At 62.2% G+C, this 57,671-nt stretch carries 45 protein-coding genes, 2 pseudogenes and 1 other annotated feature (2 of these 48 cut by a window edge); of the genes and pseudogenes, 18 read left to right on the plus strand and 29 right to left on the minus strand.

Annotated elements, in window-relative coordinates:
• From GO592_RS41830 to GO592_RS41875, 10 genes are all read right to left on the minus strand, one after another.
• Positions 1-2,320, minus strand: the 5' portion of a protein-coding gene (locus tag GO592_RS41830; RefSeq protein ID WP_007299969.1) for a LysM peptidoglycan-binding domain-containing protein. 872 nt of this gene lie to the left of the window's left edge; 2,320 of the gene's 3,192 nt are visible here — the first part of the coding sequence; the start codon lies at positions 2,318-2,320; the stop codon falls past the left edge of the window.
• Positions 2,317-2,778, minus strand: a complete 462-nt coding sequence (locus tag GO592_RS41835) for a TadE/TadG family type IV pilus assembly protein (protein WP_007299970.1) — start codon at positions 2,776-2,778, stop codon at positions 2,317-2,319. Before GO592_RS41835 ends, GO592_RS41830 begins: the two co-directional genes overlap by 4 nt.
• Positions 2,775-3,227, minus strand: a complete 453-nt coding sequence (locus GO592_RS41840; protein ID WP_007299971.1) for a TadE/TadG family type IV pilus assembly protein — start codon at positions 3,225-3,227, stop codon at positions 2,775-2,777. The genes GO592_RS41835 and GO592_RS41840 overlap by 4 nt, the downstream gene beginning before the upstream one ends.
• Positions 3,224-3,640: a hypothetical protein gene (locus tag GO592_RS41845; protein WP_007299972.1), complete on the minus strand. Its 417-nt coding sequence runs from the start codon at positions 3,638-3,640 to the stop codon at positions 3,224-3,226. The genes GO592_RS41840 and GO592_RS41845 overlap by 4 nt, the downstream gene beginning before the upstream one ends.
• Before the next feature lie 190 nt (positions 3,641-3,830).
• Entirely contained in the window at positions 3,831-4,088 is a 258-nt protein-coding gene (locus tag GO592_RS41850) for a hypothetical protein (protein ID WP_005560295.1), read from the minus strand.
• A gap of 126 nt (positions 4,089-4,214) precedes the next feature.
• Entirely contained in the window at positions 4,215-5,114 is a 900-nt protein-coding gene (locus GO592_RS41855; protein ID WP_007299973.1) for a type II secretion system F family protein, read from the minus strand.
• A complete protein-coding gene (locus tag GO592_RS41860) occupies positions 5,111-5,986 on the minus strand; it encodes a type II secretion system F family protein (RefSeq protein WP_005560293.1) in 876 nt (291 codons plus the stop codon). Before GO592_RS41860 ends, GO592_RS41855 begins: the two co-directional genes overlap by 4 nt.
• Positions 5,986-7,632, minus strand: a complete 1,647-nt coding sequence (locus tag GO592_RS41865) for a CpaF family protein (protein WP_007299974.1) — start codon at positions 7,630-7,632, stop codon at positions 5,986-5,988. The genes GO592_RS41860 and GO592_RS41865 overlap by 1 nt, the downstream gene beginning before the upstream one ends.
• Positions 7,629-8,408 carry a hypothetical protein gene (locus tag GO592_RS41870; RefSeq protein ID WP_007299975.1) on the minus strand — a complete coding sequence of 260 codons (780 nt, stop codon included), beginning with the start codon at positions 8,406-8,408 and terminating at the stop codon, positions 7,629-7,631. The genes GO592_RS41865 and GO592_RS41870 overlap by 4 nt, the downstream gene beginning before the upstream one ends.
• Before the next feature lie 45 nt (positions 8,409-8,453).
• A complete protein-coding gene (locus tag GO592_RS41875) occupies positions 8,454-9,161 on the minus strand; it encodes an SAF domain-containing protein (protein ID WP_007299976.1) in 708 nt (235 codons plus the stop codon).
• An 805-nt stretch (positions 9,162-9,966) separates the two neighbouring features.
• Here GO592_RS41875 and GO592_RS41880 point away from each other — a divergent pair.
• A complete protein-coding gene (locus GO592_RS41880; RefSeq protein WP_012686772.1) occupies positions 9,967-10,749 on the plus strand; it encodes a helix-turn-helix transcriptional regulator in 783 nt (260 codons plus the stop codon).
• Between the two features lies 1 nt (position 10,750).
• Here the strand turns inward: GO592_RS41880 and GO592_RS41885 are convergent, their stop codons facing one another.
• Positions 10,751-11,539, minus strand: coding sequence for an alpha/beta fold hydrolase (locus GO592_RS41885; RefSeq protein ID WP_012686771.1), 789 nt, complete (start codon positions 11,537-11,539; stop codon positions 10,751-10,753).
• A gap of 567 nt (positions 11,540-12,106) precedes the next feature.
• On the opposite strand from GO592_RS41885, the gene GO592_RS41890 reads away from it, so the two are divergent.
• Positions 12,107-12,424 (plus strand): transposase, encoded by a 318-nt coding sequence (locus tag GO592_RS41890; RefSeq protein WP_043827358.1) that lies wholly within the window; start codon positions 12,107-12,109, stop codon positions 12,422-12,424.
• Positions 12,385-12,513 (plus strand) — a sequence feature (AL1L pseudoknot). Its footprint overlaps the gene before it by 40 nt.
• On the plus strand, positions 12,427-13,158 hold the full coding sequence (locus GO592_RS46805; protein ID WP_012686770.1) for an IS3 family transposase: 732 nt from the start codon (positions 12,427-12,429) through the stop codon (positions 13,156-13,158). It overlaps the preceding feature by 87 nt.
• On the opposite strand, the gene GO592_RS41900 is transcribed toward GO592_RS46805, so the two are convergent.
• Entirely contained in the window at positions 13,055-14,449 is a 1,395-nt protein-coding gene (locus GO592_RS41900) for an IS30 family transposase (protein ID WP_043827253.1), read from the minus strand. The genes GO592_RS46805 and GO592_RS41900 overlap by 104 nt on opposite strands.
• Before the next feature lie 96 nt (positions 14,450-14,545).
• Between GO592_RS41900 and GO592_RS41905 the strand changes: the two genes are divergently transcribed.
• Positions 14,546-14,842, plus strand: coding sequence for an integrase core domain-containing protein (locus GO592_RS41905; protein WP_231869092.1), 297 nt, complete (start codon positions 14,546-14,548; stop codon positions 14,840-14,842).
• A 751-nt stretch (positions 14,843-15,593) separates the two neighbouring features.
• Here GO592_RS41905 and GO592_RS41910 read toward each other — a convergent pair.
• Both GO592_RS41910 and GO592_RS41915 read right to left on the minus strand, forming a co-directional pair.
• Positions 15,594-16,187: a hypothetical protein gene (locus GO592_RS41910; protein ID WP_237737272.1), complete on the minus strand. Its 594-nt coding sequence runs from the start codon at positions 16,185-16,187 to the stop codon at positions 15,594-15,596.
• A 154-nt stretch (positions 16,188-16,341) separates the two neighbouring features.
• Positions 16,342-16,674: a hypothetical protein gene (locus GO592_RS41915; protein WP_012686767.1), complete on the minus strand. Its 333-nt coding sequence runs from the start codon at positions 16,672-16,674 to the stop codon at positions 16,342-16,344.
• Positions 16,675-18,413: 1,739 nt separating this feature from the next.
• Here GO592_RS41915 and GO592_RS41920 point away from each other — a divergent pair.
• The gene (locus tag GO592_RS41920; RefSeq protein WP_050785259.1) at positions 18,414-18,881 is read left to right on the plus strand and encodes a helix-turn-helix domain-containing protein; all 468 of its coding nucleotides are present in this window, start codon (positions 18,414-18,416) and stop codon (positions 18,879-18,881) included.
• 1,832 nt (positions 18,882-20,713) lie between these two features.
• Positions 20,714-21,642: pseudogene (locus GO592_RS41925) on the plus strand (IS3 family transposase); the annotation flags it as partial.
• Between the two features lie 7 nt (positions 21,643-21,649).
• Here the strand turns inward: GO592_RS41925 and GO592_RS41930 are convergent.
• Positions 21,650-23,044 carry an IS30 family transposase gene (locus GO592_RS41930; protein ID WP_043827253.1) on the minus strand — a complete coding sequence of 465 codons (1,395 nt, stop codon included), beginning with the start codon at positions 23,042-23,044 and terminating at the stop codon, positions 21,650-21,652.
• A gap of 48 nt (positions 23,045-23,092) precedes the next feature.
• Here GO592_RS41930 and GO592_RS41935 point away from each other — a divergent pair.
• Positions 23,093-23,386 (plus strand): annotated as a pseudogene (locus GO592_RS41935) (integrase core domain-containing protein); the annotation flags it as partial.
• A 746-nt stretch (positions 23,387-24,132) separates the two neighbouring features.
• On the opposite strand, the gene GO592_RS41940 reads toward GO592_RS41935, so the two are convergent.
• The 6 genes from GO592_RS41940 to GO592_RS41955 all read right to left on the minus strand — a co-directional run bounded on the left by GO592_RS41940 (position 24,133) and on the right by GO592_RS41955 (position 31,444).
• On the minus strand, positions 24,133-24,645 hold the full coding sequence (locus tag GO592_RS41940; protein WP_012686756.1) for a hypothetical protein: 513 nt from the start codon (positions 24,643-24,645) through the stop codon (positions 24,133-24,135).
• A gap of 480 nt (positions 24,646-25,125) precedes the next feature.
• Entirely contained in the window at positions 25,126-26,700 is a 1,575-nt protein-coding gene (locus tag GO592_RS41945; RefSeq protein ID WP_012686755.1) for a pentapeptide repeat-containing protein, read from the minus strand.
• A 99-nt stretch (positions 26,701-26,799) separates the two neighbouring features.
• Complete coding sequence (locus tag GO592_RS41950) at positions 26,800-29,154, minus strand: FtsK/SpoIIIE domain-containing protein (RefSeq protein ID WP_012686754.1); 2,355 nt, start codon at positions 29,152-29,154, stop codon at positions 26,800-26,802.
• A gap of 1,839 nt (positions 29,155-30,993) precedes the next feature.
• Positions 30,994-31,119, minus strand: coding sequence for a hypothetical protein (locus GO592_RS46170; RefSeq protein ID WP_268960729.1), 126 nt, complete (start codon positions 31,117-31,119; stop codon positions 30,994-30,996).
• A 6-nt stretch (positions 31,120-31,125) separates the two neighbouring features.
• Positions 31,126-31,251 carry a hypothetical protein gene (locus GO592_RS46175; RefSeq protein ID WP_283236609.1) on the minus strand — a complete coding sequence of 42 codons (126 nt, stop codon included), beginning with the start codon at positions 31,249-31,251 and terminating at the stop codon, positions 31,126-31,128.
• A 4-nt stretch (positions 31,252-31,255) separates the two neighbouring features.
• Positions 31,256-31,444 carry a hypothetical protein gene (locus GO592_RS41955; RefSeq protein ID WP_012686753.1) on the minus strand — a complete coding sequence of 63 codons (189 nt, stop codon included), beginning with the start codon at positions 31,442-31,444 and terminating at the stop codon, positions 31,256-31,258.
• Positions 31,445-31,511: 67 nt separating this feature from the next.
• Between GO592_RS41955 and GO592_RS41960 the strand changes: the two genes are divergently transcribed.
• Together GO592_RS41960 and GO592_RS41965 are read left to right on the plus strand one after the other, a co-directional pair.
• Positions 31,512-31,988 (plus strand): hypothetical protein, encoded by a 477-nt coding sequence (locus GO592_RS41960; protein WP_043827368.1) that lies wholly within the window; start codon positions 31,512-31,514, stop codon positions 31,986-31,988.
• The gene (locus GO592_RS41965) at positions 31,985-32,347 is read left to right on the plus strand and encodes a hypothetical protein (protein ID WP_012686751.1); all 363 of its coding nucleotides are present in this window, start codon (positions 31,985-31,987) and stop codon (positions 32,345-32,347) included. Before GO592_RS41960 ends, GO592_RS41965 begins: the two co-directional genes overlap by 4 nt.
• Before the next feature lie 184 nt (positions 32,348-32,531).
• Here the strand turns inward: GO592_RS41965 and GO592_RS41970 are convergent, their stop codons facing one another.
• The 7 genes from GO592_RS41970 to GO592_RS42000 all read right to left on the minus strand — a co-directional run bounded on the left by GO592_RS41970 (position 32,532) and on the right by GO592_RS42000 (position 41,540).
• Positions 32,532-34,184, minus strand: coding sequence for a M23 family metallopeptidase (locus GO592_RS41970; protein ID WP_012686750.1), 1,653 nt, complete (start codon positions 34,182-34,184; stop codon positions 32,532-32,534).
• Positions 34,184-36,463 (minus strand): hypothetical protein, encoded by a 2,280-nt coding sequence (locus GO592_RS41975; RefSeq protein ID WP_012686749.1) that lies wholly within the window; start codon positions 36,461-36,463, stop codon positions 34,184-34,186. The genes GO592_RS41970 and GO592_RS41975 overlap by 1 nt, the downstream gene beginning before the upstream one ends.
• On the minus strand, positions 36,460-38,970 hold the full coding sequence (locus GO592_RS41980) for an ATP-binding protein (RefSeq protein WP_012686748.1): 2,511 nt from the start codon (positions 38,968-38,970) through the stop codon (positions 36,460-36,462). The genes GO592_RS41975 and GO592_RS41980 overlap by 4 nt, the downstream gene beginning before the upstream one ends.
• Positions 38,971-38,984: 14 nt before the next feature.
• Positions 38,985-39,605: a hypothetical protein gene (locus tag GO592_RS41985; RefSeq protein ID WP_012686747.1), complete on the minus strand. Its 621-nt coding sequence runs from the start codon at positions 39,603-39,605 to the stop codon at positions 38,985-38,987.
• Between the two features lie 160 nt (positions 39,606-39,765).
• Positions 39,766-40,092, minus strand: a complete 327-nt coding sequence (locus tag GO592_RS41990; protein WP_012686746.1) for a hypothetical protein — start codon at positions 40,090-40,092, stop codon at positions 39,766-39,768.
• 6 nt (positions 40,093-40,098) lie between these two features.
• Positions 40,099-41,280 (minus strand): conjugal transfer protein, encoded by a 1,182-nt coding sequence (locus GO592_RS41995; RefSeq protein WP_012686745.1) that lies wholly within the window; start codon positions 41,278-41,280, stop codon positions 40,099-40,101.
• Positions 41,277-41,540, minus strand: a complete 264-nt coding sequence (locus GO592_RS42000; protein WP_012686744.1) for a hypothetical protein — start codon at positions 41,538-41,540, stop codon at positions 41,277-41,279. Before GO592_RS42000 ends, GO592_RS41995 begins: the two co-directional genes overlap by 4 nt.
• 335 nt (positions 41,541-41,875) lie before the next feature.
• Here GO592_RS42000 and GO592_RS42005 point away from each other — a divergent pair, with 335 nt between their 5' ends.
• From GO592_RS42005 to GO592_RS42020, 4 genes are all read left to right on the plus strand, one after another.
• Positions 41,876-42,712, plus strand: a complete 837-nt coding sequence (locus tag GO592_RS42005) for a sigma-70 family RNA polymerase sigma factor (RefSeq protein ID WP_012686743.1) — start codon at positions 41,876-41,878, stop codon at positions 42,710-42,712.
• The gene (locus GO592_RS42010; protein WP_012686742.1) at positions 42,712-42,975 is read left to right on the plus strand and encodes a hypothetical protein; all 264 of its coding nucleotides are present in this window, start codon (positions 42,712-42,714) and stop codon (positions 42,973-42,975) included. Before GO592_RS42005 ends, GO592_RS42010 begins: the two co-directional genes overlap by 1 nt.
• A 16-nt stretch (positions 42,976-42,991) precedes the next feature.
• Positions 42,992-45,049 carry a cutinase family protein gene (locus tag GO592_RS42015; protein WP_012686741.1) on the plus strand — a complete coding sequence of 686 codons (2,058 nt, stop codon included), beginning with the start codon at positions 42,992-42,994 and terminating at the stop codon, positions 45,047-45,049.
• 181 nt (positions 45,050-45,230) lie between these two features.
• On the plus strand, positions 45,231-45,581 hold the full coding sequence (locus tag GO592_RS42020; protein WP_043827246.1) for a hypothetical protein: 351 nt from the start codon (positions 45,231-45,233) through the stop codon (positions 45,579-45,581).
• Positions 45,582-46,742: 1,161 nt separating this feature from the next.
• Here GO592_RS42020 and GO592_RS42025 read toward each other — a convergent pair.
• Entirely contained in the window at positions 46,743-47,132 is a 390-nt protein-coding gene (locus GO592_RS42025; protein ID WP_043827244.1) for a hypothetical protein, read from the minus strand.
• Between the two features lie 697 nt (positions 47,133-47,829).
• Between GO592_RS42025 and GO592_RS42030 the strand changes: the two genes are divergently transcribed.
• The 5 genes from GO592_RS42030 to GO592_RS42050 all read left to right on the plus strand — a co-directional run.
• Complete coding sequence (locus GO592_RS42030) at positions 47,830-48,498, plus strand: hypothetical protein (protein WP_012686738.1); 669 nt, start codon at positions 47,830-47,832, stop codon at positions 48,496-48,498.
• Between the two features lie 914 nt (positions 48,499-49,412).
• Positions 49,413-50,381 carry a ParA family protein gene (locus tag GO592_RS42035; RefSeq protein WP_005574273.1) on the plus strand — a complete coding sequence of 323 codons (969 nt, stop codon included), beginning with the start codon at positions 49,413-49,415 and terminating at the stop codon, positions 50,379-50,381.
• A gap of 1,196 nt (positions 50,382-51,577) precedes the next feature.
• Positions 51,578-51,835 (plus strand): hypothetical protein, encoded by a 258-nt coding sequence (locus tag GO592_RS42040; protein WP_012686736.1) that lies wholly within the window; start codon positions 51,578-51,580, stop codon positions 51,833-51,835.
• A gap of 191 nt (positions 51,836-52,026) precedes the next feature.
• Positions 52,027-57,402: a telomere-binding protein gene (locus tag GO592_RS42045; RefSeq protein WP_202715264.1), complete on the plus strand. Its 5,376-nt coding sequence runs from the start codon at positions 52,027-52,029 to the stop codon at positions 57,400-57,402.
• On the plus strand, positions 57,402-57,671 hold the beginning of the coding sequence (locus GO592_RS42050) for a hypothetical protein (RefSeq protein WP_012686734.1). 462 nt of this gene lie beyond the right edge of the window; the window shows 270 of its 732 coding nt (coding positions 1-270); the start codon lies at positions 57,402-57,404; its stop codon lies beyond the right edge, outside the window. The genes GO592_RS42045 and GO592_RS42050 overlap by 1 nt, the downstream gene beginning before the upstream one ends.

Here is a 57,671-nt window from a genome sequence, read left to right on the forward strand (position 1 = left end):
ACGGCTCTGGTCGGTCGACGGCATGGTCGAGGTCCTCGTTCCCGACCACGCTGAAGGTTGCGGGATCGGAGCTGGTGATGAACTCGTCGGTCGAGATGTCGTTGTCGAGACGGGCTGCTTCCCATCGAATGTCAAGGTTATCGCCCTTGTGGGCAACGCGAGGTTCGCGTGAGGTGGTGGTCAGTAGGTCTAGGACAGACGCGTAGCTCTCCTCATCGAGGGTGGTCACTGTGATGCCGGCCGACGCGATTCCTGGACGAGCAAGGACGGCCGAGCCGTTGTCGTCGACCTCGAGGGTCCATTTGGCGTTGGTATGTGCGCTCTCGGTGGTCACTGCGGCGAACGCGATTCGGGGTGCGTGCCGTGCGATGCCGGCGAGTAGCCCGGCCTGTGCCTCGGTCACCGGATCGGCGATCAGAACGATCTCGGGTGCGGTCAGCTCGCTGGTGGTGTACGACGTGCGTGCCTGCGCGATTGACTCGAAGTCGTTGTCCGCGAGGATTTCGGAGTCGAGTTTGACGTGATTGGCGAGTGTCGTCAGTACCGTGTCGGCGTCCTCGGAGTGGGTGATGCGGCCGTTGTCGATTGCCTCCGGCAGGTCGGCGCAGTATCCGACGAGGTTGAGGTGGAGGCTGTCGGCGATGGGCGAGACTGCGAGCTCGACGGCGAGCGCACGCAGCACCCCGGCTGTTGCAGTCGGGGTGCCGCTGATGGCGAGGTGGCCGATCTGTTCGAGGTTGAGCAAGAGGTCGCGACCGTCGTCGCTGGTTCCGACTGCCGTCAGCGCCGGGTACGGACTGATCTCGGCCTCGGGAACGCCGCGCGGAAACGCTCTCGGATCTACTGACCAGGTGGTGTCGTCGATCTGTGTCCAAGGCGCGGGGAGTGAGACCTGTTCGACGAGTCCGAGGTCGATGTCGTTGTCACCGACGAAGACCGCCAGCAGGCCCGGCAGAGCGATACCCGTGGACCTGCAGTGGTGCGCGAGGTGCCGCAATGCGATGTCGACATGGGTGGTGGTGAGCGGATCAGCGGCGGCCGTGAGTGCTTGCTCCGCCTGGATCGCGGTTTCGGCGGGAAGGGCGATGCGCTCGCCGCGGCGGCGGCGATGTTGTTGCTTGCGGCGACGAAGAGCGAGGTGCCCGGTGAGTCCAGCTGCAGCAACCGCTGAGATTCCGAGACCGATGAACACGACGTCGGATGAGCCGTCCTCGGTATCGGTCTCTGCCGGCGCGTCATTGGTGACGAGGTCGGCAGGCATTTGAGGCTCGACGGGGTCGAGTTGCCAGTTGGGGGCGACATCCACAGGCGCGGGCGCCGGAGCGGGAGCCGGAGCGGGAGCCGGAGCGGGAGCCGGAACAGCTTCCGGAGCGGGAGCGGGAGCCGGAACAGCTTCCGGAGCCGGAGCGGGAGCCGGAGCCGGAGCCGGAACAGCATCAGCCGGCGGCACCAAGGCCGGCGCCGGCGTAGCGTCAGCCGCCGCGGAGGCGGCGGTGGGCATGATCAATTGCTGGCCGACCGTGATCAGCTCGCCAGCCGGGGTGCCGTCGGGAGTCGTGATCTCCTTGAAACGCAAAGGATCGCCGAGCTCTCGCTCGGCGATATCCCACAGGGTGTCGCCCTGCTTGACCGTATAGGCGCCGCGTACCACCTCGAGCTGGGATGCGGGCAGCTGCAGGGTCAACCCTTCGGCCAGAAACCCTGGCTCGGGGACAGCAGTCCGGTTGAGGTCCAGGATCTCGGCGTAGCGGCGGCCCTCTCCGAGATGCTGCTGGGCTAATCCCCACAGGGTGTCTCCCCGCACGGTCGTCACTGTCGGCCCCGCCGGTTGTACCGCCACCCGGGTAGCCCGCGGATCCACCTGCGTCTGCGGTAACGCGCTCGGATCTTCCTGCTGCGAGTGCGGCGCGTACGGAGACGTGCTTCCCACGTCCGCAGGCTGGGTCAGGACGGGTGCGGCGGTGGCGGTTCCGGCGGTCAGGAGCAAGAGGGCGCCGCTGACGAGGAACGTCGCCGTCCGCTGTTGTGAGCGAAGAAGGCGCAGCTTCGGCGTTTTGACGCCACGCAGTGTCGCCGCGAGTTCGAGCAGAATCGGTACGGTGAAGGTGGCCCAAGCAGCCCAGCCAACAAGGGGAAGAAGGGCGATGAGAAGACTGCCGTCATCTGGACTCGCGAGCAAACCTTCGAAATCCGACCACGGTATGTCGAGCGGATTGCCGCGCAGCGCCCAGAGCGCGGCCGGGATCCCGGCGACAAGCATCACCAGGATCAGGAGGTAGCCGAGTCCGGCAAGGCGTGACCGCGCGGCGTTTGCGCTCACAGAATGTACACCTCCCCGGCGTTGGTGCGGTTGAGATTCACAGCGGCCGTACCGATGAGCAGTTTCGTTCTGGGGTATGGCAGAAGTTTCGAGTTGTAGACGATGCGGGTCGTGATCAGGAGGGTGCGCGGGCCGGTGGGGATCACGTCACCGTCGACGCCGGCCTCGAACAGGTATCTCTTGGCGGCTGCGGTCGCGCGGACCGGGTCGACGACCGTGCCGATGCCGCGGGCGCTCACCGATCCGATGATCTGCTGACCGGCTGCTCGGGCAGCATCCTCGGCGACGTTGTCGGCTCGCTGGTCGGCGGTGAGCATGCCGCCACCGTCGACGATCAGTCCCCAGACGAAGAAGATCAGGACAGGGGCGAAGACCACCGTCATCAGGGTGACGGCACCCTTGTCGCGGTGCTCCGCCGGCAGTCGGGAGGCGAGTCGCTTACGCAGGGCGTTGGTCATCGGGTGCGCTCCCGGTAGGTATCGATCGGCGAGATTGCGGTAGCGGTGACGGTGCGGGCACCATTGACTCCGGGCCATCCAAGTGCGTCGAAGGAGACCTGGCAGGTCACTGTGACCTCGACCGTGGCGGGGACACCAGGTCTGGTGCGGAATCCGCTGGTATCGGCGTTGACGTTCATGGTGGCGCACTTGAGGCCTTGTCCGTCCATGCTGCCGGCCGCTGCTTGGTACGCCAGCGGGGTGGCCGTGGCGATGGTGCGGGCGAGTGAGGCTGCACGGGCACCCTCGGTGGCGGCGTGTTCAACCTTCTGGTGCGCCTGTCGGTTGACGCCGTACGCATACATCCAGCCCAGGAGCAAGATCAGGATGACGGTTGCGAGGCACAGCTCGATCGTGACGTCGCCCCGGTCATCTCGGCGGGCGCGGGATATCCATCGGGTGCCTCTCATCCGATTCCTCCCGGGTTGGTGACGCGTTCAGTCGGTTTGGTGTGGTTGACGACGATGGGGAATTCGAGACCCGGGACGAGGGAAGGGGCTTTTCCGGTGATGTTGACGGTTGTTTCGCGGATGTTCTTGCTGACGAGGACAACCGGGATCTGCAGGTCACCGGTTCCTGCCTGGGCGATGCAGGCATAAGCGGCAGCTGTTCCGAGCGCTTGGTTGCCGTACTGGGATCTCGTGTTCTTCAGTGCCTTTTCGGCGCAGCTGTTGGCGACGTCACGGCCGTGGAAGAACAGAGCGGTTTGCAGCAGGACCGAAAAGATCAGAAGGAATGCGACCATCGCGATGACCGTCACGAGCGTCGCCGGGCCTCGGTCATCGCGGCGCCATCGGTCGATCAACTGTTCCAGTGTGACCATGGTCTGCTTTCCGATAGTTGTTGGACGGCTGGCTTTTCAGGACGGAATAGGGATATACGGCCACGGCCAGGAATCGATTCCGAGCTGCACAAGCACCGCAGCGACTGCCACCATCGCAGCGGCCTGGAAGACCCTCACGAGGTATGTCACGTACTCACCGTCTCTCCAATCGATGCAGCGCTGTCTGATTTCAGTCGGGGATTGCGTTTGCGCGGGACATGATCTTGCGGACGACGATCGCACCGGCTGCGGCGGCGGCGCCGACAACCAGGACGGCGAGGAAGACGTACTCGAGGGTGGAGGGTCCGCGGTCTGAGTCTTTGCCGCCGGCGCGGTGGAGGAGGGTGCCTGCCAGTGCGGCGACGAACATCATCGTGAGGGTGATGTAGGAGGTCACGGCCTCGCGGGCGGTGCGCCGGGTGGCGGTAGCGACGGTGGTGATGCTCATGGTGGGCTCCTTGTGTTTGGTCGATGTGTAGCAGGTGAGCTGGACTGGATGATCGTGACCGGCCAGGCTCGGTGGTCTGGGCGTCTCGCTCCTTTCGCGGCGCTGGCTGCGCGCCATCGAATCGGACTAGCCGGTGATGATGGTCAGTGCCGGGATGAGCAGCAGCATGATGAACAAGCCGGCAAGTCCGGCCAGCGGCATAGCCAGCTTTTCGGTGGCCTCCGCTGCCGCACCCTGTTCTGCGCTGGCCTGAGCGGATCGCAGGCCCGCGGCCTTTGCCCGCAGTGATGCGTAGACGGATGCGCCTTTGTCTCCGGTCATGTTCATGATGTCGGCCAGGTCGCCCAGCTCGGTCAGGCCGAGCTCATGGGAGACGCGTGTCAGGGCATTCCACGGGGCTTCGCCGGAGCGCCCGGCTTCGTACAGTTCCTCGTCGAGGCGCAGGAACACCCATGAATCTCCCACCTGCGCAGCGCGCTCGAGGCTCTGGGTGGTGCCGATGCCACCGCGTCGGCACAGCGCGACGAGATCGATGTAGGAGCTCAGCGCCTGCGCGAATTCCGCTCGTGCCGCGGTTGCCCGGCGTCGGATCTCGATGTCGGGGATGAGGAAGAGCAGGAAGGCGGTCGCAATCGACAGGATGGCCGGGATGGACCATCCCAGGCCGACCCCGAATGCAGTCAGAACGAGGTTGAGGAAGGGGAAGATGAGCAGTCCGAGCAGTGCTGCGACGAGCTTCTCCCCGAGTACGTGGGCGGGATCTCGGTGCAGCAGGGCGAGATCGGCGTTGGGGAGCGTGAAGAATTTGCTGTCCTGCAGGTAGGGGTGGACCCGGATGCCGAGTTTGTTCGCCATCCCGTCGATCAGGGAGGTTCCGGCTGTCGACGTGCGCTCCGGGGCCGGTCCGGACAGGCGCGACATGGCATCGCTGAGTGCGGGTTGTGCGCGCATGAAGTAGAGGGCGACCAGGTAGATGCCGATTGTTCCGACGCTCGTGTAGAGGATGACCGTCATCTGAATGCTCATCGCTGCGCTCCTACGAGGTCGGTGCGGTTGACGCGATCATTGGTGCCGATAAAGCGGGGGTAGGTCGGCGGTTTGGTGGCCTGCTTCATCCAGTACAGGTCGGCCGCGAACAGGGTCAGCAGGATCAGTAGCACGATCTGCATTCCGCCCGACTTGTACGGTTCCATGAAGTTGGTGAACAGGAACGCTGCCGCGAGTGTTGTGATCGCGATGATGGTGACCCATTTCGCCTGTGTACGGCTGGATTTGCGGTCGGCCTCGGTGCGGCGTCGGCGCGCGACCATGTCACCGACGTCTTCGGCGAGGCCTTCGAGCACGGCTGCAAGTCCAACGCCCCGCAGTTGCATGCTCAGTAGCAAGGCGCCGCAGATCTTGTCGCCGACACTGTCGTTGAGGTCCGAAGCGAAACGTGTGATCGCATCCACCGGAGGGACGTTGTTGCGCAGGCGGCTGATGAACGCGGTGATCTCCTCACGTAGCGCCTCCGGGATCGGAGTGGAGATGATGGTGTGCTCGATTCCCGAACCAGCCTTCATGCTGCTGGACAGGTTGCGGGCCCACTCATCCATGGCCGCCAGCCGACTGATCTGCTGTTCTGCTTCGGGACGGCCGAGCAGGTACGGCAAGCCGACCAGCAGCGCCGGGACCAGAAAGAGGGTGAAGAGCCAACCCGAGAGGGACGACACGACGATGCCGGCGGCGAAGCCGACGACGAGCAGGATCTGGGTGCTACGCGGGATCTTCGACGAGCTGCGGCGCCGGCGCTGACGCGTGGGCGCGGTGGGATCGCGGCGGTCTTTCCATCCCATGACGATGCAGGCGACCCCGGCGCACAGCAGCAGTACCAGGAAGATGCCGATTTGCTGATACATCACGCCACCTCTTCATCGTCGTAGAGGTCGCGTTCTTCGTCGAAGTGGCGGAGGCTGTCGCTGGGGAGGTGGATTCGCTTGAATCCGCCGGCGAGCAGCTTGCGGAGCAGAGGTTGTGGAATGGATCCGAATTCTCCTGTGCCGTCCGAGTATCCCCGGTAGATCGTGGAGAAGGACGGCTTCTTGTCGTCGCCGGGCTCGACGTAGACGACTTCGTCGACGTAGCGGACCGAGGTGCGCGACCCTTCGCCATCGACGCGGACCTTCGTGCCGAGTTGGACGATCAGGTCGATGTGCTCTGCGAGCTGGCGTTCGACGTAGTCGACCGTCGCGTTCATCGGGGGTTCGGTCGCCAGGTTCACCAGACGGTCGACGACACCGCGAGCGGTGTACGCGTGGGTCGTGGATAGCCCTCCTCTGGCCGTCTGCAGTGCCTTGAGAAGAGCGAGGATCTCGTGACCGGCGACCTCACCGACGATCATGTAGTCGAGCTGCTGTCGCACGAACTCGTACAGGATGTCCGAGAGGGTGTAGCTGCCGGCGAGCTCGCCGTCTGCACCGCGTTCTCCGCCGCCGAGGATTGTCTCGGCGTCGACCACGAAATCCTCGCGGCCTGGCAGTTCGTCGATGAAGAGTTCTCGTTCGGTTTCCGCGATTCCGATTCGCGTCTGCAGAGGAAGCGCATTGGCCAGTGCACGCGTGAAGGTCGTTTTTCCGAAGCCCATTCCGCCGCCGGTGACCACCGAGGCACCGCCGCGGACCGCGCACGAGAGGATGGTCGCGAGCTCGATCGGCATCATCCGATGTTCGATGGCGAGCTGATCGAGGGCGATGTTCTTGAGGCGGTGGATGCGGATTGCCACCGAGGGTCGTTTGACCGAGTAGCCCATGACCGACAGTCGGTGGCCTCCGCGCATTGTCAGACGCAGTGACGGATTGAGCCGGGAGAATGGCCGGCCGCCGTTGTCGGCGCGTGAGGCCAGCAGTCCCATCCACTCGAGGAGTTCCTCGGGGGTGTCGACCACTGGGTCGCGGTGTTCATAGTGTCCGTCGGGGAACTTGACGTAGACGGCCGCGCCGTTGAGGAAGATGTCGGTGACGTGCGGCTCTTCGACGAGTTCCTGCAGCGGGCCCAGGTTGAACTGCGCGTCGAAGATGGCCTTGATCAGGGCTTCTTCTTCGACGATTGTGAAGGCTTCGCCGCCGGAGTTGATGGTCTTCTGGACGTGGTTCTTGACCAGGCCGGTGATCGTCTCACGGCCGAACTCGCGTTCTTCCTCCTCGGTGAACGGGGCGAAGTATTTGCCGGCGTTCTTCGGGTCGTGGCGCTCGCGGTCACGCGCTGACCGGTAGTCACGCAACAGTTCCGCAGCTTCTTTCTGCAGAGCGCGGACCAGGGCGCGATCGACCTTGACCTTCGCGGCCGGCGGCACGGACCGTCGCGCAGTGCCGCTGTGCCCTTTGGTGCTGGCCGGTGGCAGTTCGTGTAGGCGAAGCGATCGCAACGGATCGGTGTCGGGGAGCGTGATTTCCGATATGGAACTGCGGCCCCCACCTGCGAGGTCGGCGTCCGGGATCGGGGCTGAGAAGAAGGGAAGTTCCGTGATCTTGTTCTGCGGAGGCTGAGTCGCGTCGTCGGAGTTCATCGACGTTCTCCTGTCAGTGTCGGCAGCGCCGCATTGAGCGTGGGACCGGACTTCCAGTCCGCCTGATGGCTCACCGCGAATTTGGTGATCTTCGGCCAGGTACTGCGGTGGAGGGTGTGCAGGTAGATCGAGCGGCGACGGCGCCATTTGCTGATGGACAACCCGTCCGAGAAGACCTTGGCGTCATCGGAGTCGGGCAGGACTGCGATGACGTCAAGTCCGGTGACTTTCGTGACTTCTTCTGCGTTGTAGGGGGACTCACCGATCAGGATCAGCCCCAGACTTGCCCGTGATTGCACCGCGGAGAGCTGCTGTCGCAGGGCGTTCTGCGAGGCGCGTAACGCTGCGATTGCCGTTCGCTCAGTGCGGGTGACGATTGCGATCGTTGTCGCGTTGACGATCAGTTCGACTGGAGCGCCGCGTTGCCCGATCCGGCCGGCGTCGACGATCACGTTGGTGTCGTCGACGCTCAATCCGGCCAGGTGGACACCCAACGGTCCCCACACGGGCCGCATCGCATCTGCCTGGGCGGAGTGGACCAGCCCCGGGAGCAATGACACCGACGATTCCGGGATCTGGATGAGTTGCTCGGCCAGAGCAGCCTTGAGGCGCCCGTGACGATTCGCGTCGACGAGATTGATCAAGGAACGATCGTGATAGTGGTTTCCGAGCATGTATCCGGCCAGGACCGGCGAGGACCCGATGGCATCCGCTTCTACGAGCAGAGTCCGGTCGGTCGGTGAGTTCAGGGCCAGGGCGAGCGCCGTGGTGCTCACACCGGGTGAGCGTGAGGCGGATGTTAGTGCGAGAAACATCGCCGATCACCGCACTCGGTTGTCGAGGACGATCGCGACACGCTTGGTTGCGCCGCGGGCGGCGACCCAGTTGGCCTCTGCCTCGGGCACGAGCAGGTTGAGCGTTGTCTCGCCGGCTTCGGGGATCTCTTTGGTGGAGTACACCTGCGCCTTCGTGTTGATCGGGCCCTGTACGGGCGGGTCGTCCTGGTCGCGTGGTGTGTCCACGACACGGACCATGTCGCCGGGGACGATCGGCTCGGAGGGGAGGTGGCTGTAGCTCACCGTGATGCCGACCATCGTGAGGCCTTCCCCGGGGACAACCTGATCGGTGATCGCGGACGGGAGCAGGACGGTGCCGGCCGGCAACCGGGTGCTGGCACTCATTCCTACGACGCGGCCGCGTTCGCTGGCGGGCAGCGCACCGAGATCGGCATCGACGTTGACCGATTTGGCGGCCAAGTCCTTGGACTCGATGGTCTCGCCTTGCTGCACTTCGTTCGTCAGGACGAGCACATCGGTGGTTGCGCGCATCGCGTTGACCGCGGTGAGCATGCCGATCACTGCCACCACGACGAGTGCGACACCGATTGCCAGGTAGATGGGGCGTCGTCGGACGCGCGCGCGGGTATTCAGATCGGGTGGGTCGTCCTGATCTGCTTCGTTGTGAGCCGGGGGCAGGTCATCCCCGGACGAGCGGAGCTTGTCGATTTTCTTGGTCAGCAGGGATGCCATGTGGTGGTCCTTCACAGTGGACGTGTGGACGTATCGGAGACTTTCGTATGGCGAACAGTAGAGAGGTACCTGGACACGTTCGCTGCGACCACGTCACCTGCAAAGCTCCAACGGACTGGTGACGCCATCCGGTGCGACTGGTCCGGTGCGTGTGAGGGCGCCGCTGGGCGCGTGAACCAGCTGCGTTGCGTGGCGGATTTCGGTGGGGCGGCGACCGTGTTGCTCGCCATGGCAGTTGTGCACGCCGCTACGTTTTCGCCGGTATGTGCATGAAAACCTGTGTGTCCGGCGATATCCCGACCTCGGGTGCCGGAGACGACGGTTCCGACTATCCGGCGTTGGGCAAACTGCGCGGCATGCCGTTGTCCGACTACTTCTATTGCCCTATATAGGCAGTCGGGTTTGAAATGGTCATAGTAAACATGCCTGCGGACCGTTTTAGGCGTCTCTGCTTGGCTCGACCATCGCCTCAGCACGCCTAGCGATCCGTGCCGTGCCACGTCGAGCACGAGTAGCCGAACGCCGAGCACCGTCCCCGTCGATCGCACACGTGAACCCCATTGTGCTGCACGTGGCATAAACGCTTTCCCCTCCGCAACCCGCCTGGGCCCTCCCCCTCGGCGCGACTGTCGACCCGCACTCGTCTGCCTGCCACGCAGCTGTGAGTCTTCTGGGAAAACATTCCATCAGGTCGGGAACTGCGTTGTCCAGCAGGGGGGTAACACTCAAGAGTGTTACCTACAAGGCTTGACATTCCCCGGGAGTAGGGTAGTGCCGCTGTATTCGCTATCGGAAAGGCCAACCAATGGACTCGATCAGTCCGCCGAGTCTCGGTGATTTCATTCGTGCTCGGCGCACCCGGGCAACGCCGAAGCACCCGGATGGTATGACTCGGGCCCAACTGGGCGAAGAGAACTATTTGAGTGTCAGCTACATCGCGCGGCTGGAAGGAAACGTTAAGGACGCGAGTCCTTCTCCACCGGTTCTCGACGCCACCGCCAACGCACTGTGTCTCGATGATGCAGAACGTCGGCACCTTTTCAATCTGGCACGGCGGACCCAGACCGAGCGTGAGGACATCACGACACCGTGGACGATCGCCGACTATCGGACACTGATTACACCGGACATGGAGACCGCCATCGCGGCGCTGAACCCGCACCTGGTGGCGTACCTCGACGAACGCTGGAATGTCATCGACTGTAACTCGGCGTACGACAAGGCGTTCCCTGGACTGGTCGACGAGGGAAACGTGTTGCGCTGGTTCTTCTCGACTCCGGCATCAATGACGGTCATGGTGGAGTGGGAGGCGGAAGCCGCCTTGACCGTCAGCTGGTTCCGAGCGTTGATGGGTCGCTACTACAACCCCGACTGGGCGGTGGAAACCCTCGAAGAGTTGAGCGAGTTCCCTCTCTTCCGCGAACTGTGGTTACGCGAAGAAGTCCGGTTTGGCCGGCACCAGCCGTTCATGCACCTCCGCGACGCCGAGACTGGTGAGCACTATAGCGTGCACGTGCAGGTCCACGCGGAGATGCGGGGCAAGTATCCGCTGCAGATGTACCTCGGAGTGCGCCTCCCCGCCTCCTGAACTAGCGGAGCGCCTTGACGAACGCAGTGATCGCCGCGTTGACCGGCTCTGGGTGTGTCCAGTTTGCGGCATGGCCAGCAACCGGGATCGTGACAACTGGCGCAGCACCGGGAAGACCTGCTTTGAGCTCGTCGGCCTTCTCTGCGGGCGCTGACAGGTCATTTTCCCCACGGATGATCAATGCCGGAACGTCAATGTCGGAGAGTCGGTCCACGATGTCGTCGCGTTCGATAAGGCACTCTGCGGCTGGTCGGACAGCCATGCGATCTCCGCTGTTCCATTTGCTGATCCACGACGTCCAATCCGCAGGTTCTCCACCGATCAGTTGGGGGGCAAGTGCGCTGGTGAGCGGTTCGAATGGCTCTGTGCTGCACCACTGATCGAACAGGACGCGGTATCCGGACTTCTGCTCAGGAGTACAGGCTGAGGCTTCCGTGTCGAGCAAGATCAGAGCCCTCGTACGCCCCGGTGCGAGAAGTGCTGTGCGCAGCGCGGTATAGCCGCCCTGGGACATGCCCCCGATGATTGCCTTCTCGACGCCGAGGTCGTCGAGGACGGCGAGGGCGTCGCGTGCGAGGTCCCAGTATGTGAACGGCATACCCGCATCGGTGGTCTTTCCGTGGCGGCGCGCATCCCAACTCACAACCCGGAGGTCCGGAGATAGATCGCGAACCTGGGGCGTGAACATGGATGAGTCCATGAAGAACCCGTGCCCGAGTAAAAGTACGGGCCCCTCTCCCCCACTGTCGGTGTAAAAAATGTCGGCGTCGGGCGTTGTCACTGTCGGCACGTAGCCGATCCTAGGGTGAGGTGACTATCCCCGGGTCGGATGCGTCGATCACACCGGGCCGCTCAGGACGAATGAGCGAGGCTGAGGGGTTCGTCCCTGACGTGCACGTGAACCCGTACAAGGTCGCTGACGAGGACTGACCACAGACCAACTGACAGGGCGTCAAAGTCACCGGACACCGGACGGAACCATGCACTGACCACGACGCTCACCTTTCCGAGCAGAGCCGGTTAGCAGCGCCACGACGTGGGCGGGCATCACTTCCAAGCGAGGTGGTGCCCGCTCGACGGGTCAAAACTGATTCCACCACTGGGCGAACATGTTCCATTGAACGGTGCGTGTCCAATAGTCACCGACGTCAAAGAACCCTGGAAGATCGAACACGATGCCGATCATGATTTCTCCTAGAACTGATTGAACCAGAGGGCGAAGTTGTTCCACGCTTCCACGTAAGGAATAGCCCCATCATGTAGAACAAGTCAGGAAAGTTGCCGGTCATAGCGGGTTCCACACGTTGAATCGCCCCGGGTCTGTCGGAGGCTCTCAAACCTGTGAAGGATGGAGAGCATGGCAGCACCACGGAAGTACAGCGTTGAGCTGAAGGAACGAGCAACGAGGATGGCGGTCGAGGCCCGCCAGGATCCGGCGACGCGGCCGGGAGCGCTCAAGCGGATCGCCGATCAGCTCGGTGTGCATCCCGAGGCGCTCAGGACCTGGGTCAAGCAGGCCGAGGTCGACGGCGGCGTGCGCCCGGGCACCACTACCAGTGATGCCGAACGGATTGCCCAGTTGGAACGGGAGAATCGCGAGCTGCGGCGGGCGAACACGATCCTCAAGCAGGCCTCGGCTTTCTTTGCGGCGGAGATCGACCGCCCACAGCGCTGATCGTGGAGTTCGTCGCTGCTCACCGCGACGAACACGGAGTCGATCCGATCTGCGCGGTCTTGCGCGGTACGGCCGCCCAGATCGCTCCGTCCACGGTCCGAGCTCACCTGAGCCCCCAGCGAACCGAATCGGCACGTGCGGTGCGTGACCGCGAGGTTCTGTCCCGGATCCGGGGTGTTCATGCCGACAATCTCGGGGTGTACGGGGCCCGCAAAGTGCACGCCAGTCTGAAACGAGAAGGGATGTCAGTGGCCCGGTGCACCGTGGAACGATTGATGAAAGCCGATGGGTTACGGGGAATATTACGGTTGAAAGGGCGGAAGACCACGCACGCTGACGGGGCCGAGACTCCGCGGCCGGCGGATCGGGTCCAGCGGCAGTTCGTCGCCGACGCGCCCAACACGTTGTGGGTGGCGGACCTGACCTACATTCGCACTCATTCGGGGTGGGTGTACGCCGCGTTCATCCTCGACGTGTTCTCCCGGATGATCGTCGGTTGGCAGGTTTCGACGTCGATGCGTACCGACCTGGCCCTCGACGCCTTGGATATGGGGTTGTGGGCTCGCCGACGGGTCGGCCAGGACGTCGCCGGATTGATTCACCATAGCGACCGCGGCGTGCAGGGCGGATTCAACCGGTCGTCGCAACACCGTGCCGTGAGGACGAGTGTACCTGTTCGGCAAACACTTCCGCTGGAGTTCTCCAACCGTGCACTTTTCGGGGGCGGTTGTTGAGCGCATCGGCGACCGCCTGAAGCTCACGGAACTTGTATCGGGACAGATCAGTTCCCTTCGGAAAATATTGTCGCAGCAGCCCATTGGTGTTCTCATTCGTTCCGCGCTGCCATGGACTGTACGGATCACAGAAGTAGACACGGATACCCGTAGATGCCGTCAGCTCGGCATGACGCGCGAGTTCCTTTCCGCGATCCCACGTCACGGATCTGCGTAGATGCTCGGGCAGCGGTGACAGCGTCGCGGCCAGAGCATCACGAACGGACTCCGAACCATATCCGGACAGCGCCGGCCCGTTCTTCACCATCGCCGCTGTTCCATAGCCCTTCAGTCGCGGCAGGTGTAGTAGAGTCGTGTATCTGCTGGTGCGCTCGACGAGCGTGCCGATCGCGGACCGGGTCAGACCGATGATGAGGTCGCCCTCCCAATGCCCCGGCGTCTTCCGGCTCTCGACCTCCTCCGGACGGGCGCTGATGGTCACCTCCTCGGTGATAAATCCGGTGCGCTGCTTCCGTGCTCGCGCACGAGGCTTTCGCAGCGCCCGGCCGGTGCGCAAGCACGCGACGAGCTCCCGCTCCAGGCCGCCGCGACCCTCGATGTAGAGCGATTGGTAGATCGCCTCAGGTGAAATGCGCATCGTCGGGTCCTCCGGATAGTCGATCGGTAGGCGATTCGAGATCTGCTCCGGACTCCACGCCGTCGCCCACCGACGATCACCGCGCCGAGGCTTGTTTCGGCCAATCCAAGCGGCATCCGGACCGGACACCACGGTTCCATCGTCGGCACGAATCACACCAGACAGTTTGTCCTGCACATATTCTCGTAGCCGATCGTGTTCGGCGAGCTTCGCTGGTTTTGGGCGCCTCGCGGCGAGGTCGGCCTTCCACTGTGCGGTCGACGCTCGGTATGTGAGCTTGCCATTGCGGGTGGCGGCGTTCCGCCGCAACTCCCGCGAGATCGTCGACGGTGACCGTCCGATCCGGTCAGCGATGTCGCGCATACTCATACCCTTGGCTCGCAGCAGCGCGATATCCTCACGCTCGGTGAACGACAGGTACCTCCCCGAGACCGGGGTCAACTCGATCGGTGGCATCCCACCAGCCTGGCGGAACCACCGTGTCCCCACCGGCCCCGACACGCCGCATGTGGTCGCTGCGTCGTCGCTCGTGAGACCCTCGGCGATCCGCGTCCAGAATGCCCGCTCTAGATCTCGGCGTATCGGAGGCCGTCCCGGTGACCGCATCACCGCACGCCCCGTCAACGCTGCTGCCCACCCGGGTGGTCGTCCCATTCCCACACCTCCGTTATCGAGGTGTTGCTTCCACCGGTTGAGCCTGGTCAGTATCGAGCGGTGCGATACACCGAGCGCCTCGACGAGTGTGACGCAGTGTCTTCTGTTGGTTCCAAGGGAGATTCGTATGACAACGCGATGGCGGAGGCGTTCAACTCGTTGTTCAAGGCCGAGTGCATTCGCAATCCCGTGATGCGCCCGCACGGGGGCTGGCGAGGCCTTGGAGACGTCGAGTGGGCGGTCGCCGAGTACATCGACTGGTTCAATCACCGCCGCTTGCACGGCGAGATCGACCACGTCCCACCCGCAGAGTACGAGACCGCCTACTGGTCGAATCACACGGCGGCCGACTACCGTGAGACACCGGTCCTCGCTGAGGCCGGAACCAGATAGCCGAGCCTCCGTAGAACCCGGGGCGATTCACGTCGTCGAAGAACCAGAACATGAACACGCTGATTCCACCGAGACCTGGATAGAACCAGTTGTAGTCAGGCAGGTTGCCGATCATGTCAGTACCGCCAGTCCATCCATGCTTGCAACAATGGCTGCCATAGGTGCTGAGTCGGCGTCAAGACGTGCAGGCTGAACCAATCGGCCATATCAGTAAGTAGCCCGAACATTACGAACCACCACCGATCTGGCTGAACAGCAGTCTGGTACCGATTTCAACGATGTTCCAGGGCCACAGCCACAGGGTGTTCATGATGGCCCCTCAGAGCTGGTTAAACCAGTTGGCGAAGTTGACGTACCAAACACCCGGAGGCCAGATCGGGTCACCGAACACTGGTATGTCGAACACATTGCCGATCATGACTGTCTCCTGGTCCTCCCGACCTGCCTGACTATCGCTGACGGAGTGACCGCCGTTACTCCCCGAGGGCTGAGAGATGCCCCAACCCGAAGGACAACGCATGACACACAACTGGGGCTCAGGCGACCCCCGAACCAGCACCGCCGCATGGCGCAGACTCCGCCGAACCATCCTCGAACGCGACAACAAAACCTGCACCACATGCGGACAACCAGCCACCGAGGTAGACCACATCCGCAACACCAAAGCCGGTGGCACCGACCACCCAGACAACCGGACCAGCACATGCCGCACCCAGGCGAGTCTCAAGGAGCGCTGTTGCCGGTGCCCCTTTCAGAGGTTGCCGCTCACTCTCAACAAGACCCTCTCGCCACAACCTGCGGAGAGTATCGACGCGTTCTGCCGAGTGTCCGTGATCGGTGGGGCTTCTCCCGTTCGCGGGCCGCCCGCGACTGGGTGCGTTCGGTTCGTCCATTCGGTCAGAGCGCGGGCGATCCAGCATCGCGCTACCGCGGAGTCCGCCGCACAGGCGGCGAGGGACTCGAATGCCAGCGCTATCGCGACTGTGAACTCGGGGTGCGTTTCGTCGATGCATTCGAGTGCGATGTCGTTCGCCGCCGAAAGTGCCAGATAGGTGGCCTCTGAACTGGTTACGGCCGAGCTGTGGGCCAATCTCTCCGTGGCCTCGTACGCCGCGCGCCACGCATCGGGGCTGAGCGCCTTCGTTTCCGATGTTCGGCACATACCGGCGACGCGCTCAAGTGCGTGGAATACATCATCGCCGGCGGCCGGGAGCCTGCCGGTCAAGCCCCAGCCTGAGTCGAGCACGTCGGCGAACCAGCACCAGCGAGCGAACTCGTGCGCGTCTTCGAGCGCGAGTTCAACGGTTCCGGACGCCAGCTGCATCACTGCATCGGCGACCGACATCTCGTTGAGAGCGGAAGAAAATGACTCATGCATGATCGTTTCCCGTCTCCGTGTCCCGCGAGTGGGACGTGAGGATCAAGCGCAGGGTTGAAACCTGTTGTGGTAATTGCCAAACGCCGCACTGCGGAGCGTGCACGACCGAGTCCCACCGAGGTCAGAGCGTTGTCAACCAGCACTCGACGGCGCGCATGGCAGCGTCGGTTGGATCGGCGAGGTCGACCGCAGTGGTGGCATCAACCCCCTCGGTGCGCTCCCAGCTGCCGTCGTCTCGTTGGTGGTCGACGATGGACCAGATTTCAACCGTGGCTTCATGCTCACCGCGGGTGATGAGCCGAAGAGCCGGGACGAATCCGGGGCAGAGGTTGCTGAGGGCGATGTATGTGCGGTCCTCGTCAATGGCGAGGTCAAGGTCGTTGTGATCGTTCGCGTCGTGGGCGGCCGCAATGAACGCCGCGTGGAAGTCCTCGGGGATTTCTATGAGGGCCATCGGGTCTGGTCTCCTTCAAAAGGGTCGCGATCTGGAGTGCACAGCAATGCCTCACACGGTCGCCGGCGTCAACAGGTATCAGCGAACTGGCACAAGGCCTGCCTGGTCGACCGGGTCGGGGTGCCGATGCCTGTTCGGCGAGGCGATGCCATCGTTGACGCGAAGAGGGCCACCCCGACGACAGCCGCCATCGCTCATCTGAGTCAGGCCAATTCTGCTCGGCACCTACGGCTCTCGTTGAACCCAACCGGCAGGCCGGCCGCCATAGCTTCGAGCGCCGGGCTATCGGCCAGCTCCCTGGCACCCCACCTTCCGGCGCTGAACGAGCACAGTCGATCGTTGCATCGTGGAACTGTGCGCTTGCCGTGAAGGCGCCGGTCCAGCGGCGCCTGATCGCACTCACTCGGTTGGAGGAAGCCCGCGCCGGCGCGTTCACCCTGGAGCCGGCGGGCGACTGTGACTCGGCGGCATCCGACGTAGCTGCTGCTTCTCGCGGAGAGTCAAAATCGGTTGCGTGATCGGCCGTGGCAGCGACTGCGGCAGTCTCGCCCTTTCCACGCTCCCCCGTAGGCGCGTCGGTCGTGGTCGGCGTCTCCGCCGTGGAGGGATCATCGGAACCGGAGACATCCGTCTGGATGAGAGCTCGGCGGTACCGGCTCAGCTCCGTCACGGCCGAGTCGTACTTGATGGCGAGCTTGTCCGCGAGGAGGCTCGGTGACCAGCACTGCTCGTAGGCCATCCGAATGATTTCTCGTCGTTCGCAGTTGCGCATGGGGACTTGTTCGCCGCTCAGGCGACGAACGATGACGACCTCGTCGACCGCGACCGCTCCCGTGGCCCGCTCGCGCTCGTGACTACGCGCCTTCGGATTGTCGATCTCGTCGTCGTCCCATCCGAGAGGCGGCACCAGTCCTTCTGCGCGTGCTTGTTCACGGAGGTCGGCGTCAGGTCCGGGGCGCATGGAAAGCTCGTCGTAGATCTCGTCGACCGCTTCCCACAGCTCGCTCGGGATGAGACCTTTTTCCGGCATCGAAGTGACGACGTCGACCTCGACGTTCAACCGGTGAGCGAGGCTCGAATCGCCGTAGCCCATGGCGTTGAGTGCGCGCAGTCGGCGGCGAGCCCCCACTGCTGGGGTCAGATCACGCCCACGGCTCGGGCGAAAAGTGATCGAGAGGATCGCGTCCGCGATGACGGAGGTGGTCGTGCGAGTCGAAGTGCTCCTCAGCGACCGGATTGTCGCGACCGGCACAGAGGCCAGGTCAGCGATCAGAGCGGTCGTCATGCCGGCGCACATCAGGGCGTTGATGTGGTAGCGCACATCAACCGTGTCGACAGATGTATCGACGCGACGGGCAGGTGTCCAAGCCTGCCCGTCACGTCCCCCTAAACCCGACTGTCGCGATGTCTGGAACCACCCGTCGTCGCGACTGGGCAAAGCAGACCGGGCGGGGAATCCGGCTGCATTCAGTCTAGCTAGCTGAGCGGCGCATACGGACGAGCGTGCGTCGCGTCGATGCGCAGAAGTCTGGGACAAGGGTGGGGCAGCTGAAACGGTAGTCGTCATCGGATGCTCTTTTCCGTTTAGCGGCTGGTCAGGCCGCATGTACGTGGGAACTGTTCGTACTCGAGCGCACCGGGTTCGAGTTCAGCGAGTGATCGTCAGCGCTGCACCGCATCGCATTTACCACTGGAATTTAAACCCGGCATGCAACGATGGTATCTACATCTTCAATAGGATGTCCAGCGATGAACGGAAAATCGCAGTGAGAGCGCCCCTGAACGGCTTCAAGCCTCAGGCCCTCGAAGACGCGCGCACTACTGCCGGAATCACGCGCGGCGACCTGTCCCGCGCAATAGGCGTCGACCCGACCACCATCCACAACTGGGAAACCTCGCGAACGCACCCTCAGCCCGACCACCTCGCCCGGGCCGCCGAAAAGCTGGGAATACCCCTCGACCGCCTCGTCGTCGTCCCGGAAGACAGTCGGACCATCGCCGACCTGCGGAATCTTGCGGGATTGACGCAGAAACACGTCGCAGACCGAACCGGACTCAGCACCACCACCATCGGCCGAATCGAGCGGGGCGAAGGAAGCCTGTCCGATCGACATACCACAGCACTCGCTGAGGCTCTGCGCCTGGAAGAACGGACAATCCGTGACGCATTCATCCGCGCACGGAATCGACCGCTTCCTTCTCGATAGCTCGGCAACAATCACCCCTGTGCTCATGCACTGTCCCCGCGGCGCAACCGCTGCTGTCGGCGACGATCGATGGAGCGCCGCACTCCGCTGAGAGCCAGAGTCGCAGCGAGCACAAGAACTGCCACGACGATGATCAACCGGCGGAGGTCGAGGCCGGCACCTTCCGTGCCAGGGATAGTCACCAACGGTGACGCCGAAGCCCCAACGATGAGATCGTGAGCGAGCAGCCACGCAGTCGCCTTGGTCGACATCGCCGGAAGAGCCGCGACAAGGAGGCCCAGAATCAATGGGGCCGCCATCAACAGAGACAGTTGGTCCTCGTCGGACAGGCCTGCTGCATTCCGTGCTGGCTTGATGGGCTGCTGAGGTTGACTGGGGTGCATGGGATCTCCTCCTGAAGTGGGCTTCTATCTGGAGGAAGATCCGTTCGAAGAGGCTTGTGTGACAGACTGCGGCGTTCTTTTTGAACAAGTCCCGTGCCACGCATCCGAGACGGCGCCGGACGCTGCTCCCCGTACTCTCTCGGGCGAGAACACCGGGCAGATATCTGCTGTCCAGTGGTTCTTTCGGGGTGATTCCTCGTCAGTGGATGGCCGGTGCATCGGCAGTGCCGTACGACTGCCGCGCCACCACCTGCCAACCGGCGGCGAAGCCGGTCGAGTCGACGGTAGTGTGTCGTGTCGCGAGTTCGCATGAAGCCGAGGTACTGGCGTTCTAGAGTTCACCCTGTCTCAGATCCGCCCCGAAGCATCCGGTCCGACAAGTATGATCCCGACATGGATCGTGAGGTGTGGCAGATCCGCGAGATGCAGGAGATCTACAAAGACAGCGTCAACGGACTCTCCAAGGAGCTCCGCTCTCGCTTCCACGCGTCCCGTGCGAAACTCCGTCTAGGCCTTGGCATGGCAATCGCAACATTGGTCATTGACCTGACGATCATCGCGCTGAAGTGGACCACGCTCCAACAGTCGCCACTTAGCCTTTCGACTATGGCGCTTACTCTTATAGGAGCTATAGCCCTAGTTATCTATGTCGTATATCAATTCCCACGCGTGCGTTATCGATACGAGGACGCAGTCAAGCAACTTTCGCGCGAAGCTGCGCTTACGTTTGACCAGCTTGACTCACCCGCTCCTCGCAATAGGCCGAGTAGTTGACAACATCGGATGCCGAAATCCAGGCGGCTATCGGACGGTTTTTTCTGAACAACACCCCACCCAACATCGTCTTACACCAACAACCAGCACCCCCTCAACCGAACCCCGCCCTAACGTCTTCCATTGACCGACCTGGGTCAATCGCCGTAATAACTGGCGCGTTCCTGTTCGCATCAGCAATTGTTGCGGGGATTTTCACTTTGGTGGGCGAATCTCCTCCTCCTACTCCAGCCGTAACGAATTGCGCACAGCAGCAGATCGATGTGCTGAAAAACCAAAGGGAAAACCCGAACTTTCCTTTCCGCTACAGCGGCCCCAGTGAAGAGCAATGCCATCTCAACGAGATCGTGGATCGGGCGAGGGAACCCGAGAGTGGGGCATCAGGCTCCAACTAACGTGGAGGTCAATTATCTATTGGCCGTTATTCATCCCGGAATGGAGAGGAAAGCTTCTTCAGTCCAGGGATTCAGGGGGCGCGTACGCCGAGATGTAGAGAAGTGAAGGGGTATCAGAACAACCGGTACCCCCTTCAATGCGCCGTCGAAGCATCCCGTCCTTGACCGCTGCCACTTGCCTGCGTGGGATCTTCACCGACCGTCCGGTCGTACCTGAGGCTGCACCCTTTGAGTGGACACCCCGGACAATGGTTCTAGGAGAGCCAGGAGGGATGTCGAGGTGGGACGCCAGTCTCTGTACACGGAGGAATTCCGGAAAGACGCGGTCGCGTTGTATCGCGCGGCCGACGGCAAACGCACGTACGCGGCGGTGGCCGCGGATGTGGGCGTCAGTGGCGAAACGCTACGGACGTGGGTCCGCAAGGACACCGCCCGTAACGCGCGCTCGCAGGACCGCAGTACCGGCGCCGACGGGACCGAGGCGGACGAGCTCGCGCGGCTGCGCGCGGAGAATGCGCGGCTGCGCGGTGCGGAAAAGGAATGGCAGCTCGAACGCGAGATTCTGCGCCGGGCGGCCGCGTATTTCGCAAAGGAGGTGAAGTGAAGACCCGCCGCTGGGACTTCATCTCCGACCATCGCGCCGAGTTCGGCGTGCAGCGGCTGTGCCGGGTGCTCGGGACCTCCCGTTCCGGCTACTACAAGCACCTGATCACGGAGCCGGCCCGAGTCGAGCGCCAGGCCGAGGAAGCCGCGACGGTCGCCGAGATCCGCGCCATTCATGCCGAGCACCGGAGCGCCTACGGTGCCCCGCGGGTTCACGCCGAACTCCGCTCCCGCGGACGCAAGATCAACCGCAAACGGGTGACCCGGCTGATGCGAATCCACCACGTGGTGGGCAGGCACCTGCGCCGCAGCAAGCGCACGACCGTCGCGGACAAGTCGGCTCCGTCGGTGCCGGATCTGGTGATGCGAGACTTCACCGCTACGGCTGTCGATACCAAGTGGTGTGGGGACATAACCTACATCCCGGTGGGATCCTCGTGGTTGTTCTTGGCCACGGTGATCGACATCTTCTCACGCCGGGTGGTGGGCTGGTCGATCGCTGACCACATGCGCACCGATCTCGTCACGGACGCGATCGAGATGGCGGTGCGCACCCGCGGTGGTGACGTCGGTGGCGTTATCTTCCACAGCGACCGCGGATCACAGGGCGGATTCAACCGGTCGTCGCAACACCGTGCCGTGAGGACGAGTGTACCTGTTCGGCAAACACTTCCGCTGGAGTTCTCCAACCGTGCACTTTTCGGGGGCGGTTGTTGAGCGCATCGGCGACCGCCTGAAGCTCACGGAACTTGTATCGGGACAGATCAGTTCCCTTCGGAAAATATTGTCGCAGCAGCCCATTGGTGTTCTCATTCGTTCCGCGCTGCCATGGACTGTACGGATCACAGAAGTAGACACGGATACCCGTAGATGCCGTCAGCTCGGCATGACGCGCGAGTTCCTTTCCGCGATCCCACGTCACGGATCTGCGTAGATGCTCGGGCAGCGGTGACAGCGTCGCGGCCAGAGCATCACGAACGGACTCCGAACCATATCCGGACAGCGCCGGCCCGTTCTTCACCATCGCCGCTGTTCCATAGCCCTTCAGTCGCGGCAGGTGTAGTAGAGTCGTGTATCTGCTGGTGCGCTCGACGAGCGTGCCGATCGCGGACCGGGTCAGACCGATGATGAGGTCGCCCTCCCAATGCCCCGGCGTCTTCCGGCTCTCGACCTCCTCCGGACGGGCGCTGATGGTCACCTCCTCGGTGATAAATCCGGTGCGCTGCTTCCGTGCTCGCGCACGAGGCTTTCGCAGCGCCCGGCCGGTGCGCAAGCACGCGACGAGCTCCCGCTCCAGGCCGCCGCGACCCTCGATGTAGAGCGATTGGTAGATCGCCTCAGGTGAAATGCGCATCGTCGGGTCCTCCGGATAGTCGATCGGTAGGCGATTCGAGATCTGCTCCGGACTCCACGCCGTCGCCCACCGACGATCACCGCGCCGAGGCTTGTTTCGGCCAATCCAAGCGGCATCCGGACCGGACACCACGGTTCCATCGTCGGCACGAATCACACCAGACAGTTTGTCCTGCACATATTCTCGTAGCCGATCGTGTTCGGCGAGCTTCGCTGGTTTTGGGCGCCTCGCGGCGAGGTCGGCCTTCCACTGTGCGGTCGACGCTCGGTATGTGAGCTTGCCATTGCGGGTGGCGGCGTTCCGCCGCAACTCCCGCGAGATCGTCGACGGTGACCGTCCGATCCGGTCAGCGATGTCGCGCATACTCATACCCTTGGCTCGCAGCAGCGCGATATCCTCACGCTCGGTGAACGACAGGTACCTCCCCGAGACCGGGGTCAACTCGATCGGTGGCATCCCACCAGCCTGGCGGAACCACCGTGTCCCCACCGGCCCCGACACGCCGCATGTGGTCGCTGCGTCGTCGCTCGTGAGACCCTCGGCGATCCGCGTCCAGAATGCCCGCTCTAGATCTCGGCGTATCGGAGGCCGTCCCGGTGACCGCATCACCGCACGCCCCGTCAACGCTGCTGCCCACCCGGGTGGTCGTCCCATTCCCACACCTCCGTTATCGAGGTGTTGCTTCCACCGGTTGAGCCTGGTCAGTACACCGCAGCAGCTTTCGTCGATGTATGCCGCCGTCATGGGATTCAGCTAAGTCGAGGACGGGTCGGCTCGAGTTACGATAATGCTCTCGCCGAGTCGTTCTTCCAAGGACTCAAGAGGGAGTGGCTGCACGGACGGAGTTGGACGTCGAAGTCGCAGGCACGGCTGGACCTGTTCGAGTGGCTCTCGTACTTCAATCGACGTCGCCGTCACTCCGCCCTCGGATACCTCACCCCAGTGGAGTTCGAACAACGACTCATCGCGTCGTCTACGCTGTCAGTCGCCGCATGAAATCCGGTGTCCACTCCCGAGGGGCAACCTCATACCATCGGTCTCACCGTTCTTGGCTGGTGTTGCGACTACGATCGGCAAGTCGGCCGGGTGATATCTCTCGATCGTGCTTGTTTGCCGCCGCGGCAGCCACCCACAAGTCCGCGACTGTCCTGCACAGGTTCTCCCCCGCGACGGCGTCATCATATAGCCTGTAATGCCGTGACGCGCCCACCGGGAAGTCAGACTCGTGTACTGCCTTTCGGTGAGAACGGAAGCAAATTCTGCCTGCTGACCGTGATCGGCGGAAGATCCCTCTGTCGACGGGATAGATCAACGCGTACAAGGTTGACTGGTCGAAAGCCAGGAGTGGAGGAATCCCAGCCTTCATCCAAAGCCTGACGGGTGAAGTTCACTCTCACTTCCGAAATGGATCCATCGCTGCCCTTCTTCGGTAGCTCAATGAAATCGTCCGGACTATGTTGAGAGAGTTCTGCACTGGCCCGTTGACCGTATCCAGAATCATCGTCGGGGAGAACACGCTGATGCTGCCCGACTGTCCGGTGTACCGACGGCGCGCGACATCCCATAGGGAGGAGACCGCGCGTTGGATCAACAGAGCCACACCCAAGTCCTGATCCGGGAGAGTGCCGGTGGCGCTGACAAACCATTCTGGGCCCGACCGTGACCCGGGCCGCTCGGGTTTGTGCAGATACGTCAGCATCGATCCCGACGAAATCGGAATACGATCGCCACCACCCGGAGGTTCAACCTCGAAGCGGGTGCTCGGGGTTGACTGTGCTCGAGCCGTGCTTCGCAGCGTTGTAGATGAAGGACTCCGACAAGAATCGCTCAGCGCAAAAGAGAAGAAGGCTGGTCAGCGCCTCCACCGACGCCTCGAACTGGTCGTCGGTAAGGCGTACTGCGGCACCCCTCGGGTCGGTGCCGCCCATGAAGACTGTAGCGACGTTGTCCCGCTTCACACCGTGATGTGCGACCTTGAGGCACTTGTCCTTGAACTCACCCGGCGTCCGAGACGACGCGATACCCACCCAGGGGCAATGAGGGTAAGCGACGTGCGCGAAGTACATCCTCAGGAGTGTTTCCGCGGAGTGATGCAGGATCACAACAGCTTCGGACCTGACGTAGCGGACTCGCGCATCCTCGTCCGGCGGCTGCATCGCGCCGAATTCCGCAATGCCCACACGGCGGGCAGAGCCGAACGCAGGCGCTAGGGCCGAGTCGTCACACAGCGTCAGTGACAACGACTCGATACGCATGCGCAAGTACTCAGCGGGATCCCCGGTATAGAAGGTTGCGTTCAGCTCAGAGAACTGTTCTGAGGCCAGCCCTGCGCGTGGTTGTTGTGCAGCGCCATTCTTTCGACTGCGCCGGGACCTTCCCAAGATTCCTTACCGCCTCTGCCCACGCCTCAAAAAGCCATTAGTGGAGTCACGATATCGGAGCACGCCGGAGTCCACGTCGTCGCACGTCTCATCGATTCCTCGCGGCACATCTACCGTTCGAAGCTGCAACCGCCCGTTGCGCGAGCTAAAGGTCAGCGGCCAGGTCACGCGGTATCCCGAAGCCGCGATCGTCCCCTCACTGCAGAGCTGCAAGCAGTTTGTCCAAGCAGATTCTGCAAGCAGTACGTTTGATTCTGCGCGAGGCATCCTCACCCCAGCCGCCCCCCTTGGGAAAAGTGCATCGACTTCCACAACAGGGTTGGGCGGGGCCACGTGTGCCGCGCGAGGATGACGCTAGTCCTGCTCTTCTTCCTCCTCCGCACCATGCGAGTCCATCAAAGCGGGGGGCCAGACGTCCGGCAAAACATTCTGCGGCTTTCTTTTTCTCATCTCGTATGGAATTTGGGCACTCCAGTCAAATTCTACGTTCGCCCACACTTCCGGCCGTTCAAACGATGCGGGGCCGTTGAAAATGGCCCACCCGAAAGTTATGCGTCCGCCAATGAATCTTGCCTCATGAAACGTGGTTCCACTCACGCTATTGAACTCCGTACCACCAAACTTTGCCCTTGTGTCACCGAACGTCGATTTATCAAACGAAGTTTGATCTCCATTGAACTTCGCATACCCGAAGCGCGTCGCTTCTGCGCGAAACTCGGCGGCATTGAAATCAGTGAGTCCGCCCGAAAATTCTGCATTTTTGAACGTCGTATTCTTTCCTCGAAATTTGGCCTGGTCAAATGAGACTGCTTCTCCATCGAACGTTGATCGATCGAACGACGTCATCTCGCTCTCGAAGGTGGCTTCGACGAACCATGTTCTTTTGCTGAGCAGCTTAGCGCCGGTGAACAGCGTGTTTTTACTCTCGAACCGAGCGCTATCGAAGGCTGTATCCTCACCCTCGAACTCGCAATCCGTGAAGTTTGTGATGCCGCCCGTGAACTCGACTCGATCGAATCTGTTGTACCTGCTTCCGAACTTTGCGCCAGAGAATTTGTTATTGGGGCCGTGAAACTTCGCATCGTCAAATATTGTGAGGCCGCTGCAGAATCGAGCCTCACCGAAAGTGGCTGAAGCCGTGAAAGTCGCATGCTCAAATCGGGCAGATGCTCCAAGGAACTGTGCGCGTTCGAAGCGAGCAGGTTTGTTGAAAATTGCGTAAGAGAAGTCCGCGTTGTCGAGGTGCGCGCCAGTGAAGTCGAAGTCGAGATCGCTCCAGTTGCCCTTACCATTAGCTTTTAAGTGAGCAGCGATCGTGCGAATGATGCTCTGACGTACTTCTCGGTCGTCCTGGCGGTATTCATAGTGTTCTTCGACGACGCGGTCTGTAAGACTGATGCGGATTATTCTGTTCGTTTGATTCTGACCGCGCCCCTGTGCTTGTGCGTAGGGCGCGCGGACGTAGCTGCACAGGACGTTGATGCAAGCTTGCGCCTCGGACTTATCCCCGCGTGCCAGCCAGTCGTTGGCAAGAGCTTCCATTGCGTAGACGCCAGCAGTACGAACGGCGGAGGCCGGGTCCGCGAGTTGGCCGGCGATGGTGGTAAATCTGTCACGCAGACTGCGAGTGACTTCGAGGTCATGAGAGGTTCCGAAGTGTATCTCGGCCTGTTTTCGTGTTTTATTTCCGTTCCTATATACGAGATATCCGGATCCGAGGACAGCAAGGCTCGCGAGGAGGGTGGCCCATGGTTGAGTCAGCAATCCGGGTGTCGGAGATGCCGCTTCGAGGAAGCTCTTCAAGTCTTCGAGTGTGACGGGGATCGTCGGGGACGATGGAATCTCAGCAGGTGGCAGAGGTTCGGCCGGGATCTCCGGCGGAGCTGGAGGCTCGGTCGGCTGCAACTGGGTGAGCAGAATGGGCGGCACAGTTCATTCTCGCCTGGCGCTTCGTCTTATCCGTGGAGGCTGAGCGAGTGTCCAGCCATACTGAGTGCGACGGGCGCGACAGCAGTCGTCGTTGCCAGCTCAGCCCGATACCTGGATGGGTTTGCGAATTGATACGTAGGAGCTGTCAGGTAAGGCGAGGTCGCCGAACTCATCGGTGTCGCTGCGCCAGGTCAGCGAAAGCAATGAGTCTTCGATGATGTCCGGCTCGGGATCGGTGTCTACGACGACCCATTCGTCGATGTCCTCCATCAGCAATAGGTCGCCGAGTGCGACATCGGCGGCGCGAACATCGCGGACCGGCCCGTACTGGTCCTCGTAGGTGTCAGGTGAATCCTCCGGTATGTCGAAGACCTCGGCTCCGCCGTCCGCCGGTATCTCTGGTTCGGTTGCTGCTGACTCTTTGACCAGGGCTAGTCGAGCGCGTGAGGACTCCGCCCGAGCGGCGGAGGATTCACCGAGTTGTGGAGCAGAGAGCTGGTCTAAGAACGAGGCGGCATCGGTGGCGCCGGCGGCTGTCGGGGTGCGGTAGTCGTCGAGCTCTACCGCTGCTTCGTTGGTGGGCTCGGCGCGGCCCCCGAGTAGCCCGAGGAGCGCCGTCGGTGACGCGAGACGCCGATCGGTTTCGTGGGTCATCTTCGCTCTTCTTAGCACCGGATCGAGGTCGGGTCGGTCGGTGGCCAGTACCCATTCGGCTTCGATGTAGTCGAAGTATGTCAGCGGTGCCGGTTCTGACGTGTCGTCGGTGGCGTCGATGTCCGGAAGTTCGTCCGGTGGGACGATCAGCAATCGTGGATGGCGTGTTATCGGGGGTCGGAGGGTGTCGAGCAGATCGGACTCGAAGGTGCCGGCTCGCGTCTTGCGTGGGTCGGGTACGCGGTAGCACTGGATCTCGATGGGCTGATAGTTGTCGGTGACGGTGGTGCCGCGGCCGCGGCACTTGCGGGGCACGCTGGTACCGATCGTCGGTGATTGCCACATCATGAGTGCCCCTTGTGGTGAGAGCCGGCCCATGGAGATGCGCATGGCGAAGTTGTCACGCATGTCGCCGAGGAAGTACTGCGCGTCGGGACGCTGAGTTCCGAAGACTAGATGCACTCGCGAGGTTCGGGCCTTGCGTGCCATCGACGCGAGCATGTTGAGCACCGGCGGCTGTCGGGCGCCACCTTTCGGTTTAACCCTGGAGTACCAATCTTCGACGTTGCCGCGGAACTCGGCCCATTCGTCGAGAAAGACCAGTACTGGTTCGAAGTCCGCTTCTGTCGCCTCGCCGGTAACGATCTTCTGGTAGCGGAACTCCATGAGATCGCGGGCGCGGTGGACCAACGCCACTTGCTGCTCGATGGTTGTAGCGACGACTTGTACGTTGGGCCAGTCCTGGAATCCCAGGAATTCGACGTACTTGCCGTCGAGGACCCAGATCGGCCATCCACGTCGCGAGAAGTTGACCAACAGATTGTGTGCGGTCACGGTCTTACCGCTTCCGGGTGGGCCGATCAGCATCAGGTTCGGGTCGATCGCCGGCCGCCACACAACCTCGTTGCCGTCTTCGTCGATTCCGTACGGAATTTCCACCGAGTCGTAGCTGGCCATGAGGTCGGCACCGGGGTCGAGGTCCGGTGCCGGCAACCAGACACTGTCCGGGAATGCTGTGCGTTGCTCGAATCGAACCCAATCCGTTTCAAGGTTCCACCGTGCTCGCCAGCGACCGGGCAATGTCGCGCTCATTCCTCGTTCGACGCGGGTCCGGTAGCCATCCGATTCCAGTTTCGGACCAAGTTCGTGACGTACTTCCATTGAGGTCACTTCGCCGGTTTCGGCGGCGACGTCGATCACGGTTACGGTCGCGGTCGGGCCCAACAGTTGGGCGATGATCCTCTTCGCGCGCACAACCTGGTCGCTGTCGGAAACTTCTCGTTCCGGCTCGGCAGCGGGCGTGAAGATCAGGCGCCGGCGGGCGGGGTCGTGCTTGTCGAGTTCGAAGAAACCCCACCCTTGATCTTCGAAGACCCCGCAGATATCAGCGAGCCACGTCTCGTCATTCAGTGCCTGTGTGGAGTCGTAGTGCACGGTGAGTTTCCTCGGAAGTCCCGGCCATCCACTGCTCCATTTCGATGTCGACAGCACTGCCCGGGTGGCCTCCGGCAGCCCCACGATCGGACACAGTCTTTCGATCACTTCGTCGACGTCGACATCGCGAAGCTGGTTACGTTTGCCGGCTAATCCGGCGTAGAGGGCAGCGATCGACAAGCTCGCCGCGGCGGGCATCGCGAGGGCGCTGTATCCGAACAGCGGAGCGGCGGCGCTGGCACCGACCGCGGTCGTTCCCAAGCAGAAACTGTCGCGGAGCCAGGTGTGCGGCCGCGGCGGCAAGGAACTGATTCGGGGAGAGCGTGCGAACCGCGCACCACTTTGCTGCGGAGGTGTTGTTGTCATCGCCAGGCCTCGCCGTCACAAGTCGGCGAGGAGATTACGAGCGTGCCGGCACTGACGCCGCGATCGCCTTCCGCTCGCCAATTCGTACTTCCTGATCCTGACTCGGCGTATCCAACTGCCGATCGGTGCCGCGGCAACCTTGCGTTCGCAGATCGCTGATCAGTTCGCATTTCCACGCTGCTCCCTCCTGCGCGAGCGAGCACACAACCTCGCCGCTGATTGATCTCTCCTACTCGGAGGAAGATCCCGGTAAGGGAGCTTGTGTGACACGCGCTGCCAAGTTTCCTGGTCCGTGCTCGCTCCAAATCTGGAAGTTGTGCGCTCATCGCCTCATATCGGAGTCCTCTGGGAGGCGTCCCATCCTCATCCCATTGACCAGACCTTGCGCCACCGCAATGCTGTTACGGCAATCGCCGTGTCCCGACTCAACGAAACCGATGCGGGAACGATCCTGTTCTACGATGCATCAGATTGGCGGCGTGACCTCGTCGCGCGTGGCTTAACCAATCGGATGCACACGGAACGGCGGCCTGTTGTCGCGATCCTCTCGATAAGGCAGCACGCGCTGTCGGAGCGCTGACCAGGGAACTCCGCATCAGATTCACTACACCGGGCATCAGATTGACCGACGCCGGCATCAGATTCGCCGAGTCGGCATCAGATTCGCCGAGTCGGCATCATCAGATGCACTGAGTCAGGACAAATCCTGTCCTGACTCAATGAATCTGGCGGACCTGACCAGCGGTTCGCCAGGCTCGGTGCGTCGTTGCCTTGATGAGCGACTCATTGAATTTGGCGAGTACGGAAATAAGTATGGAGATGAAGGTTTCGCCGATTCGCAGCTACACCAGGTGATACTGGGTGATCTCGCCCGGCCAACTCTCCCAGCTCCACTGAGCCGTCCGCCAGATAGCCGACACGACTCGCCAGATTCAGTGATCCTCCGCCACCTTCATTGAGCCAGTGTCGGTTCTTGAGCGATCTGGCGGTGGCGCCCTGCCGTGAGCTGCGGTGCGCCACTTGTCGCGGTCATGTCGTCATCAACCCCTTCTCACGCGATCTGGCGGATTCTGGGGACAGAGGCACCCGAATCGGCGCGACTGCAACACGTGGAACTGCGGTTCCACCGCTTCCGCCACTTCGGATGAGGAGCCTCGCCACATGTGTGAGAACTCCCGCCAGATCAGCTGAGAACCGATAGGAACGACCTCACCGGCCGTTCCAGTTCGTCGACCACCTCCCGGCAACCACCGCCACGGCACCCGACGCTCCACCCCGGACCCGGAGACGAACACCGCCTCGAACTCGTCATCGGCACGGCTCAACTGCGCAATCTCTCCCAGCACCGAGGCATGCGCCACCCGGGCGAGAAACTGCGCCAACGCCGCGCCACCTATGTGAGAAACGCGCCAGATCGACCGAGAACCGACAGCCAGGACAAATCCCCGATTTACACCACCACCCCTTGACACGTTGGTTACGCTCCGATCAGCGCAACGAAGAGAGCATGGATCGGAGCGAATCCCCCGCGTACGGGAATTATTCCGCTCAGGCAATAACCTCTCTCACGCGTCTTGATCGTTCCTTCAGCCTCGGCTACGTCCCCGTACTGTGGCCCACGCTGCCGATCTCCCTGGTCTCGCACTCCGATCAAGAACCCGTCCCAACACCGTCCCAACACCGTCCCAATGCCGTCCCAACACCGTCCCAATGCCGTCCCAACACCGTCCCAATGCCGTCCCAACATCAAGACTGCTTGACTTACGGGCTTATCCGTGGTGCTCCTCTCAACTAACAGGTCGGCCGTTCACTCCCCGGGAGAGTCGTGAGAAGGGTGTGTCAGTCGATTTCGACACCGAGCTCCTGAGCCTTGGCCGCGCCGAAGCCGACCAACTCGGTGCGGTCAGGACAGTGCGCAATATCCTTCGTCTTCGGCGGCAACGTACTTCGAACGAGCAGTGCCACCGCGCTCTATCGACTGATCATGTCAGGGTGGGCGTCCACAACGATGCGGTAGCCGATGCCGACGAGAACACTGCCGGCGATGCGGACGGTAAGTTGCACCCAGCGCAGATGAGCGCCCCGTTGGTCGGGCACAAGTTCAGCCTGTCCGGCGACGACGAAAGGATTCGGATCGCCCGGACCGCTCGATCCCCACGTGTGCGGTCGCCTCGGTGTCGAAGTAGGGCAGGAAGTCGGGCAGGAACACCGACGCCACATGCGGCTTGGACGCCGAGACGCTGCGGCCGAAGAATTTGCCAACGGTGACTCTCTTAGGGCGCGGAGGCATGCTCGGAGGAGGCTACGTGATCAACGGCACCTGGAATATCTGAACTAGTTCTGATGTAATGGTGTGTATGAGCAAGTCGACTACTACGGCCACATTCTCCGAATTTTTGAGGTCACCCAAGGATGTCCTTGGCGTCCTCGAGGACAGCGGTGAGGTGGTTCTGACTCGCCGGAATGCTCCAGCTCTGCGGTTGACCCAGGAGTCGGCGAGCCGCGCGGAGTTGAGCGCCCTCGGCGTCGTCGGGCAGCTTTTCGCTGCCTCCCTCGATGAGGCGGCGCTCGATCGTGTCGCCACCCGCCTGGCCGTGACACTGCCGTGGATCGGGTTACTCCCTGCGGCCTTGCACGCGGAGTTCGTCGCCGAGTTCCAGGCCACGGCGCGTGCCTGCATCGCTGTGGCCCGCTTCGATCGACTCGCGATCCTGCTCGAAGCATGGAAGGCCACGGCGGAGGCGTACGCCGACCCTCGGTTGACAGCTGATGGCTCCGACTTGGAGTATCTCGATGAACCCGAGGTGGTCGAAGCCCCGGATCTCGGCGCGTGAGCAAGAAGGATGGCCCGGTCCCTCGTCCGATCAAACGTGTCGAATGGCATCTCGTGTTCGCCACGCGTGACGCCGCGAAGGGCTGGACCGATCTGCTGGCGACCGCACGCAACGCCACGGTCGATGCATGGGACACACTCACCCGAGAACCGATAGTGGAGACATCGCGGCTGTATCAGCTCAAGGGCGACTACGCCTACGGGACGTACCAAGGGCGAACCTACGCTCGGTACCAGTACAAGGTGACCGACGGTGGGCGGATCTGGTTCTTCGTCGATCCGGCGCCTAAAGGCGCGAAGAACGCCGGCCGAGTTCTACTCGAGCGATGCGAGCCTGGGCATCCGAAGGAAACCGAGTAAGGCTCAATACGGTCGCTGCGAGCACGCCGAGCGGTGGGGCGCGACCCTGCCCCAAACCGGAGGCCCATTAACGGTCCTGGCCTGCGGGAACCTGTAGGTCAGTGGTGCAGTCGACGTAGGTCGGCGTGGGCGGTGGGTGGCATTTGCGCACGATCTCGGTGTGGCAATAACGTCCTGGCGGGTGTCAGGCTGTCAACTTCTTCATGTGCTCACGCACGGCCGGCACGTATGCCTGGGTCTGGCCGAATGGCGGAATCCCGCCGTAAGTGACGACGGCACCCTCCCCGCCGTTGTAGGCGGCGATGATCAGATCGGTGAAGTCGCCCTTGACGGCTCCACTGTCGTGATGCGGTCGAAGGTAGTCGGCGATGTGGCAGAGATAGCGCCCTTCCGAGGCGATCGCGTCATACGGATTGAACGGGTCGGCAGCGTTCGGTGGTTCCGCTTTTCCGCTTCGATCTAGACCGGAATCCGTACCGAAAGCCTTCCAGGTCTCCGGCATGAACTGACTCATTCCTTCGGCGCCGCCCTGGTTTACGCCATCGCCCTTGCTGACCGCCTTTTCGTTGAACCCGGACTCTTGTTGAACGATGCCGGCAACCAGAACCGGGCTCACCTCTGGGCACAGAGACCCAGCAGCCGAGACTGCGTTGGTGTATTGCGGCGGGATGCTGCCAGGGGCGAACCTGGTCTGATCACCGACCTCTGGCGGGCACGGCTCCGTGGTGGTCGTACCGCCCGGAGCGCTGCCGTAGTGGGAGTCGGCGGTCGGCATCCCGCCGCCCTCGAGTGTGACGTGTACGTGGTCGAAGTGGTTTGCGGTGTAGCCGTGACGGTCCTCCATCAGCGACCAGTCACCGGTGCCGTCCCAGTAGCGCTGTTGCCAGATCACGTACTCGACGCTGAGGGCCGCTTTGTTCTGTTGGAGGTACAGGGCGATCTTGTCGCCGAGTGCCTTCCCTTGGGCGCTCGCGGAGTCGGGAATCATGATGTCGACCGCGCGCCCGGCGGGGTGGTCCTGGGCGACGTCGTCCGTGGGGCGCCAACCGCCGATGGTAGTGATCTCGGGGAAGGCCGCCGCGATTGTGCGCATGACGCGGATCGAGTCGACCTGCATCTGCGCTTCGCTGCCTTTGTCGGCGGGCAGCGGTGGCAGATCTCCACCGGTGGAATCGGTATGTGCGACCAGCTCTGCTGGTCCTCGAGTGGGCGAGATGGTTCCTTGTTGTTTGAGCCACGGAATGGGATCTACTCCCCCGCCCAGTGACCAGCCTCCGGGGTAGACGCCGAAGTGAAGATGCGGTCCACTCGACTGTCCTTCGCTGCCCACCTTGCCGATCAGTTGGCCCGCTGTGACCTTGTCTCCGGTGTGGACGAGGACCCCGGACGCCTGCATGTGCCCGTACAGGGATTCGACGATCTGGCCCTCGATGGTGTGCCGGATCCGAATCCAGTGTCCGTAGCCGGCGGCGGGCTCGGCGGCGATGACTTCGCCGTCACCGGCGGCGTAGAACGGGGTGTCCAGTGGTGCTGCGTAGTCCTGGCCGTCGTGCATGCCTGTCTCGCGCATACCGAAGGGTGAGCTGATTGTGTAGGTGCCTTCGGCCATCGGGACCGCGAGGGATCCGGGCTTGAGTCCCATGAGGCTGCCGCCCCCGGCGTCTGGCACAGGTTGACCGCAGTTCGTGTCACTACCGGTCGTCGCGAGGATGACCAGTATCGGAGCCATCATGATGACCATGGCGAAGGCGGGTATTCCGGCGAGCAGCCACCACCACTTTTTCGAGCTGCCTTCCTGTGCGTCCGGGGTCGACGGTGGTGTGTCGAGGAGCGCCATCAGCGAGCTCGGTGAGCCAGTGCGCTCGGCGTGACTACCGGCGCGGATCCGGACTGCGCGGCGGCAGCGAGCAGCTGAGCAGTCTTCGACCCTGCACCGTTGGGGACCCCTGTTTCAGGAGAGGCGGGTCTGGCTGGTCGCGGGGTGCGGCTCGGTGTAGTCGGCAACATCACCGGCGCCCCAGATGTGGTGGTGAATTCGCGGAATCGGCGACCGTCAGGGCTACTGGTCGTGGTGGCCGAGGCGCGGACCTGGCCAGGGTTGGCGACCGGCAACGACGGGGCGACCCCGATGGGGTGCTTGATGCCGGCCTTGTCCGACACCGCCGTTTTCGACAGTCGACTCCGGACAGCGTCGGCAGCAGCGTTCGTAGCCGCGGTTCCACGACTGGTCTGGGCACCGACCGTGCCTGAGGTGGACTTCGGGTAGCTGTCGGGATCGGCGATCGAGTCGACCTTGTTCTTCGCTCGCTTCGCCGTCGAGGAGAGGACCCGTCCGGCAACCAGCACTGCAGCTGCCCCGCCGGTTGCTGCGGTCGACGTGGCTCCGGCTGCGACTTTTCCGGTCGTTGCCGCGGCAGTGCCGGACTTCTTCGCTAGTGCTCCTGCCCCCTTCACCACGGCCTTTCCGCCCTGGTACATGTGGCGTCCGTTGGCGGCCATCGCAGCAATGTCGCGCGCTGTGGTGGGCGTTGAGCGACTAATGGCGGTCGGTGCGACGTTGGGCCGTTTAGTCAGAATTGTTGCCAGGTTGTCCGACATTCGCTTCATTCCCTTGACCGCTCGGCGGAAGAGGAGAAGTGCGGTGACCAGGAAGATGTCGACGAAGAACACCGTGCGGATCAGGTTCGATTCGTCTGCAGCGAAGAGATCCTCGACGACCATGACGTATCCCACGAGGAAGACGATGGCGAAGATCATCTGCAGCAACGCCATTGCGACGTTGGCGATGGTCCGCCAGAACTGCCCGCGCATCGAGGGTGCGATGGCGAGGACGACTCCTGGTATCGATTTGATGGCATTGCCGATCGAGACACCTGCGGCGATGATCAATCGGCCGGCGAGGTAGATCGCGAAGGCCATGAGGAGTGCGCCGGCGAAGATCAGGAAAAACAGGCCCATCGCTTGTCCGGGACCGGGGTTGTCGGCATAGGCCTTCATCGGCCCGTCCTCCCCCTCACATTTGGCGATGGCATCTTTGACGCGGTCTTCCGGTTTCGCGTCGGGATTGATCAGGTCAAGGGCTACGCCTGCCCCAGGGGCGATCTCGGAGACGACGTCCTGCGCTTTGTCTGCGAGTCCTGGCTCCTTGGGCTTCGCGAGGTACGCGGCGTCGAACTCTTTGACGCATTTCCCGTTGTTTTCCGGGGCATCGAGAACGACTCCGAAGTTGATCAGTTGCGTTGGTTGGCGGATGAACGTGTCGATGAGTTTCGATTCGATCGTTTCGATCTCGGTCTGCGGGTTTCCGCTGGTATCACCGCCGTTGGCGAGCCCGGAGGCGACTTCCAGGCCGGCATCTCGCGCCGACAGCACCAGTCCGTTGTCCCCGAGGACGCGATCGACCGGGTTCGAGAGAACGCCCGCGGCCGCGGCCGCGATGACGCAGGACATGAGGAGCTCGTAGATTCCGGTGGAGAATCGGCCGCGGATGATCCAGATGGCGACGCTGAGTCCGGCGACTGTGAGCATCAGCGGGGTCAGCGCGAACTGGTCGGTGATGGTGGTGACCGAGTCGGCGATGGTGCGCACGGGTGTGAGGATCAGGTCGAGCCATTCGAACGAGAGCACCCAGGTGATGAACCAGATGGCCGTTGCCATCAGGAAGCGGAAGACCTCGTATTCGAGGGTGATGATGTACGCCCAGATCATGCGCCAGCCGCCGCCCACTGAGGCGTTGCCTTTGTCGATGGACAGGAAATAGCTCCACGCGTCGATGCCGTGCGAATCTTTCAGATTCATCCAGGCGAAGAACGGGCTCGCACCGCCGCCGCCGGCGGGATCGGCGAGAGCCGGGGTGGCCACGATCATCAAGAGGGCGCCGGCCGCGTGCCAGCCGGCGATGAGGCGGATGAGTAGCCGGCTCCACCAGCGTGCCCACAGCCAGCGGGTTACTGGACGGGTCAGGTGTATCAGTGCGGTCAGCCAGGATTGCGGAATCCATGCGGTGACAAGCCACAGCAGTGAGCGTTTGGCCGCGGCGCGGACACTGAAATACTCCCGGGGTTCGGGGCCGCCGACCACCTCCCGTTCACGGGAGGACGCCGCGGCCGCGGTCATGCTTTCACCAGCTTGTTGTCCTTCGGAGTGGTCGACACTGCAATTCGGCGAGACTCGGTTGCAGGCAGCAGCGTCTTGATACGGCCGACGTTTCCGCTGCCATCGCGCATGTAACCTTCACCGCGGCGGTGAGGTTCGACGTACTTGTCTTTTCCGGTTACCGGAGCTGTCTGCTCCATGTATTGCTTGACCAGTCCGTAGTCGTCCGGGTCGAGGCCAAGCCATTCAATGGCGCGCTTGGCGAGGGTTTCGTCTGTATGACGGTGCGCGATGCGGGTCTTGATCAGTCCGCGCAGCTTCGGGGTGCCGAACGCGCAGTCCTGGTCGCCGAGTCCCACGGCGGCCGAGGACTTGCGGCCCTGCAGCACGAAGTCCTCGACGATGTCGACTCCGTCGTCGGCGCCCAGGAGGTGGTGTGCCTCGTCGACGAGGAACAACGCCATCTGGTCGGGGTCGGCGAAGCACTGTCCGCGGGCGACCTTCGCGATCAGGGTGTACACCGCGTGGCCGAACCGCTTCTCCAGCGGCAGGTTCTCGTAGAGGTGTTGTTTCTCGGTCTGCAGCTGGGTTGGTAAGTCGACCTTGTGGGTGCGGAAAATGATGCCGGGAGCAGTAATGGGCAGCGGGGGTAGATCTTTGCCGAACAGTGCCGCCGCGTAGGTGCGGCGGGCGTAGACGTTCATTGCTTCGCCGAGATCTTGGGCGTGGGCGATCGGGCAAGCACCGGACAGGAGGTGTTCGGTCAGCTCGCCCAAACCCTGGTAGGGGTGCTCTGCGCGGTATTCGGGCTCGATCACTTTTGCCAATGCGATGCCCAGGTCTGAGGAAGGCTGGATCCGGAGCAGTGTCAACAACACGGACTGGGCCATTTCTGCTGCGAGTCCGGCCTCGAAGATCCTCAGTGGATCCATGCTGTATTCGGGTTCGACGAGGTCGACCACGACTGCTTCGGTGACGGCGCGTGCCCAGTTGGCGTACTCGCCGAGATCGCTTTGGTCGATGCCGATGACCTGCCCTCCGCAGTCGACGACCTGGCCGGCGATCACCTTCATGGTGACCGACTTGCCCGATCCGAGCTCACCGGTGACCGCGAAGGATCCGGACTGGTCGCGTAGGGACTTTCCGGCGACGTCGTGGTGAACCACACCGATCCGAGAGGTGGTGATGTTCAGTGCCAACAGCGGACCGCTGCCATCGCCGAGTTCGTTGCGAATGAACGGCATGTACGCCGCGAAATGCGTCGATGTGGTGATCTGCGCGAACTCGCGGACGATCTTCGATGTGGGGACGCCAGGCAACATCGCCCACCACAGGTCTTCCTGGTAGCCGACCGGCGCGACCACCTTGTATTCCTGCTGTTCGAACGCTTTCACCAATGCCTTCGCATCAGCGAGTGCACGCTCCTCGGAATCAGCTCCTACCGCGAACAACGCCGTCCAGGCAACCTCGACCTCATCGCGGTTCGTCTCGAGCAACGAGGTGTATTCGGTCAACGCGGCGGCAGCGAGGTCGAGAACACCTTGGCCGCCGGCCAACTCTCCTTCCCGCTGTTCGTACTGCTCCTTCAGGTTCTCGAGTGCGCGCTTGTTCGCTCGCATGACATCGGCACCGGCGGTTACCTTGAGCCGTACGGCGAAATCGACATCAATATCGCCGAAGTCGTCAGCGAGGGTGAAGAACTCCGAGCCGGGGAAATAGACGCCACCGGCGGGGGTGTCAGCGAGCGCGAGGAGCACTTGGTAGGAGGCCGGGTGGTCGACGATTTCGTACGGCTGGTCGACTTTCAGGACCCGACTGAACGTCGGGACCTTGCCTCGCCAACCCGAAGCCTTCTCTCGATCCGATTGGGCGCCCTCGTCGATCCGGCATGCGGTCAGGGCGGCACCTGACTTTGCTCCTGGCGTCACGGCTGCGTCGGGCAGGTCAGGGTCGACATGCAGTCCGCGCGTCATCGCGTGCTGCCACAGCCACACCATCTGAGCGGGAGTGGCAGGTTGCGGATCGAAGACACCGGGGATGTCGGCCATGATCCGGTTGGCCTGCCGGACACGGGCCCGGATCTCGTCATCGTCAAGTGCGGTCCGCGGCAGCCCGATGTAGTCGGAGAGTGTGGTCCAGGCCGAATGAGCGGCGGCCTTGACCTGATCGACGACCTTGGGTGTGGTCAGCGGAATGCTCAGCCAGTAGATCCTCTGCCCCGGGCGGTATAGCTCGATCGAGTCGAGAGTCGCTTCGCATTCGGTTGCCCAGTCCGGGTGTGCATCGAGATCGACGCCTTCGGTCATTCGGGAAACGATGGCTTCGGCGCTCAACGATGCTGCGATGCCCATCAACAGTGACTCGCCCGGAAGGGCGCGGACGAGCATCGTGTGCAGGGTACGAGCAGTGCGCTTGTCCACATCGGGGCGGTAACCGTAGTCGATGCCCGTGAGCACGTAGTCCGCCCAGACAACGCCGGACTTCGTCCACCGGATGTTCGCGGCCATTGACAGTGTCGGCTGTTCCATAGTGGCGGTGCTTTCTACTCGGAGGTGCCTGCAGCAGCCAGAGCGAGGAGTTCCTTGACGCTCGATCGGCCGGCGCGATGGGTGGGCCCGCTTGCCGGTGTGGGCACCGGAGCGGAGGTCTGCGGTCGTGGTGCGACAGGTTCCGCCGATGCGGTTTCGGTGACCTCGGCGGTGGCGATGTGCACGGCCTGCGGGACGACCGTGGCGCTGAGTTCGGCGGCCGTGGGGTCGGCAGTGATGTAGCCACTCGGACGCACGAGGTGGGGTGGCCGGATGGTCACCCGGCGGCCGTTGATCTGGATCTTGGCACCGGCCGGCGCGAAGGCTGCGGCGCAGATTCCCTGTGCCACTGAGGCGGGGCTCCGGCCGGCAAACCGGACTTTGCCGACGACAAAGACGGTGCCCAGTGACCAGAAGGCGAAGAATCCGACGTTCCAGGAAATGCTGTCCCGAAGCCACAGTGGATGCAGGAGCCACAGGAGCGCACCGACGATTGCGCCGCTGACGGCTTGCGGAACGGTGTAGGGACCGAACGGCAGCTTCTTTCCGTCAGGTGTACGCCCGATCAGCTGCGGCACCTTGCGAGCGCGGGTGAAGTTCTTGATGACTTCCCCGGTGGTGCGATCGTCACTCATCGCAGCACCGGCCCACTCGTGACTTCATGCCGGCGAAGCCGCGAACCCGCTTCCGCAGTGCTAGCTACATCGAACATGGGAGCCCTCCTTGTAAGAGGTCGGTGGCGCAACGAGGTCAGTGCTGGCAAGGCATCTTTCAGCCGGTGCGAACGAGCGGAGATCACACGGGAAGGTCTAAGCCGGAAATCGGCTCGGCCACGATGTGCACCACGGCGGGAGCGCTCTCCAACTCCTCACCTGTCGAGTCCTTCAGGACGTCCATGTTGAAGACGACCCACAGTGCTGCACCGCCGATGAGCGCGGAAGTGATGAGCCGGGCAACTGTGAATGAGGCCATCAGATTCTTGAGAAGGAAGAACAAAACGAGGCAGCCGGCGGCCGACTGGAGGAGCAGCTTGCCGTTGCTGGTGAACTCCTGCGCCTTGTCGAAAAGCCCTGCGGCGAGGACCGCGTTGTTGGGATCGGTGGTTGCGAGCGCAATGGACATGATGGGTTACCTTCCGGATGAATGAGGATCGGTTCCTGACGGGGAAAAAAGCGGCACGTCGCCGGCAGTCGGCACCGAAAGTGCGGGGGTCTGTCCTGAATCAGGCGATGCGGACTCCGGGGCACCGGCACTTGGTGTGGTCGAGCTCGGTGCGGTCGTTGACGAGGATGGTGTTCGGGGTGCCGCCGGCGGGTACAACGGCGTTGCGTCAATTGCGCTGACCTCCCACCGGCCGCCGCGGGAGGTCATCGTCAGCGCGTACTGCCCACTGACCGAATCGACCTCGGCGACTTTCTGCGCTGCCGTCACCAGGAGGCGCACAACATCACCGTCAGGCAGCGGTGCCGATGCACTGGCAGCACTCAGGTCTTCCGACGAATAGACATCGGTGATTGCCACTCTGCGATACGGCGCCGGAACAATCGGGGCGATCGAAACCCCCGGCGTGAGATAGCGCGCTACTTCCCCGTTGCCGGTCAACATCGCGGACAGGAACTCGTGCGCGGACGTGGCGATGGGATGGTTGGCGACCCGGTACTTGTAGCCGAGCTTGACGTCGATCGAGGTCGACGGTTCAGCTACTTCGGCGGGGAGTGCGGCGGCCCTCACGCCCGCTTCGGTGACCACAACCGGCACCTGAAAGTAGCGACGAACTGTGGCCGCATTCGCGTCCGAGGCGGCTCGAACTGACACCGAGATCGTCACCGCGTATGTCCGTGACTTCTGCTCGTAGTCGATCGACGCGACGGCCGGATCAGTCGCGGCAAACAACGGCGCGGTCGGAAGGCTGGGGCTTCCCGAGACGAAATGATCGAGTTCTTGTTCATTCCCACGCGATGCCTGGAGCCAGGCAACGACGAACTGCCGAGCAAGATCTTCGGCTTTCGCTTGACCGATTGTGTCGACGTCTGCGGTGTCCTTGGTGGCGTTGTCGGTGAGGTTCGGGGTGGGCGAGGATCCGAAGACGACGAGGATCAGGGCAACTATTCCGGCGCCGAGTGCGGCAAGGATTCCTGCCTTGAGAAGTCGGGTGGTCCACACCTGCCGAAGGCCCCACTGTGCACGCACCGCGCGCGCCAACTCCTCGGCTTCGGCGACAACGGAGTCGACGCTATTTTCAGTCGCGGGATCGGTCTTGCTCTTGGGGCTGCGGCCGAAGTTGTTGATTTTCGCGAGGTCGATTTTCATCGGATGCCGGCTTCTGTCGTCGGGTCGGACGTTCTGCAATCGGGGACGGAATCCGCGATGTCGAATGCGGACGCCCGCGACAGCGCGGCGCGCGCGGCTGGCGCTTCGACGAACACCAACAGCCACAGCGAAGTGTTCGCCTCTTCATCGAGAGGGTTCACCGCCAGGGCTGCCGCGACTCGACGGATCTCCTCGGTGACGGCGTGCACGTAGCCGAGATCGTGCAGCTGGGCTTGCAGCGAGTTGTCGAGCTCGTGCATCCGGTCCTCCTGGCGACTGGGGTGTGGAAGAGCGCCACACAGAAAAAGTGGGCTTCTACTTGGAGGAAGATCCGGGTCCGGGGGCTTGAGTGACATCGTTCGCGAAACTTTCTTGAAGTTTTTCTGCAGTCACCAAGGGGTTATTGCCTCAGCCGAAAGAGCGCACGTGAGGGGCACTCCCTGGCCCACCGCCGCACAGCCGGAACCTTCACGGCAACAACGCCCTGGCAATAACGACAGCCCCTCCGGCAACAACAAACACGCAGGTCAGAGGCAATATCCGGTTGCTGTACTGGGCGCGAGACCACCTCGCCCGCGCCCAGAGGAGACCGATCGTGGAAACGTCCACCCACGCACCCACCGCCATCACAGCGTCATCGGCAACGCCGGTTCGCAGCACCGCGCAGAGCAATCTGTACAGCCGCTTGAACACCGAGTGGATGTACCTCTGCGCTCGCCCCGCCGCCGAAGTCTTGACGTGGTCGGTGAGCCGGGCCGCGCTCCGTGACGTCGCGGATCTCAACGATCTCGCCGCGGCGCACCGCCGAGATCGTGATGGTGTGCTTCTGGCGCTGCTGAGACTGCATCAGGAAGGAAGCGCCCTTGCCGGGCGAGCGCTACTGCAGCTGATGCTCGGCAAGCTCATCTCCCTGACGCGCCACGCACGGGTCAGTGGGCACGATCGGTATTACGCGTGCGATGAGAGAGCGGCCTCCACTGTGGCCACGTTTATGTCACTGATCGCCACCTACAGGCCCTCCGGTGAGAACGTCTACGCGGCGCTCTTCCTGCACACGCTGAAGAAGATCACGTGCGAGGAAACCTTCACCCAGGAGATCCCCGCCTCCGATGTCATGGACGAGTCCGACAGTGCTGAGAACGAGCCGGAAGCGGATATCTCTGCTCCGGCTCTGCTCTCCTGGGCGGTCGAAAAGAAGGTCATCAACGACCTCGATCGCACCCTGATTCAGCGGGCATACCTCGAGCAGACCGATTGCGACCTGGCCGTGATTGCCGCGGAGATTGGGATGACTCCGGCAGCGCTTCGCCAGCGGCTCTACCGCGCGGTCACACGCATTCGCAAAAGTGTCGTCGCCTCCAACCCGCCGACTCCTCGACCCCGGTTTGCACGTGGTCGTCGTCGGACTGCAACGACTACTGCGGTGATCTGATGATCCGTAGTCTCGCGCCTCTGTTCACCGTCATGGTCTTCATCGCGGCGGCGTTTCTTCTGACCGAAACGTCCTTGCTCCTCGAAGCGACGCGAGGATTCGATGCTGCACTCACCCGCCCCGCAATCGCTCGTCCCGGACTGCTCGCCGAGTCCTCGCATGTGATGAGCAGAGTCGCTCTCACTGTCGCTGACTTTCTGCCCCGCGACATCACCACTCATATCGACAGCGGTCGGGTCATCGTGCCGGCGCTGTATCGCTGACGAAGAGAGAACACTCATGACAAACCTTCACGCACCATCATCTGAGGACGGTCGCGCCAACGACAGCGGCCGGGTTGCCCTGCTCGTCGCCTCCTTGCTCGCTGCACTCCTCGCCTCGCTCATCGCGGTTGTGTCGCCAAGTCAGGCCGGGGCGGCGCCGGCATCATCGGGCTGCCCGGCAGTGGAAGTGGTGATGATGCCGGGAACGTTCGAGACGGACTCGACCGCCAATCCCGACGTCGCGAAGGGTCTGCTCAAGCAGGTCACCGATCCTCTTTCCCAGCTGTTCGGTAGCTCCATCAAGATCACCTATCCGGCGTACGAAGCGTCCGCCTTCAACAAGGGCAAGACCTATGGCATCAGTAAGGCATCTGGCATCGCGGCCGGCGCGCGCGTGATGCAGACTCGTGCAACGCAATGCCCGAACACTCTGTTCGCACTCGGCGGCTACAGCCAGGGTGCGGACGTGGCCGGCGACTTGGCGTGGTTGATCGGCCACGACAAGGGTCCGATCCCGGCAGAGAAGTTGATCGCTGTCGGTCTTGTTGCTGACCCACGGCAGAGTTCGAATGGCGACAACACTCTCGTCGGTCCTCCCGTCGACGGTGTTGGGATCGCGGGGGCCAGGCCGGGCGGGTTCGGAAAGACTGCTGCAGTCACGCGTTCGTACTGCGCCCCCGACGACCTCTACTGCTCGACCAACGCCGGCAAGGATGGATTGCTCGCCGGACTTGGACGGGTGCTTGCGCAGCCTCCGACTGCTTCCGGTCCGCAGCAGAGCGATGGATTTCAGCCCACCACCGCGGGTCTGCAGAACGCCTTGGTGTCCGACTACTCGAAGGTCGATCTTCCGGGATTGGCCGGCAACATCGAGACCCTCCAGCAACAGCTGCAGTCCGGCGCTCCGGACCTGAAGAGCATGGAATCGGCGGCGACAGATGTTGCCAACACCCTTGTTCCGGTGGTCGATACGACCAGCTGGGTTACCCAGAATCCGGCTGTGGAACAGACGCTCAAGACCGCGGACGCGTCGACTCCCGAATACGCCGCCGGCCAGCTCGTCGACAAGGTCAAAGGCATCGACCTTACGAGTGCATTTCAGGCCGCGGACACCATCGCGCGGACGGTTCAGAATGCCTCCACGCCGGATCAGGTGCAGCAGCTGCAGACATCGGTGGATACCTTGTCCACTCAGGTCTCCCCCTTGGCCGCTACTCCGGCTGATGGTCTGTCACTCGCGGCGGACGCACTTTCGATCATCAAGCCGAGCGTGCTCATCAACCAGGTCACGCACATCGGGACGAACGCATTCGACCTCGCCAACAACATCCCTGCAGTCCTCGACATCGTGTTCAACCGGATCCCGCACATTGTTCTCGATCCGGGTCTCGATCCGATGGCCAAGGTCAAGGCTGTCCACGCCGAATTCGACCGGATCAATGTCCTGTTCGAGCCACTCATCACGCTCGCCGCCGGGCTCGACTACAAGACCGCGGCGGCCCTGATCGCGATGATTCCCGACCCATCCGGCGCCGCACAGATCATCTCGATGATCGTCGGCGTCGTCGGGAATCTCGACATCATTGGTCTGGCGAACACCGCTGGCGAACTCCAAAAACAGCTCTGGCACGCCATCGAAACCGGCGACATCATCGGAGCCGGCCTCGGCGCACTCCCCCACATCCTCGACTTCGCGAAGATCGCGGTGGGCACACTCAGCGGTGGCCAGAAGACCGACGCGTCCAAGCTCGGTTCGGTGTCGGCGTCCACGACGACCGGACAGCAGATCATGCAGCAGTCACAGGCTGGGGACCTTGGAAAGCTCGCCTCGAGCCTCACCGCCCTGGCAGGCTCTGACGGTGCAAACGCCCTTTCCCAGATCGGTGCTGAAGGGGTGAAGTTCGCCTCATTCATCGGGTCCGGAACTCACCAGAACTACGGGGAGCTCGTCGTCGATTCATCAGGCACTACGGCCCTGCAGGACATGACCAACCACTTCCGCGATCCGATCGCCAAGGCCGTGGCCAAAATCGGTCGTACATCGAATGGAGGTTGGTTCGATGCCGGTCGGTGAGCCCAGACACTCCGAGCCGACCGCCCGCACCGAACAGTATTGCCAGAAAAGGGTCCCACCGGCCGGGGTCCTTTTCGCGGTGGGACAGACGGAAGACCCGACGTTTCCCATACGCCTCACGTATCCGGCCATCCGGGGCAAGACCTGTTGTATCCGGCGCGCCCACTGCCAGACTGAGTAGATGGGCGACTCCGCCGTCAACGTGAAGCAGCTGGACCTCTCGAACCTCGTCTCCGCTCGGCTCAGGCAGCTCGGCGATAAATACCAGGCCGCGTCACACCTCGTTTCGTCCGCAGGTTTCCAGGTCGGCTTCGTCCGGCTCGCGGGCGGGATGGCCGAATGGTCGCGCGAGCGGGACGGCCACAGGCAAATGCAGGAGCGCCTCTCGAATGAACAGTTCAACATCCTGATGTTGGCACCGGTCGACTACGCCTCACGTACAGCGATGACATGTCTGGACCTCTGTGCTGCAGCGGCCTATCGGCTGCGAAAATCTGTCCAATACGACGCTCGGGCAGGGATTCAGATCTAGATCACCTGCGTGAGGCTATGAACAAGGGTGTCGAGCTGCGCGCTGAACAGGGCGGATCGGAGCCTCTCAAGCGGACGCGTGACACCGTCACCCATAGACCGATCTCGGAGTACTCAATCGTCGGCAGCGATCAGCCGACCACCTCGATCGAATTCGATGGACAACGGTACGACGGAATCGCCCCAACCTCTCGTTTCGCTCGATTCGCCGAGACTCAATACGAGGCGTTCGTCCAAGCAGTTCGAGCGGACTTCCCCACTAATCGGGCGACGACGACGGCGTAGTCGGGCACAGAGCATCCGGGCCAGCGGGCACCGAGGCCCCGGGTGGCAAGACCCATCGAGGAGGACGCAGTCACAGGACCGCAACTAGCCTGCACGCCAGGCTCCTCCCCCTTCATCGTTCAAATACCGTGGTCGCGATCTGTTCGTCGTACACGTGACGACGTCAGGGAGCGGTGGCAGCATTCACCAGGTGCGGGACATCGCCGTCATCGACACGAGCACCGGAAGGTACTGGAACATTACCTCTCCGAGTCACAGCGAGCTCACTGCGGACGCGAGTGCGGTACTCGGCCTCCGGACTCGCACGAGGACGCATGGAGGGGCACATCGCTGGCGGATTCCACGGCGACGCGCACACGCAATTGCTCACCCGACTGCTCGCCGAGGTCAACCTCTCCCCCACCTGGCATCAGAGCGCTGATATCAGGAAACTGACAGCTGGCGCTCTAGGGATACCACCGACCCACACACCACTGCGGAACAGACATGCAACCTCTCTGCTGGGGCGTTTCCCTCCGAAACGCCCGCCACAGCGCCGCTCAGATGGCAAAGGCGGCCGCCGCTTGCTTCGACGCGCTCGAACATTTCGCAGCTGCAGGTCGGACTGCCACTGGCGACCCGATGACGAACTGAGCGACAGATGCCCCGACGCGATCTCCAGATCCCACCGCGAATCCCGAATCCTCCGGCGCCTTCGCGGTCGTCACATTGCGGGGTTGTGGGTTTCTTGCGGCCCTATTTCGTTAGCGCGATCGATGGTTTGGCCGCGACCGGGACGACTGTCCACTCACTTCTGGCCGTCCCCGTCGCTGTTGCGCCGATGATTGTTCTCGCGCTCTGGGTAGTAGTCGCAAACAAGAAGTAGGGCTCGTCGGCGCTACTCTGCCGCCTGTGTGCGTTCGTCGTCCCCGAAGAAGTATCCGGTCAGAGCCGCTGTGATCAGATGGGACCGCGACTTCGCGGCGAGATCGACGACGAGTTGATCAATGACGTCGAAGTCGGACTTGAACAGGCGGTATGTCACTTGCGTTTCAGAATCGTCACGTGACGATTTGGGGCGAATGCCACGGGGCGCGAAGAGCCCTCCCCCGATTCGTCCACCGGGGTACAACAGCTCGGGTAGACGCTCATGCGTCGCCTCGATCGCGACAATGAAGATCTGACCGTTGGTCATTCCCGTTTGCTCACGAAGCTGCTCAAGCTTTGCGTGGCACTTTGCCGGAACCCGAACGCTTGACGACTTCCCACCGCCGTCCGCGTCTGCCACCGACCCACGCTCAGGTGGCGCTTCGCGATTCGGTTCAACTTCCACATCATCAGATCCCTCGATGTACTGGGATGCGATGTGTTCGACCGATCGAGCAGCCGGCGATCGAAAGGTCGAAGCCAACGGACGGTGTTCCCCAGTGGCTTGAGGTCGACCATGTTCCTGCGTCACGACGATGTACTCCGATGCTGAACAGGGAGCGAGAGGCACTCGCTCGTACCCAAATGATCTTGATGTGTTTTATACAGCCCGCCCTGGACTACTCGGCTCGGCGGTACATACCGTCAACAGTGCCCTAGGAGCGCACCTTCAACGTGAAACGCGATGTTATATGAACAACATAGACCAACTCATGCCTATACCAAAGAGAGCAGTGCGGACGTACATGCCTCCACAGTTGATTCACATGCATACCCGTCCCAGTGTCGTACCAATATCATCCCAAAATAGCGATGAAACAATTTTCGAGATGTTTCTATGCAATCTTGATAGCCAGCACACGCAATCTTGCCAGTCTCATGGGATGCAGATGGGACGGCCTAGAGATTGGTTCGAACTAATATTGATTGCTTTCCGCTTTCCTATCCTTTCACGTTCGGGATACCTTGTTTGGGAACTGCATCTACCACTTAGAAGAATTCGGGACGATTGCGTAACGATGGGTGACACCCACACCGCATGATGGCATCATGTTCATATGACGGTGCCAAATGGCGAGGGCCTTGAGCTTGGCCTTCCGTGGGTCGAGGATCTGCGCTGGCACCGCGATCAATGTAGGCAGTCTCGCTTCCAATGGAGCGGCAGTGAGGCGCTTCTCGCGGCCACAGAGTTCACCCGCGGCCGCCACGACTTCACCTCCCTGATGGATCTGCGCGAGCTGAACGAGGGCCGGCGCGCTGCCACCGAGTACGCCGCAGTCTGTCAACGCGCGTTCGGCGAGGCAGTCAGGCAAGCCCGACGGGCTATCTGTCCCACCTCCTGGGTGACTGTCGCCGCCGAACTGGACTCGACGGTCGACGACTGCTCGGCCAGCTCACACTTTGCGACCTGGTCAAGCCCTGCAGATAGAACAAATGCCCAGGTGGATCGGGTTCATCGCATCGTCGATGGTCTCTACTTCTCGAACCCTCTGATTCGGGCATGGGAGCTCAAGCAGCTCTGGGACCTGTACAAGGCCGCCGAGAACATCCTCGAAGACACCGTGATCGACCTCGTCGTCGAGCTCGACAGACAGCGACGCGCTCAGGACATCGCCGATGCGATCGGCGTCATCACTATCGCGGGCCTCCACCATCGAATCAGCCTCCAACGAAGCCGGCGCGGCACGGTCGGCGATCCCCGCAGACGACCGAATCAGTACAGGTAGGACACAGTTCTGCGAGCGTTTCACGCATGTGTTCACGCAAGTGATTCCCTATATCTTCACGCGAACGGGACTTCTCACCTTTCACGCTGTCAGGCCTCGCACTCAACGTTCGATCCGCAGAGCCTTCCGGTCGGGTGCCAGCTCGATCTCACGCACTGCACCTAGCGCCCAGTTGCGGTACTCGGTCACGCATCTCATTCGGTTTACCCCCTCGCACTCGGACCCGCAGCGAGGGCACGTATCGGTTCACGTATTACAACCAGTGATGTTGTCCGCATAAGCGACAGGATTAGTTCACGTGCAAGCACCTGCACTGGTCTCCCGCGTCTAATCACGCCCGTGTGCACGTGTTGACACAAGCATGTAGCCACGTTCGGGCCATCGCAGAAGATCACGCATCTGTCCACGTAGTTTGTCCCACTTGACATCCGGCAGTCTGTCCCGCGTTTGTTCATGCTGATGGTCACGCGGTATGACACGCAATGCTTCACGCATGCTCTCACGCGACGTCTCACGCGTGTCTTCCTACGTAAGTCAACGCAGGACAACTAGGTGCTCGTCACGCGTTTAATACCGCCAGAGTTCACGCGTGCCATGCCGCATGTCCTCACGTAGGTTAACCAGCGTGTCGCCATGCGTATGACCACGCCGATTGACCTGCCGAATGACACACTTGATTCCACGCTGGTATTCATGCCGATCACCACGTCTACTATCACGCCAGTTACCAGGCATGATGACCTGCCGAACTACCTGCGTTGCCTCATACGGTTGCGCCCGTTGTATCTCACGCGTTTGCTCACGCAGATCTACCTACGGTCTGCCCCGCGTGGCATACGGCAAGTTGTCCAGGAATCCTGCTAGCTTCACTGGGGAACCACTCGTCACAACCAAAGTCCAATGGGAGAACTGCCATGTCCATGCACGTCGTCGAGACCTCAACTGCAGAGCAGCAGGAACTGCCGGTGTCGTTCGGATTCTTCAACGGCAAGGGGGGAGTGGGAAAGACAAGCTGTGCCGCCAACTGCGGCGGACTCCTTGCCGCCGCCGGATACCGAGTTCTGATCGGTGACTTCGACCCCCAGGGGAACCTGTGCCGCGATCTGGGCTACGACAAGCGTGACGGATCCGAACTGTTCACCGCGCTCCTGCAAGGGTCCGCGCCTCCGATCGTCCACAATGTCGGCGGCCGCGAGAATCTCGATGTGGTGCCGGGTGGTCCCGCGATGTTCGACCTGGCTGCCGTCATGGTTTCCCGCCAGCAGCGTCAGGGTGGTAAGCGGCTCGGACAGCTCGTTCGCGCCATGCTCCTGCAGGTTGCGCATAACTATGACGTGATCATCTTCGACACTCCGCCCGGTGATTTGACCATCATGGAGGCATTGATGGAGGTCGTCCAGGCTGTGGTCATCCCAGTCAGGGCGGACGACGCAAGCCTCGACGGGTTGGAAACAATTGCCGGCCAGTTCTCGGCGACACGCGATGGTGATCCAGACCGTAATCTACCGGCTGTCAACCCACGGCTGCAGTTGGCAGGTATTTGCCTGTTCGGTGTGGGTTCGCGTTCAACCAAGCTCACGGCGAAGATCCGCCAATCCGTCAACGAGATGATCGGGGATGCCGCCCCCATCTTCGAATCCCGGATCCGGACGATGGAATCTACGGCCTACGATGCCCGCCGGGAGGGCTTGCTGGTCCATGAGCTGGAACAGCAGACCGAAGTCGCCAAAGTCGCACGTTTCGCCGCACTGAAGAAGGGCGCCAAACCGACGGATCAGATACTTTCGCGCAATGCGTCCGGGTTGGCCGAGGACTACGCAGAACTGACACGCGAAATCCTCGTTCGTCTGTCGACCATCAGCGAGGAGGTGGCATCGGCATGACCGAAACCAGCACTCCCCGCCGCAAGAGCCTTGCCAGTGCTTTCGCTCCGAAAGGTAACCGAGCGGAGGGTTTAGCCGGCCTCCTTCCGACTGCAGGCAACCCCACCCAGCCTCGGCGCTCTACCCCGATCACCGAGGTAGAACCAGCCGCGGAGGAGTCTCGGCATGTCGAGAAGGCGCCTGCAGCGCAGGAGCCGCCACAAGCTCAGGCCCAACCACCCGCTCCTACCACTACGGCGCCCATTCGCTCCGAGCCGGCTCGTAAACCAGAACCGACCCCACCACCTGCACCCGTCGAAAAGCAGGATCCAATCTATGAGCCTGTCCCGGACCCGACCCCGGTCCTCGACGATGATGTCGAACCTTCGACGGAAACCGGGAAGGTGACCGTGACGGCTTACCTGGATCGCACCACGCGTGATGCACTGCAGAGCCGCGCGGCCGAAAGTAGGTGTGATCACGCTGATGTGGCTATCGAGGCCTTCGATTCTGTTGGGATCGCGGGACTTCGCAGCCTGTTCCAGCCGGTGGCCCGGCGATCCGCAGCCGGGATCCCGATGCATCAGGAGCCATTCGCGGTCAAGGGTCCCGTTGAGACGTGGTTCCGGTTCACGACGGCACAGAGGGACTGGCTTGACGCTCAGGTGAAGGTGGTGGGATCGAAGTCCCGAAGCCGGCTTCTCGCTGGCGTCTTGTCGCTGCATCTTCGGACGGCGTCTCGGTAGTGACGATGGGGTAGGGCGGTGGGGGAGTAGAACCTCGCCGCCCTACCTCTTGATCGCTTCCCGAAAGCTCAGCGGTGGTGCGTGCGAAGGCACTTCAGGTGTCTTTGAACCCACTCCCCACCCCACTCCCCACCCCACTCCCCACCGTAGTGGGGAGTGGATTTTACCGTTTGATCAGGTATTTCTTCCCAATCCCCCCACTCCCCACCGAGTCGCCCCGCAGGTCACACGTAGGGGTTGTTGTTCATCTGAAACCGCGGTCGGGCGAGTTTGGTCAAACAGTCCATGCACCGCGGCATGATGCGGCGACGAAGATTTTGTTTCCCATCTGTCACACAGCGCTGGGTCGAAGGATCTTCCTCAAACCAGAAGCGGATTTTTGGTGAAGGTGAGGGGATGCACGATGAACGGCGACACACCGACAACACGTCATTCAACGTTTCCGAAGCAGTTTCTGTTTAGGCTCTTCGCATGGGACGGCCACACAAGGGAACGCGCAAGTGCATATCAGTTCGTGCACCCCTTCAACAGCACAGCTTCTACGAAGCACGCGCCGAAGAGCTCGGACTCGAGCTCGGCGACTACGCCCTGCTCGTCATGGCCCGTGCGTACAACCTGGATGTCCCCGACTACATCCTCAAGAAGTTGGACCCGGAAAAACTACGGGCGCACGACGAGCGCTATGCGGTCTCCGATTCGTCCGACAACGAACTTTCAATCTCGGCATGACCTGGCCATAGATAGCGAAAGACCCCCACTGCTTGCCGGCCTGCGGGGGTCCTTCGTTCCGTTGATTACGAACTGAGTCCTGGAGGGGACCTGGTTCATAAATACGAGTCCTGGAGGGGACCTGTGCCCATACTAACCCGGGCCGCACCGCGCTTGCCAGATCTCGTGGCGCGTGTGTCTGAGGCGGCTTCGTGACTGCTATCACTGCTGGAACCATTCAGATCGGTCGGATGTCGTCATTCGACCGGGTTCGTGCTGCTGCCGAACGCAATGGCGGGGTCAACGAACGCGGCTCGACCCAACTGATGGCGCGGTGCCCGATCCATGGAGACCGTCACGCGTCGATGTCCGTGACCTGGGTCGATGGGCATAGGGGAGGAATGGTGCTGCTTCACTGCCACGGCTGTGAAGCTCCCGTCTCGGAGATCGCCGAGGGTCTGGGTTTGTCGATGACGGACCTCTTCGACGAACCGCTGCCTGATCGCGATGCGCTTACACGCGTAGGCCGATCTCCCCGACGACGTGGTGCCGGGCGGCGCCGGCCGAAGGGTGGACGACTTCCCGCCCGGATCGCGCTTCCGGACGTGACACCTGATGCTCAACACCGGTGGGATCGAGTCAAGGTCTACTCGTATGTATCTGCAGACGGCACTTTGGTGCAGGAGGTAATCCGCGAGGAATGCACGAGCTGTGAAGCTGGCCGGCACAAGCAGTTCCGACAGATTTTCGTGGATGCCGCAGGGACCCGGCTCAGACGTAAGCCGGAGGGTTTTGAACCGGTCTTGTATCGACTCCCGGAACTGCTGTCAGCAATCTCGAGCCATTCGCCTGTGTGGTTACTCGAGGGGGAGAAGGATGTCGAGACAGCCGAGTCGCTTGGACTGGTTGCCACGACCAATGCTCAAGGCGGACTGAACTTCCCTCTCTCATGTGCTGACCTTTTCGAAGGCGCTGAGGTTCGCATCGTGCTCGATCGCGACTCCGTCGGATGGAAGCGAGGTATCGAACTCGCATCTCTGTTGGGTGGCAGTGGCGCCCAGGTCCAGCTCTTGCTGTCCGCAACGGCGGAACCCAAATCTGATTTTACTGACCACGTCGATGACGGACATTGGTCGACCGACTCGATGTGGGGTGGCCTCATCCCTGTTCGGGCTGGGGAAGTCGCTGCCCACGGCTTCGCTGCCGACGTAATCGAGAAGCAAGCACTAATCGAACTTGCGCTGGCAGAGGCGACCGCCAGAGTTGATCGTGCAAGTGAGCGGGACGGAGACGAAGAGTTCCGACGCGCACAGCGGTGGGCGCTCGAATCGGAGCGACGTTTCGAGGATCTGACTGAACTTCTGGACAAAGTTCGACAGCAGGCCGCGGCTGAAGGCACCGATTGGGCGGGAGAAGCGGTCGAGAATGCCATGACCGCATGGCGTGCCGCGCTCGTTGCAGCTCGGGCCACACACGATGTCGCGCGAGTTCCTGTTCCACCGATTCTGCAAGATCCCGAGCTTGAGCCCGTACCGGGTGCGGTTCAGGACTCGCTCAGCCCCGTTGATTCACAGCGGGTCTGGTCCGACTCGGAGAGTCTGGCTACGCCGCTGAACAGCATCCGGGGGCGCAATGTTATTGCTCCGGTGTATCGGATCATTGATGGGAACTTGGTCGAAATCGTCACGACCAAGAGCGGTGATCAACAGGCGAAACTCGTACTGGACCTCGATGCGCGGATCGTTGAGATGGAGTATCTCGAAGTTGCCGATGCGGGTATCGACGTCGACGAGCCGGAGTTGATGGGTCGAGCAGCGATGGCCGGTCAGAGTGAAGTCAACCCCGCCGCACCTCAAGAACTCACCGCGGTGGTTATCGGCTACACCCATCCGGAGAGCCGAGAGTTTCTGCGGATCCGGATTCCGGCGAAGGAGTACCGGGATTGCGGCTGGGTCGATACCTTGCCGGGTCCGCCTGCCTACGACTCTCGCCCCAGCGGAGTGGCGAAGCTGCGAGATGCACTCAAGGGCGCAGGTGGGCGCGAAATCCGACGGGTGGTGCGATACCGCTCGACAGGGTGGCGCCGCGATGATCAGGGCAAGTGGTTCTTCGTTCATGCTGGGGGAGCCATCGACGAGAATGGCGGACGGGTAGCCCCTGTTCTGCTGACCGGCCCCCTGAAGATGTATGACCTTCCCGCACCGACGCCCGACCCGGTAAGGATCCGAGAAGCATTCCTTCGTCATTCCGGCTCGATGCTCGAACGCACCCCGACGCGAGTTTCGGCCGCTCTACTTGGGCAGGTATTCAGGTCCGCATTGGGTCCGAACCCGTGGGTTCTTACGTTGGTCGGATCGCCTAACAGCTACAAGACCTCACTCGCGTCATTGGCGATGCACCACTGGGGAGAGAAATGGGATCGCCGGCGACCGGCGACATCGATGTCGGGCAACGGCGACACATTGAATGCATTGCGGATCAAGCTTAACGCCGCAAAAGATGCTCTGTACTGGGCGGACGATGTCGCACCAACCCGAGACTTCGGGACTGCGCAGAAGGCGCTCGAAGAGTTCGCTCGCATGGTGCACAACGGTGAGCAACGCTCGAGAAGCACACGTGATGGTCTAGGGGTTCTGGACGGAACCCCGCCCCGCGCGTCTGCTTTGGTCACCTCCGAGATCATGCCGCGGCCAGGATCTGCAGCTCAGCGGATGCTCGTGGTGCCGCTGCAGGCGCGGGAAATCGAACTGAACGTTTTGAAGGAACTCGATACTGCGCATTCCCGTCATGGCCGCGCCTTGTTGATGGCCACGTACCTGCAATGGTTATGCCCTCGGTTGGACATTGTCCGCGCCGAGGCGTTCGCCGAAGGTGAGCGGTATAGCGAGCGTTTGCGCACGAGCGGCGAAAGTGTTCGTCAGGCAGACGCTTTGGGGTCTCTGTGGGCGGGCTGGCATGCGATGTCACGTTTCCTTGTTGATGTAGGGGCGTTAACGGAGAACGAAGTCGCGCAGGTCGGGGACCTGGTCACGATGGGCTTGTCTGATGCCGCTGCTGCGGCGACTGACCCAGATCTGCCAATGCGGACCGGTGCGCGAGTACGGGAGTTGTTGGTACACGCACTGAGAAATGGTCACGCCTACGTGGAGGACGTCGACACCGGGCAAGCTCCATCGGATTGGTCGATGGCGGCATGTCTTGGATGGCGGCGCAGTGTGGTGGGTGAAACATCCGACGGCACCCCTCGATGGCGTGCGGAAGGTCGTGGCGTTCGATTGGGATATGTCGTGGCCAACCCGCGGCCGTGCGATGGTCAACCACAAGTCTTGTTGGACCCGATGGCCCTCGAACAGGTGTTGAAAGCCACTGGTCAGACGATGACCGATACCTTGCAGATCGATCGCGGTACCGCCTTGAGGGCTCTCTATGACGAGGGCGTGCTGATCGCGGAGGAACGGAAAGGCAGAATGCCGCGGTACACGGTGCAGCGGATGGTCAAGTGCGAAAACCGCAGGCAGCGCATGGTTGCACTGCGGCTGCACAAGTTGCTCGGTAGCGATGGTCCGGAAGACCAAGTAACCAACGATGCAGGATCAAGTGACCCGACACTCGGTGGCGATTCCAGCGACTCTTCCACGCCTGTGCCCGGTGGTCCGGCTCTGTTCGATGGTTGGATCGCCGATCTGAACAGTCCAGGGTCCGGCGTAGCTTCGGGTGATTCGTCTAACGAAGTCATGAGCCTGACCAGCTCTCATTCCGAACAGGAGCCTGAGATGGCTATCGAGACCGATGCCGAAGGGCATACCGCTGATGGAGTGCAGATTTCACCGGTTTCCATCTGCGCCCTGTGTGGCGGCGAGGACGCCGGATGGCAGATCGACGGCTTGGTGATGCACCTTCCCTGCTGGTGGCAAAGCACCGCCGCCACCCGATCAGCAGCTGCAGCAACCGGCGACACAGTCGGACAGGTTTCGCCAATGGTGAAGGACGAGCCGGTGGCGGCTCCCGTCGAAACGACGTCTCGTGAGACTGCTGCAGCAACGCCGGCCATCGTCGCGACGGCGGAGACCACGCACCAGCCGACCACGACAACCCCGGCACCGAAACTTGCAGCAGGAGATGCACGGACCACCTTCACCGCACCCGCGGCAGTACTCGACGTCGATGGCGCCTGGCTTCCCGACGGCACCCGTCACGACCTTGCCTCGCAGATCACCCATGTCGGCGATGTCGCGGAGCTCGTAGCGACGTTGAACCTCGGCACGTGGACGTCCGACAAATGGTCGGTGCCTGGGCAGATCTGGATCACCGACGCGATGGCGCAGCACATGGGAATCGACACCAGCAGTCTGGGCAAGCGCAATCGAAACGACAGGCTCAAGGAACTGACCGCACAATCTCCGTTCGTCACAGAGGCTCTCTCCGAGGGCTGGCAGCTCGGCGGCAAGGAGGGGGACCGCCTCGGCACTTGGACGCGAGTGTGGAAAGGTGAAACCCGTGGTGTCTGGGTGACACTGACCTCCGGCATGAGCCAGGACCCCAAGGAGATGCCCATTCTTGGTGACTCGCCGGCACCCGCCACACTGGCGCGACGCCTGTCACTCCTAGCAAATGCTCTGCGTTTCCCCTGGGCTGTGAGCCCGGCATCGACGGGCATCGACCTGATGATCGCCGCCCGGCCGAAGGAATGGAAGCGCGTATTCGCACCCTCCGATGCCGAGTTCGCCAAGAAGTTCCAGATCTTCGAGGCAGATATCGACTGGTCACGGACCTTGTCTGACGACGAAGCGAAGTGCCGTTACGTCCATGCCTTCGACCGCGGCGGTTCGTACGCGGCAGGAATCGCCGGCCTCGAACTTCCGATCGGCGAACCTGCGCATCATTCGAACGGACTACCGTTCGATCGCAAGCTCCCCGGGTACTGGCTCGTGGAGATCCCCGAGTCCGCGGACTGGCGGTTCCCGAATCCTCTCAACCCGATGGGTTTGTCAATTTCCGAGCCGAAGTGGGTGACTACACCCACCCTCGAACGCGCCAGCAGTCTCGGGTACGAACCCGAGATTCTGGAGGCCTACGTGTGGCCTGATCACGGACGGGTCCTCGTCCCGTGGTACGAACGGATCCGGGATGCGCGCATCGCCTTGGACATCAAGGACGATCTCGACGCGCAGTTGGCTCGCGAACAGAACAAAGTCATCTATACGCACACGATCGGCATTCTCAATTCCGATCTGCACTTGGCAGGACGCCCAGGATATTCACCAGAGCGTCACCACCACATCGTCGCCAAGTCGCGGGCCAACATCATGTACCGGATAGCTCAGATCGGCGAAGACACCGGACAATGGCCCGTCGCAGTCACCAAAGACACCGTGCTCTACGTGTCGGATGAATCCGATCCCAAGCTGGCGTGGCCTGGAGGACCGAAGCAATTCGGACGTGGTTTCGGCCAGTACAAGCCGGAAGGATCCGCACTCCTCGCCGAACATCAGCAGTACCTGGACGGCAAGGGCTACCGGGGCAAGTCGGATCTGATCGCACCGGCTGAGTGGATGTCCGCCGGTATCAGCGCGGAAAGTGACTCGTGATGGCACGGAAGCCCCTCAGCCGCACTGCCTATTCGCGGATCGCCGACAGTCTGGCGGACTACGGCTCTGTGGTGGACAACCAGATCAATGTCGTAAGAGCCGCCAAGGAACTCCGTGTAACCCAGACAGCGGTGCGTGAAGTGCTGCGCGCTGAGCGCGGAAAGATGCAATCGGAATTCTTCGGCAAGCTGACCGGACGCCGAGGCTCCGACACTTCCGGTCGACCTGGATCCGCCAACCTCAAGGCTCAGCTACTTGCCGCTTACGGG

It is taken from the genome of Rhodococcus sp. 21391, assembly GCF_016772255.1.
Classification (GTDB): domain Bacteria; phylum Actinomycetota; class Actinomycetes; order Mycobacteriales; family Mycobacteriaceae; genus Rhodococcus_F; species Rhodococcus_F opacus.

What these genes read in the sequence shown, in the direction of transcription:
- GO592_RS42030 (WP_012686738.1), top strand. Translation starts at nt 47,830, where the DNA reads ATGACGGTGCCAAATGGCGAGGGCCTTGAGCTTGGCCTTCCGTGGGTC.
- GO592_RS41955 (WP_012686753.1), bottom strand. Translation starts at nt 31,444, where the DNA reads ATGCCTCCGCGCCCTAAGAGAGTCACCGTTGGCAAATTCTTCGGCCGC.
- GO592_RS41835 (WP_007299970.1), bottom strand. Translation starts at nt 2,778, where the DNA reads ATGACCAACGCCCTGCGTAAGCGACTCGCCTCCCGACTGCCGGCGGAG.
- GO592_RS41865 (WP_007299974.1), bottom strand. Translation starts at nt 7,632, where the DNA reads ATGAACTCCGACGACGCGACTCAGCCTCCGCAGAACAAGATCACGGAA.
- GO592_RS41845 (WP_007299972.1), bottom strand. Translation starts at nt 3,640, where the DNA reads ATGGTCACACTGGAACAGTTGATCGACCGATGGCGCCGCGATGACCGA.
- GO592_RS41985 (WP_012686747.1), bottom strand. Translation starts at nt 39,605, where the DNA reads ATGAGTGACGATCGCACCACCGGGGAAGTCATCAAGAACTTCACCCGC.
- GO592_RS41915 (WP_012686767.1), bottom strand. Translation starts at nt 16,674, where the DNA reads ATGGCCCTCATAGAAATCCCCGAGGACTTCCACGCGGCGTTCATTGCG.
- GO592_RS41995 (WP_012686745.1), bottom strand. Translation starts at nt 41,280, where the DNA reads ATGAAAATCGACCTCGCGAAAATCAACAACTTCGGCCGCAGCCCCAAG.
- GO592_RS41900 (WP_043827253.1), bottom strand. Translation starts at nt 14,449, where the DNA reads ATGGGACGACCACCCGGGTGGGCAGCAGCGTTGACGGGGCGTGCGGTG.
- GO592_RS42015 (WP_012686741.1), top strand. Translation starts at nt 42,992, where the DNA reads ATGACAAACCTTCACGCACCATCATCTGAGGACGGTCGCGCCAACGAC.
- GO592_RS41910 (WP_237737272.1), bottom strand. Translation starts at nt 16,187, where the DNA reads ATGTCGGTCGCCGATGCAGTGATGCAGCTGGCGTCCGGAACCGTTGAA.
- GO592_RS42040 (WP_012686736.1), top strand. Translation starts at nt 51,578, where the DNA reads ATGGGACGGCCACACAAGGGAACGCGCAAGTGCATATCAGTTCGTGCA.
- GO592_RS42000 (WP_012686744.1), bottom strand. Translation starts at nt 41,540, where the DNA reads ATGCACGAGCTCGACAACTCGCTGCAAGCCCAGCTGCACGATCTCGGC.
- GO592_RS41840 (WP_007299971.1), bottom strand. Translation starts at nt 3,227, where the DNA reads ATGAGAGGCACCCGATGGATATCCCGCGCCCGCCGAGATGACCGGGGC.
- GO592_RS41960 (WP_043827368.1), top strand. Translation starts at nt 31,512, where the DNA reads ATGAGCAAGTCGACTACTACGGCCACATTCTCCGAATTTTTGAGGTCA.
- GO592_RS41940 (WP_012686756.1), bottom strand. Translation starts at nt 24,645, where the DNA reads ATGCGTATCGAGTCGTTGTCACTGACGCTGTGTGACGACTCGGCCCTA.
- GO592_RS42020 (WP_043827246.1), top strand. Translation starts at nt 45,231, where the DNA reads ATGGGCGACTCCGCCGTCAACGTGAAGCAGCTGGACCTCTCGAACCTC.
- GO592_RS41990 (WP_012686746.1), bottom strand. Translation starts at nt 40,092, where the DNA reads ATGTCCATTGCGCTCGCAACCACCGATCCCAACAACGCGGTCCTCGCC.
- GO592_RS41975 (WP_012686749.1), bottom strand. Translation starts at nt 36,463, where the DNA reads ATGACCGCGGCCGCGGCGTCCTCCCGTGAACGGGAGGTGGTCGGCGGC.
- GO592_RS41850 (WP_005560295.1), bottom strand. Translation starts at nt 4,088, where the DNA reads ATGAGCATCACCACCGTCGCTACCGCCACCCGGCGCACCGCCCGCGAG.
- GO592_RS41970 (WP_012686750.1), bottom strand. Translation starts at nt 34,184, where the DNA reads ATGGCGCTCCTCGACACACCACCGTCGACCCCGGACGCACAGGAAGGC.
- GO592_RS41880 (WP_012686772.1), top strand. Translation starts at nt 9,967, where the DNA reads ATGGACTCGATCAGTCCGCCGAGTCTCGGTGATTTCATTCGTGCTCGG.
- GO592_RS41860 (WP_005560293.1), bottom strand. Translation starts at nt 5,986, where the DNA reads ATGTATCAGCAAATCGGCATCTTCCTGGTACTGCTGCTGTGCGCCGGG.
- GO592_RS41890 (WP_043827358.1), top strand. Translation starts at nt 12,107, where the DNA reads ATGGCAGCACCACGGAAGTACAGCGTTGAGCTGAAGGAACGAGCAACG.
- GO592_RS41950 (WP_012686754.1), bottom strand. Translation starts at nt 29,154, where the DNA reads ATGACAACAACACCTCCGCAGCAAAGTGGTGCGCGGTTCGCACGCTCT.
- GO592_RS41855 (WP_007299973.1), bottom strand. Translation starts at nt 5,114, where the DNA reads ATGAGCATTCAGATGACGGTCATCCTCTACACGAGCGTCGGAACAATC.
- GO592_RS41920 (WP_050785259.1), top strand. Translation starts at nt 18,414, where the DNA reads ATGTCCAGCGATGAACGGAAAATCGCAGTGAGAGCGCCCCTGAACGGC.
- GO592_RS42010 (WP_012686742.1), top strand. Translation starts at nt 42,712, where the DNA reads ATGATCCGTAGTCTCGCGCCTCTGTTCACCGTCATGGTCTTCATCGCG.
- GO592_RS41930 (WP_043827253.1), bottom strand. Translation starts at nt 23,044, where the DNA reads ATGGGACGACCACCCGGGTGGGCAGCAGCGTTGACGGGGCGTGCGGTG.
- GO592_RS41980 (WP_012686748.1), bottom strand. Translation starts at nt 38,970, where the DNA reads ATGGAACAGCCGACACTGTCAATGGCCGCGAACATCCGGTGGACGAAG.
- GO592_RS41875 (WP_007299976.1), bottom strand. Translation starts at nt 9,161, where the DNA reads ATGGCATCCCTGCTGACCAAGAAAATCGACAAGCTCCGCTCGTCCGGG.
- GO592_RS42035 (WP_005574273.1), top strand. Translation starts at nt 49,413, where the DNA reads ATGTCCATGCACGTCGTCGAGACCTCAACTGCAGAGCAGCAGGAACTG.